This is a genomic window from Knoellia locipacati (assembly GCF_007992835.1).
In the GTDB taxonomy this organism is placed as follows: domain Bacteria; phylum Actinomycetota; class Actinomycetes; order Actinomycetales; family Dermatophilaceae; genus Knoellia; species Knoellia locipacati.
The window spans coordinates 57,672-112,951 of sequence record NZ_BKBA01000012.1; the positions used below are offsets into that span (position 1 = coordinate 57,672).

Consider the following 55,280-nt stretch of genomic DNA (forward strand, 5'->3'; position numbering starts at 1 on the left):
CCACGGTCGCGCGGTCGGCGGCGACGAACCCGGCCGCGCCGATGCCCACGGCCGTGATGTCGGGGCGCTGGGCGCGCAGCTCCTCGACGACGTCGACGATGGTGTCCTCGACGACGCGCGGACGCTTGGAGCGGTGGGGGGTGTCACGACGGGTGCGGACGAGGACCTGTCCGTCCTCGTCCACGACTCCCCCGGCGACCTTGGTCCCGCCGATGTCGATGCCGATGGCCAGGCTCATGGGGTGTCCTCCTCGTCGACGACGGTGATGGGTTCGGTGCGTGGGGTGCGGTCGGTGCTCGTGGGCCTCGCGGCGCCGCCCGCCGCGGACGACTCCGTATGCCGGGTGGCCAGGTCCGCGAGGACCGTTGCCGCGCTCGTCGCGAGGTCGGCGAGACGGCTCAGCGTCTCGGGGCTCACCCCACGCAGGACGGAGACCGACCGGCACACGGGGCACCAGGTGCAGGTCTCGGCGTCGCCCATCGCCACGTGGACGTGCTCGTCACTAGTCTGTCCGGAGCCGTCCTCGGCCGTCGGGTCCTCGGCCGTCGGGTCCTCGGCCGTCGGGGGCGCAGCCGTGTCCTCGCTCGGACGGTGCTGCGAGCGGCCGAGGGCCTCGAGCAGCCTCGTGGCCTCCTCGGCCACCGAACCCACGGCAGCGTCGAGTCGCGCGTCAGCGTCCACGGGGCCACACCTCCTCATCACGCACGAAGCGCACCCGGAGCTGTCCGGAGCGCACCCCAGCATTCTTGACGATGCACCGCCGCAGCACCGAGGGCAGCGCGATGACCCTGCGCACACCACCCACGTCGACGACGAGGTCGTCTGCCCGGCGGGCGAGGTCGACGTCGCCCGAGCGCGCGAGCGGGAGCGGCAGCAGGAGCACGAACTCGTCCCCGTCGGCCTCGACCCGCAGGCCACCCACCCGCACGGGAGCGTCGAGCGGCGCGAGCTCGCCGTCGAGGGCCGAGGTCTGGCCGGCGAGGTCCGCGAGCGCGTCGGCGCCGGTCGGCTCACCGGCGAGGTAGGGCGCGACGAGCACGGGCGTGCCGTGGAACGACGAGGTGATGGTGGCCAGGCCGGCGGACTGCGCGGCGTTCCACGCCGCGCGCCACGGGTCGTCGTCCACGGGGATGACGCGGTTCACGACGACGGCGTCCACGGCATACCCGTGCAGGGACAGGGAGGTGAGGATCCGGCGGGCCTCGGCGATGACGACGTTCTCGGGAGTGAGGACGATCCGCACGCTCGCGTGCTCGGAGGTGAGCAGCGCTCGGACGTCGGCCATGTGGGCGCGCCACGTCGTGATGACGTCGAGCACGTCACCGTCGGGAAGGGGCAGTCCCGCGGCCTTGGCTGCGGCCGGTCGCATCGCGGTGAGCAACCGGCGCTGGGCGGGCAGGAGCCGGTCCAGGTGCCAGCCGAGCACCTCGGGCAGGGCGAGGAGCCGCAGCGTCTCCGCCGTGGGGGCGCAGTCGACGACGATGACGTCCCACCGACCGCTCGTGGCGTGGTGCCCGAGGGTGAGGAGGGCACTGATCTCGTCGGCTCCGGGCAGCGCGGTGAGCTCCTCGGCCACCACCGGGTCGACCCCGACCGAGTCGAGGACGGTGAGGAGGTAGTCGCGCAACGTCCCCCAGTCGGCGGCGACGCTCGTGCGCGAGCCGACCGCCTGCGCGTGGAGGCGCTCCTCGACCGGCAGCGTCTGCTCCCACGTCGGTGAGGTCCGCAGGTCGACGTCGAGGGCGTCGCCGAGGCTGTGCGCGACGTCGGTCGACATGACGAGGGTGCGTCGACCCGCGCGCGCCGACTCGACGGCCATCGCCGCCGCGGTCGTCGTCTTGCCCACCCCGCCCTTGCCGGTGACGAGCACGACGCGTGGGGTGCTCACGGGGGTGGTGTCGCCGCGACGGCCCGTGCCGCCGGTGGCGGCCGGGTCGGTGACGTCGGCGGGGGCGACGGTGTCAGTGGGGTCGGTGGCGCTCAGGCGAGGGACTCGACGCGCTTCTTGAGCTCCTTGAGAGCCGTGTCGGTGATGAGCTTCTCGGCCTTGCGCTTGAGCATCCCGATCATGGGGATCTTGACGTCCACCGCGAGGGCGTAGTCGACCTGGGTGCCGGCGTCGGTCGCGGTGAGCGTGTAGGAGCCGTCGAGGGCCTTGAGCACGCCGGCCCGGACGAGGTTCCACGACACGAGGCCGGAGCCGTCCTCGGCGATGCCGTCCCAGTTGTACTCGAGGACGTAGGTGTCCTTGACCGCGCCGGCGTCGAGGACGTACTCGACCTGGTCGGCCCACCCGTCGCCGTCCTCGCTGAGGATGCTCACCCTCTTCACCTGCTCGGCCCAGTCGGGGTAGGCCTCGAAGTCGGCGATGACGTCGAGCACGGCGCCCGGCTCGGCGGCGATGGAGATGGAGGAGGACGTGCTTTCTGTCATGGGCGCAGGTTACCGAACCGGCGCTACCTCTAGGATCGGGCCACGGCGGATCTCGTATCGGCCGGACAACCACTGGTGACCAGGCCCGACGATGTCGTCGATCGGTCGGCCGAAGGAGAGCACGTTGCACGAGAAGTCCACTCCCGCCCTCGCCCCGGCGACCACCGAGGGCAGCCTGGCTGACCTTCCCGCACGTCATCGTCGCGACCACCCCACCAAGGCCGTGTTCGCCGTGCGGTCGGGCTCCGGCTGGAGCGACGTCTCCGCCAAGGACTTCGCCGACCAGGTCGAGGCCCTCGCCAAGGGCTTCCTCGCCGCGGGCGTGACCCCCGGCAGCGCCGTGGGCATCATGAGCCGCACCCGCTACGAGTGGACGCTCACCGACTTCGCGCTCTGGACGGCCGGTGCCATCCCCGTCCCGATCTACGAGACCTCCTCCCCCGACCAGGTCGAGTGGATCCTCAAGGACTCCGGCGCCGTCGGTGTCGTCCTCGAGACCGAGAAGCACAAGAGCGCGCTCACCGGCCTCTCCGGCGACCTGCCGACGCTCGAGCACAGCTGGGTCATCGACAACGGCGACCTCGACCAGCTCGCCTCCACCGGCTCCGGCACCGACGACGCCGCCCTAGAGGCCGCGCGCGCCGACGTCGACCGCACCTCGACGGCGACGATCATCTACACCTCCGGCACGACCGGGCGCCCCAAGGGCGTCGAGCTCACCCACGGCAACTTCCTCGACCTCACCGAGAACACCGTCGAGAAGCTCAAGGACGTCGTCGCCAGCGAGGGCGCCTCCACGCTGCTCTTCCTCCCGCTCGCGCACGTGTTCGCCCGCTTCATCGAGGTGCTCTGCGTCGCATCCGGCGCCAAGATGGCGCACTCGGCGGACATCAAGACCCTCCTCGACGACTTCGCGAGCTACCAGCCGACGTTCATCCTCGCGGTGCCGCGCGTCTTCGAGAAGGTCTACAACTCGGCCGAGGCCAAGGCCGTCGCCGGCGGCAAGGGCAACATCTTCGCCAAGGCCGCCGAGACCGCCATCGCCTGGTCCGAGGCCAACGAGGCCGGCTCGGTCGGCTTCGGTCTCCGGGCCAAGCACGCCGTGTTCGACAAGCTCGTCTACGGCAAGCTGCGCGACGCCATGGGCGGCAAGGTCCAGTACGCCGTCTCCGGCGGCGCCCCGCTCGGCACCCGCCTCGGCCACTTCTTCCGCGGCATCGGCGTGACGATCCTCGAGGGCTACGGCCTCACCGAGACCACCGCGCCGATCACCGTCAACCTCCCCGAGCGGCTCAAGGTCGGCACCGTCGGCCCGCCGCTGCCGGGCACGACGGTGCGGATCGCCGAGGACGGCGAGATCCTCGTCAAGGGCGTCAACGTCTTCAAGAGCTACCGCAACAACCCCGACGCCAGCGCCGAGGCGATCCGTGACGGGTGGTTCCACACCGGCGACATCGGCGAGCTCGACGAGGACGGCTACCTCAAGATCACCGGGCGCAAGAAGGAGATCCTCGTGACCGCGGGCGGCAAGAACGTCGCCCCCGCCGTCCTCGAGGACCGCCTGCGCTCGCACCCCCTCGTGTCCCAGTGCATCGTCGTCGGCGACCAGAAGCCGTTCATCGCGGCGCTGCTCACGCTCGACGAGGAGATGCTGCCCATGTGGGCGAGCAACCACGGTCTCGACGGCATCACCGCCGCCAAGGCGCGCACCGACGAGACCGTCCTCGCCGAGCTCCAGAAGGCCGTCGACGAGGCCAACACCGCCGTCTCCAAGGCCGAGTCGATCCGCAAGTTCGCCGTCCTCGACGGCGACTTCACCGAGGAGTCGGGCCACCTGACGCCGTCGCTCAAGCTCAAGCGCAACGTCGTGATGCGCGACTTCGCGGATGAGGTCGATGCGCTCTACGGCGGCTGACCCCACCTCGCCCGCGACTCGCCCGACCGGCTCCACCAGCACGACGACCGGGTATGCCGTCCTCGCCCTGGCGGCGTTGTGGCTGGCCTGCCTCGGCGTGCTCCAGTGGAGCGTCGTGCGGTTCCGCCTCCCGATCGTCCTCACCCTCACACTGGGGGCGGTCGGGCTCGGGATCTGGCTGTGGCGCCGGACCGAGATCCGTTCTGCCCCACCATGGCTCGTCCCCGTCGTGCTGCTCGCGTCGGTGGCGACCACGTGGGCGGTCCCCCTCTTCAGCTACCTGCGCGGCGGCTCGCTCACGGCGGCGCTCGTCGCCCTGTCGGTCGTCGGCACCGGCGCCGCTGCGCTGCTGGTGCAGCCGAGTGCGGCACGGGCGCGGACGGCATACGGGCTCGCGGTGCTCGGCCACGTCGTCACCGCAGCGATCGCGACGATCGGTGACCCGGCTCCCAGGATCGACGTCTGGGTGACGCTGCAGCAGGCCAGCGACGCGCTCGCCCGCGGCGAGAACTTCTACGACATGAGCTGGACCGACTCCCCCGGCATCCAGGACGCCTTCACCTACCTGCCGTGGACGACCGTGCTCCTGGCACCCGGTCGCTGGCTCGGCGGCGACGTGCGGTGGGCGATCGCGTTCTGGTCGGTCGTCCTCTTCGTGGGGATCTGGGCGCTCGCGCGGCCGCGCCCCGGTGACGCGCCCACGAGTGCGCGAGCGACCGCGCTCCGGGCCGCCGTCCCCGTCACCGCCCTCGTCGTCGCCCCCGGCACCCTCACCCAGGTCGACCAGGCCTGGACCGAGCCGCTGCTCGCCGCCGGGCTCGTGTGGTGGGCCGTCCTCGTCCGTCGCGGGCACGCGTGGTGGGCGGTCGTGCCGCTGGCGCTGGCCTGCGCGAGCAAGCAGCACCTCGCGCTGCTGCTGCCGCTGCTCCTGCTGTGGCGGCCGTTCGGTCCCCGGCGGGCCGTGGCGACCGGCGCGCTCACCGGCGTGCTCATCGCGCCGTGGTTCCTCGCCTCACCGTCGGACTTCGTCCACGACACCGTGACGCTGCTCGTCGGCTTCCACCCGATCCGGTTCGCCAACACCTGGTACCTGTACTTCCTCAACGAGCACGGCGTGACGCTGCCGTTCTGGGTCACCGGGCTCGTCGTCCTCGGTGCGCTCGGTGTCGCGGCGTGGCTCGTCGCACGCCGCCAGCCGGGGGTCGACGAGCTGCTGCGGTGGTTCGCCTTCGTCCTGCTCGCGGCCAACCTCGTCAACAAGCAGGCGTTCTACAACCAGTACTGGCTCAGCGCCGCCCTCGTCGCGATCTCGCTGGCGGTGCCACCTCGCGCGCGACCGGGCCGGGGAGCCGACGTCACTTCGGAGCGGCCAGCTGGTTCAGCTCCGCCAGCCACGCCTTCGTGAACGCCGCCCGGGTGGTGCCGAGCACGTCTGCGAACGCGCGATCCATCGCCGAGTCTGCGTCGGCCGGCGAGCTCGCCACGCTCGACGCCTCGTAGAACGCCTCCAGGCGCGCCTCACCGTGACGCCGGGCGATGAGGTCGACCGCGAGCCACGACGCGAGATAGCTCGGCGCGATCTCTCCCTGACCGGGGTCGAGGTCGCCCTGCGTCGGCAGACGCGTCGGACCGGAGCCGTTCCTCACGCGCTCGAGCAGGGGCGCCGCGAGATCCGCGCGGCGGCGGTCCGAGGCGGCGTAGCCCACGTGGTCGGCATAGCCCTCGACGAGCCACAGCGGCGGCGCGCCGGGCAGGGAGCTGCGCACGGCGACGTGGGTGCTCTCGTGGGTGAGGACGAACTGGCGCCCCTCGGGGGTGAGCCGGGCGAACGCGTCGGGGTTGAGCAGGATGCGGTCACCGGTCGCGCGCCCGTCGGCGCCGAGCGGCCCGTCGGTGATCGCGGCGACCTGGCTGAGGTCGTCGGCGCGCCCGACCTGCTCGCGGAACGCGGTGGCGTCCTTGGGGGCGATGACCGTCACCCGCCGGGGCCAGGGGCGCTTCCAGCGTTTCGACACCTCCGCGACGGCCCGGTCGGCCATCGCGGCGTATGCCGTGAGCGTCGCCTCGTCGACGGTGCCGGTCACGGTGCTGGCACGTCCCTGCACGGTGCGCGCCCCCGGCAGCGGGGTGGCGGGTTCGGCGCCGGCCGGGGGTGACGCCGCGAGGGTGGGCGGCGCGGTCGGCGCGGGCTGCGCGGACTCGGGCGCGGTCGGCGTCGCGACGGACGCGCGCGGGGCCGGGGTGTCGGCGTCACGGTCGCAGCCCGCGGTGAGGGCCAGCGCCAGCACACCCAGGGTGACGACGACGGCGCGGCGGGCACGCGAGGGGCGCCACGGCATACGCGTCGTCGGGTCGGTCAGGGGCACGGCCCCATCGTGTCAGGCGGAGCTCAGCCGACGGCACGCCCGAGGGTGAACGGCGCGCGCCGCGACCGCACCGTGGCGGCGGACTCGGCCGTGATGAGGCCGGCGCGCACGCAGGCCGTGACCGCGGCACGCTCGTCGACGTCGAGGGGGAGGTCGCTGCCGAGCCCCATCGAGTCGGGGTCGACCATGGCGGTGACCATGCAGTCACCGCAGTGGAGGTCGCGCACCGGACAGCGCGCGCAGACGATGGTCAGGCTGTCGGAGGTCAGGTCGTGGGTCATGTCGTCACCTCTTTCTCGGGTTGCCACCACGCTATGAGCCCCCACTGACAGCGCCTCCCGACCGCCGCGCCGAGCCGCCTCCGCGGGGCTGTCGGACCCCGCGCCTAGCCTCCTCGCATGCGGATGGTCCAGGGCACGCTCGACGACCTGGGCACACCCCTGTCGGACGTGACGTTCGTCGTCGTCGACCTCGAGACCACGGGTGGCAGCCCCAGCGAGTGCGGCATCACCGAGATCGGTGCCGTCAAGGTGCGCGGCGGCGAGGTCCTCGGCGAGTTCCAGACCTTCGTCAACCCCGGCGAGCCCATCCCCGCCTTCATCTCGGTGCTCACCGGCATCACCGACGCGATGGTCCGCGACGCGCCGCGGGTGGGGCCCGCGCTTGTGGCCTTCCTCGAGTTCGCGGCCGGGTCGGTGCTCGTCGCCCACAACGCGGGGTTCGACATCTCGTTCCTCAAGGCCGCGTGCGCCCGCGCCGACCGTGACTGGCCGCGCTTCCCCGTCGTCGACACGGTCCACCTCGCCCGACAGCTCGTGAGCCGTGACGAGGTGCCCAACCACCGGCTGGGTTCTCTCGCACGGCTGTTCAACGCCACGACCACCCCCGACCACCGTGCGCTGCACGACGCCAAGGCGACGGTCGACGTGCTGCACGGCCTCATCGCGCGCGTCGGGTCGCTCGGCGTGCACTCCCTCGAGGAGCTCAGGGCCTACTCCGCCAAGGTGCCCGCGGCGACGCGCCGCAAGCGCCACCTCGCCGACGGTCTGCCGGAGGCGCCCGGCGTCTACATGTTCAAGGACGGACAGGGCCGCGTCCTCTACGTCGGCACGTCGGTGTCGATCCGCACCCGCGTCCGCAGCTACTTCACCGCCTCCGAGCAGCGTCGGCGCATGTCCGAGATGGTGCGCATCGCCGAGTCGGTGACCCCCATCGTGTGCGCGACCGCCCTCGAGGCCGAGGTGCGCGAGCTGCGGCTCATCGCCGAGCACAAGCCCCGCTACAACCGTCGGTCACGCCACCCCGAGCGCACGTGGTGGGTCAAGCTCACCGTCGAGCCGTTCCCGCGCCTGTCGATCGTGCGCCACGTCGCCGACGACGGCACCCGCTACATCGGCCCGTTCGCCTCACGTGGCTCGGCCGACGACGCGGTCGCCGGCGTCCACGAGCTGCTGCCGCTGCGCCAGTGCCTCGAGCGGCTGTCGGCGACGAAGCCGCGCTCGGCCTGCGCCCTCGCCGACATGGGTCGGTGCGGCGCCCCGTGCACCGGCGCCCAGAGCGTCGAGGACTACGCCGCGGTCGTCGCCGAGGCCGTCGAGCTCCTCGCCGGCGATGCGCGCCGGGCGGTCTCCACGTGGCGCGAGCGGATGGACCGGCTCGCCGAGCAGGAGCGCTTCGAGGACGCCGGAGTCGTGCGCGACCGGATGCTCAGCCTCGTGCGGGGCGCCTCCCGCGCCCAGCGCCTCGACCCGCTCTCGCGCACGTCCGAGCTCGTCGCGGCCCGTCGCAGCGAGACCGGCGGCTGGGAGGTCATGTGCATCCGGCACGGGCGCCTGGCCGGCAGCACCGTGGCCCCCCGTGGCGCCGACCCGATGCCCTACGTCGAGGCGCTGCGCGCCAGCGCGGAGGTCGTCACTCCCGGCCTTTCCCCCGCCACGGCGGCGACGCCCGAGGAGAGCGAGCGCATCCTGCGCTGGCTCGACGCGCCCGGCGTCCGCCTGGTCGAGATCGACGGCGAGTGGACCTGCCCGGTGGGTGGCGCGACCGGTGTCCGGCACGAGCTCGAGCCGGTCGAGACCTCGCGTCGCCTCACGCCGGGCTTCCGCTCGGCCTAGTCTCGGTCTCGTCGTCCACGGAGGCGGTGCGCCGCCGTGGAGCCGCAGTCGAGCTCGAGGAGTGGCACGCCATGTCCTATCCCCCGCGTCTCTACACCGGCGAGTCCGGCGAGCGGTCGGCCTGGGTGACACCGGGCGACCGGGAGCCCGACCTCGTCTACCCCAACGGCAACCGGGTGCACTACGTCGCGCGCGGCGAGGCCACGGGTGGGCTGTTCGGGCTCTACCGGTGGGAGTTCGCCGGACCGCCGAGCGGACCCGGTGCCCACTTCCACCGCACCATGTCGGAGTCGTTCTACGTGCTCGACGGGACCGTGACCGTCTTCGACGGCGACGCCTGGGTCAAGGCGCGCTCGGGCGACTTCCTCCACGTGCCCCCGGGCGGTCTCCACGGCTTCCGCAACGAGGACGGCCCGGCGACGATGCTGCTGCACTTCGCCCCCGGCGCGCCTCGCGAGCCCTACTTCGAAGGGCTGGCACGGCCGGGTGGCGTCGCGGAGATGACCGACGACGAGCGCGACGAGTTCATGGCGCGGCACGACAACTTCTGGGTGCAGGAGTGAGCCGACTACGCTGCGAGACGTGATCACTGCCATCGTTCTCATCACTGCCGACGTCGACCGGATCCCCGAGGTGGCCCAGGAGGTCGCCGAGCTCGACGGCGTGAGCGAGGTCTACTCGGTCGCCGGCGACGCGGACCTCATCGCCATGGTGCGGGTGCGTGAGCACGACCAGCTCGCGAGCGTCATCGCCGACCGGCTCAACAAAGTCAAGGGCGTCACCGGCACCGCGACGCACATCGCGTTCCAGACCTACTCCAAGCACGACCTCGAGGCCGCCTTCAGCCTCGGTCTCGAGTAGCCGCCCCGCGCCTCACGCGGCCACGGGACGGTCAGGCGGACGTGACCTCGCGGCTCGCCGTGACCCACCGGTCGAGCTGAGCCGCCGCGGCACCGGAGTCGATCGTCTCGGCAGCCCGGACGACACCAGCGCGGATCGCCTCGTGCACGTCGGCGGCGGACGTGCCGACGGCCCCGGCCGCGACGGCCAGTGCCGTGCCGACGTTGAGCAGGACGGCGTCGCGCGCCGGGCCCTGCTCGCCCGCGAAGACGCGGCGGGCCACCTCGGCGTTCTCGTCGGCGAGGCCGCCCTTGATGCTGTCGATCGTCGAGACCTGCAGGCCCACGTCGGCCGGGTGCACCGAGACCTCGGTGACGGAGCCGTCGCGCACCCACAGCAGGGTGGTCGGACCGGCGATGGACATCTCGTCGAGGCCCTCGTCACCCCGGAAGACCGCAGCCGTGGTCCCGCGGTCCGCGAACACCCCCGCGATCACCGGGAGGAAACGGGCGTCCGCGACGCCGACCGCGGCATACGTCGGCTGTGCCGGGTTCGTCAGCGGTCCCAGCAGGTTGAACGCCGTGGCGACACCGAGCTCGGCACGTGCGGGTCCGGCGAACCGCATCGAGGGGTGGAAGGTCTGGGCGAAGCAGAAGGTGATGCCCGCGTCGAGGGCGACCTGACGCACCTGCTCAGGGCTCAACGTGAGGTTGACCCCGAGGGACTCGAGCACGTCGGCGGAGCCGGACTTCGAGGAGGCGGCGCGGTTGCCGTGCTTGACGACCTGGAGGCCGGTGGCGGCGATGACGACGGACGACATCGTCGAGATGTTCACCGTGCCGAAGCGGTCACCGCCGGTGCCGACGATGTCGATGCTCTCGCCCGGGACGTCGATCCGCCGGGCGTGCTCGAGCATGACGTCGGCGAGCCCGCGCACCTCGGCGACGGACTCGACCTTGGCGCGCAGGCCGACGAGGAAGCCGGCCACCTGGGCCACGCTCGCCTCGCCGCTCATGATCTGATCCATGGCCCAGCGCGACTGCTCGAGCGAGAGGTCCTCGCGGGCGAGCAGCCGGGTCAGCAGGTCGGGCCACGACGGGCCCGAAGGGTCCGTGGCCACCACGTCAGCGTGCCGCGACGCGTGTGCGCGCGAGACCCGCGATCGCCTCGGCGACCTTGATCGGGTCGAGGGGGTGGGACACGGCGTCGTCGGCGAGCGACCACGCGGCGAGCCAGCCGTCCTGCGGGCGTCCGGTGAGGACGAGGACGGGCGGGCAGTCGTAGATCTCGTTCTTGAGCTCGCGGCACAGGCCCAGGCCGCCGTTCTTGGCCGCCTCGCCGTCGAGGACGACGACGTCCCAGCCACCGGCGTCGAGCGCCTCGGTGACGGCGAACGCGGTCGCGCACTCGAGCCATCGGGTGACCTCGACGTCACGGGCCGGGCGCCGTCCTGCGGCCGCACGAACGGCGTCGCGCGTGGTGATGTCGTCGCTGTAGAGGAGGACCGACACCCGGTGCACAGCCGCACCTGCGGAGGAGGTCGAGCCCGCCGTCGCGAGGGAGTCCGCGTGGGGGGCCGCATGCGCTGAGGTCATGGCCTCATCCTAGCCACGCGCCCATCTGCGAGCCGACACCCCCAAACCCGGGGGTCGGTGCAGCGCTCGAAGAGGATTGAGGCAATAATGACGCTCGTGGCGACTGCAGAAGCAACGACTCGAGTGTCCGGTCCGGTTCCCAGCATCCCGGACTACGGTCCGGCGACCCGTCCCAACATGGTTGCGGTCGGGACGATGGTCTGGCTCGCGAGTGAGCTGATGTTCTTCGCAGCTCTGTTCGCGTTCTACTTCTCGCTCCGTGGGCACCTCCCGGACATGTGGCGCACGGAGACGGAGCTGCTCAACGTGCCGTTCGCGTTCGGCAACACCATCGTCCTCGTCATCTCGTCCGTCTGGTGCCAGCTCGGCGTCTGGAAGGCCGAGGCCGGACAGGTCGCCCGTACCGGCTCGCTCCTGAAGTTCAAGGAGTGGGGCATGCGTGAGTGGTACGTCCTCACCTACATCTTCGGCTCGATCTTCATCGCCGGTCAGGTCTACGAGTACGCCCACCTCGTCGCCGAGGGCGTGACGCTGAGCACGAACTCCTACTCGTCGATCTTCTACCTCGCCACGGGCTTCCACGGCATGCACGTCACCGGCGGCCTCATCGCCTTCCTCCTCATCATCGGGCGCACCTTCACGACCCGCCGCTACACCCACCTCCAGGAGACCGGCGCCGTCGTCACCTCCTACTACTGGCACTTCGTCGACGTCGTGTGGATCGCGCTGTTCGCGATGATCTACCTGCTGAAGTGAGTGTCGGCACCGCCGACTAGCGTGAATCCCTCCCCCGGACCCCACATCCCCGAGACCCCGACAGGACCCTCGTCGTGAACGCACTGGCCGCCCGCCGCCGCCACCCGGCAGCGATCGCCATCCTGCTCATGCTCGGCCTCCTCGTGACCGGCTTCGCGTATGCCGCGGTCGCGCCGCAGCCGGCCAAGGCAGAGTCCAGCTCGGCCGAGGACGTCGCTGCCGGCAAGCAGCTCTTCCAGGCCAACTGCGCCTCCTGCCACGGCGTCAACGCCGAGGGTCGCGCGACCGGCAACGGTGACAAGATCGCCGGACCCGCCCTCGCCGGCGTCGGCGCCGCGGCCGTCGACTTCCAGATGGGCACCGGCCGCATGCCGATGCGCGCCCCTGCGGTCCAGGCCCCGCGCGGTCAGGTCCAGTTCACCCAGGACCAGATCGACCAGGTCGGCGCCTACATCGCCTCGCTGGCCCCCGGCCCCGCCGTCCCGTCCGAGGAGGACGTCGACGCGAGCAAGGGCGACCCGGCCAAGGGTGGCGAGCTCTTCCGCGTCAACTGCGCCATGTGCCACAACTTCGCCGGCTCCGGTGGTGCCCTGACCCGCGGCAAGTACGCCCCGTCGCTCATGGGCGTCGAGTCCAAGCACATCTACGAGGCCATGGAGACCGGCCCGCAGTCCATGCCCGTCTTCAACGACGGCAACATCGCCCCCGAGGACAAGCGTGACGTCATCGCCTTCCTCAAGTCCGTCGAGGACACCCCGCAGCAGGGCGGTCACGCCCTCGGGTCCCTCGGCCCCGTGACCGAGGGCTGGTTCGCCTGGTTCTTCGGTCTCGGCATCCTCATCGCAGCAGCCGTCTGGCTCGGACAGAAGTCCGCCTGAGCCATGCCGCCCACCGCTCCTCACTCTCCGTCGACAGGATCGATCATCCGATGAACGAGCAGGACAGCCAGCCCACCGGAGGCGAGGTCACCCCCACGGGTGAGTTCGGTTCCGGTGCCGTTCGCCTCGACCAGGGGCACGTCATCGGAGACGGCGGGATCCCCGCCCGCTTCGAGAACCCCGGTTTCCCCCCGCACCCGCACCGCGGCACCGACCTCGACGAGGGCGCTGCCAAGCGCGCGGAGCGGGTCGTCGGAGGCCTGTTCATCCTGTCGGTGCTCGGCACGCTCGGCTTCATCGTGGCCTACTTCGCCATCGACTCCGACGCCACGGTCTTCGTCCCCGGCATCGGCATGACCAACGCGCTGCACCTCGTCCTCGGCCTGACGATGGCCGCCTCCCTCCTCGGCATCGGTCTCGGCGCGGTCCACTGGGCCAAGACGCTCATGCCCGACCACGAGGAGGTCGAGATGCGCCACACGATGCGCTCCGACGCCGAGCACCGCAAGGAGTTCGGCACGATCCTCGGTGAGGGCGCCGAGTCCGCGCACCTCACCCGTCGCCCGCTCATCAAGTACGCCATGGGTGGCGCCCTCGGCCTCTTCGCCGTGCCCGTCATCCTCCCCGTGCTCGGTGGCCTCGGCCCGATGCCCGGCGACGACCTGTCCGTGAGCTTCTGGAACGGCGACCAGGAGGAGGACGGCAAGTACCCCAACAAGCCGCTCCGCCTCATGCGTGACCCGCAGAACACGCCGATCAAGGCCAGCGAGGTCACGATCGGCTCGGTCTTCCACGTCATGCCCGAGGGCCTGCTCGACCTCGAGGAGCACATCCTCGAGGCCAAGGCCAAGGCCGCGGTCATCGTCATGCGTCTGGACCCTGACGACATCAAGGTCCAGAAGGAGAAGGACTGGGGCCACCAGGGCATCGTGGCGTACTCCAAGATCTGCACCCACGTGGGTTGCCCGGTGGGTCTCTACGAGCAGCAGACGCACCACCTGCTCTGCCCGTGCCACCAGTCCACGTTCGACGTGACGCAGGACTGCAAGGTGATCTTCGGCCCGGCCAAGCGCCCCCTTCCGCAATTGCCGATCACCGTCGATGATGAGGGGTATCTCATCTCCAAGGGTCCCTTCAAGGAAGCCACTGGACCGAGTTTCTGGGAGCGTGGTTCCGCATGAGCACCGACACCTTCCCCGCCGGCCGTCCGGCGGACCGACTGCGCGACGGCGACCAGCCCGCCGACCGGGCACCGAGCGCCGCAGCGCGCAAGGCCGGTGGCGTCGCGGGCTGGATCGACGACCGCACCGGCTCCGCCAAGGGCGTCAACTACCTGCTCCGCAAGGTCTTCCCCGACCACTGGTCGTTCATGCTCGGCGAGATCGCGATGTACTCGCTCATCATCTGCCTCATCTCGGGTGCGCTCCTCACGCTGTGGTTCGTCCCCAGCGCCGGGCACACGATCTACGACGGCTCCTACGTGCCGCTGCGTGGCCAGCAGATGTCCGAGGCCTACGCCTCGACGCTCAACATCTCGTTCGACGTTCGCGGTGGCCTCATCGTGCGCCAGATCCACCACTGGGCCGCGCTGATGTTCATCGTCGGCCTCACGGTGCACATGTTCCGCGTCTTCTTCACCGGAGCCTTCCGCAAGCCGCGTGAGCTCAACTGGGTCATCGGCACGGTCCTCGCGCTGCTCGCGGCCATCGAGGGCTTCGCGGGCTACTCCCTCCCCGACGACCTGCTCTCGGGCACCGGTATCCGCGCGATGGAGGGCTTCGTCCAGACGGCGCCGGTCATCGGCTCCTACCTCGCGTACGGCATCTTCGGTGGGCCCTTCCCCGGTGAGGCGATCATCCCTCGCCTGTACTCCGCGCACGTGCTGCTCCTGCCGGCGATCCTCGTCGGTCTCTTCACGGCGCACATCGTGCTCGTGGCGGTGCAGAAGCACACCCAGTTCCCCGGCCCGGGCCGCACCAACGACAACGTCGTCGGCTATCGCGTCATGCCGGTCTACGCCGCCAAGGCGGGCGGGTTCTTCTTCATCGTCTTCGGTGTCATCGCCCTCATCTCGGCGCTGTTCACGATCAACCCGATCTGGGCCTACGGTCCCTACGACCCCTCCCCCGTGACGGCGGGCTCGCAGCCCGACTGGTACATGGGTGCCTACGACGGTGCACTTCGACTGCTGCCCGGCTGGCTCGAGTTCAGCTTCCTCGGCTTCACGATGTCGCTCAACATCGCGCTCGGCGCCCTCGTGCTGCTGCCGCTGGTCTACATCGTCGTGGGTGTCTACCCGTTCGTCGAGCGTTGGGTCACCGGTGACGACCGCGAGCACCACCTGCTCGACCGTCCCCGCAACAACCCGACCCGCACCGGCATCGGCATGGCCGGCATCGTCGCCTACTCCGTGTTCATGTTCGCGGCCGGCAACGACATCATGGCCATTAAGCTCGGCATGTCGATCAACGACATCACCTGGGCGTTCCGGATCGGGCTGTTCGTCCTCCCGCCGCTGACGTTCTGGGTGACGAAGCGGATCTGCCTCAGCCTCCAGCGCCGTGACCGCGACCTCGCGCTTCACGCGCGGGAGTCGGGGCGGATCATCCGCGGCGCCGACGGCTCGTTCCACGAGCGCCATGACGCCCTCACGGACCACGAGCGCTGGATCCTCGTGCAGCACGAGCCGGTCGAGCCGCTGCAGCTCACGCCGGATGTCGACGAGAACGGCGTGGCCCGCCCCGCGGCCCGCAAGGACCGTCTGCGTGCCAAGGTGTCGCACTTCTACTTCAAGGACGCGGTCAACCCGGTCACCCCGGCCGAGCTGGCGGCGGCGCACCACGACGGCCACCAGGCCGAGGCGATCGAGGCGCCCTTCGACTACGAGGGCATCGAGGGCGACTCGGACCACACCCCCGGCACCGGTGGTCAAGGCGCCGACACCGACGCCGGCCGCTCCGAGGCCGCCGAGCGTGGCATCGGCAGCGCCAGCCGCCTGCGGGAGTGAGCAGGACCTGACCTCGCGCGCCACCCACGGCGACAGACAGCGACCCCCGGACCATGTGTCCGGGGGTCGCTGCTGTCGGCGGGGCCGTTGGCGTGACAGGGTCGTCAGCAGGAACGCGCGGGGCCGCGGTCCGCGGATGTCGAGGAACGGCATACGGCTCCGTCCCCGTGGTGTCGGCGGTCACGAGGCCGCCACCGAACCCAGGAGAGACCATGGCGAAGTACCTGCTCCTCAAGCACTACGTCGGCGGACCCGAGCGCCGGCCGCAGGGCACGGTCCCGATGGACCAGTGGACCCCGCAGGAGGTCACCGACCACATGGCGTTCATGCAGCACGTCGCCGACACCCTGAAGGAGCGGGGTGAGTTCGTCGACGCCCAGGCCCTCTCCCCCGAGGGCAGCTTCGTGCGCTACGACGGCGAGGGCCGGCCGCCGGTCACCGACGGTCCGTTCGCGGAGACCAAGGACCTCATCGCCGGGTGGATGGCCATCGACGTCGACTCGCTCGAGCGGGCCCACGAGGTCGCCGCCTTCCTCTCCTCGGCGCCAGGTCCCGGTGGCGTGCCGCTCGAGGAGTGGCTCGAGGTCCGCCCCTTCCTCACCGACGTCCCGCAGGTCGACGCCTGAGCCGCCAGACGCCTGCCATGACCGATCTGGGCGCGCTCTTCAAGGACCTCGGTCCACGGGTGCTCGGCGTCCTCGTGCGACGCGGGGCGGACTTCGCCTCGGCCGAGGACGCCGTCCAGGAGGCGCTCATCGAGGCGCACCGGCGCTGGGGGGAGGACACGCCGCGCGACCCGTTCGCCTGGCTCGTCACCACGGCGTGGCGCAAGCACCTCGACGTCGTCCGCTCGGAGTCCTCACGGCGCCGGCGCGAGGTCGCCGACCACCTCGAGCCCGATCCGGGCCCAGTCACGGGCACCGACGAGACGCTGCTCCTGCTCTTCCTCGCGTGCCACCCGGCGCTCTCGCCGTCGTCGGCCGTGGCCCTGACCCTGCGCGCCGTCGGAGGCCTCACGACGCGTCAGATCGCCAGTGCGTACCTCGTCCCCGAGTCGACGATGGCCCAGCGGATCTCCCGTGCCAAGCGCACGCTGTCGCGGGAACGTCTCACCGAGCCCGGTGACCTCGCCGTGGTGCTGCGTGTGCTCTACCTCATCTACAACGAGGGGCACAGCGGCGAGGTCGACCTCGCGGACGAGGCCATCCGGCTCACCCGTCAGCTGCTGTCGTCGGCGCCCGAGCCGGAGGTCGCCGGTCTGCTCGCCCTCATGCTCCTGCACCATGCGCGCCGGCCGGCCCGATGGTCACCCGACGGCGCCCTCGTCAGCCTCGACGTGCAGGACCGCAGCCGGTGGGACACCGGGCTCATCAATGAGGGTGTCGAGATCCTCCAGAGCGCACTGTCGCTCGACCGGCTCGGGGAGTTCCAGGTGCAGGCGGCCATCGCAGCGCTGCACGCCGACGCACCGGTCGCGGAGCAGACCGACTGGCCCCAGATCCTCGAGTGGTACGACCTGCTCATGGAGCTCAACCCCACCCCCGTCGTCGAGCTCAACCGGGCGGTCGCCGTCGGCGAGGTCGACGGCCCGCGTGCCGGGCTGGCAGCGGTGGCACGGGTGCCGGACTCGGTGCCGAGACACACGGCCGTGCGTGCCCACCTCCACGAGCGTGCCGGAGACCTCGAGACCGCCCACAGCCTGTATGCCGTCGCGTCCCGTTCCGCAGCCAGCGCGGCCGAGCGCGACCACCTCACCCGCCAGGCAGCCCGGGTGCACCAGCGGCTGCACCGGGCGTGACAGGCTGGGGCCGTGGATGCCGTCGCCCCGGAGCAGTTCGAGTCGATCGTCGAGGAGTCGCTCGACGAGGTGCCCGAGGAGCTCATGGCGATGCTCGACAACGTCGTCTTCCTCGTCGAGGACGAGCCGCCGGCCGACGACCCCGAGCTGCTCGGGGTCTATGACGGTGTGCCGCTCACCGAGCGCGACGCCGGCTGGGGGCTGGGCAACCTGCCCGACCGGATCACGCTCTTCCGTGGTCCGCTGACGCGCATGTGCGAGGACCTCGACGACCTGCGTGACGAGATCGCGATCACCGTCGTCCACGAGATCGCGCACCACTTCGGCATCGACGACGCCGCCCTGCACGAGCTCGGCTGGGGCTGACGCCGGGCCGTCGGGCCGTCGGGCCGTCGTCCCACGGACACCGCATCGCTGGCCGGACCCGGCGGATACGGTTCTCGGGTGAGCACCCCCGCCGACTCCCGGCACTCCTGGAACTCCCGGCCCACGCCGGTCGACGATGTCCGTGACCGCCGGCTGCTCGCCTGGGTCGGTGCCGGGCTCCTCGCAGGAGGCATGCCGGTGCACGAGGTCGAGGAGGACGTGCGTGACGTCGCCCGGGCCCTGGGACACACGGGCACGCAGGTCGCCTGCTCCCCCACCGGACTCATGGTCTCGCTCCGGTCGGGCGATGCGTCCACCTTCGAGCAGGTCGATGGAGGTCTGCGGCTGGACCAGCTCGCCGACGTCCTTGCCCTCCAGGTCGGGCTCCGGACCGGTCGCACCACGCCCGAGGCCGGGCTGAAGCAGCTCGCCCGGCTCCGCGCGCAGCCGCACCGCTACCGCACGGTCGGGTTCGTCGCCGGCGCGATGCTGTCCGGCGTGGGCATCGGGCTCATCCTCGCGCCGTCGCTCGCGACCTTCCTCTTCACCGTGGCCGTCGCCGCGCTGACCCCGGTCTTCGTCCGGCTGGGAAGCCGCGGGAGCGCCCTTCGCACGCTCACGCCGTTCGTCGCCGGTCTCGTCGTGGCGCTCCTGGCCTTCCTCGCTGCGGACCAGGGGTGGCTGGACGCCCCGCTGCGCAGTCTCGTGGCTCCGATCGCGGTGCTGCTGCCCGGAGCCCTCATCGTCACCGGGCTCACCGAGCTCGCCGCCGGGGCCATGGTGGCCGGGAGCTCGCGCCTCGCGTTCGGGCTGGTCCAGCTGCTGCTCTTCGTCCTCGGCGTCGGGGCCGCCCTGGCGGTGGTCGGCGGCCCGGCGGTGCTGCTCGACACCTCTGCCCCCGAGGGCCCCGGCTGGTGGGCACCCCTGCTCGGACTGGCTGTCGTCACGGTCGCGATCGCGCTCCTGGAGTCGGTGCCGGTCCGTCAGGCCCCGTGGCTGGCCGCTGCGATCCTGGCGACCTTCACGGCGCAGGCCCTCACGGTCGCGGTCGTCGACACGCGCTGGGCCGGCGCCTTCGTCGGCGCCGTCGTCGCCGCGCTGCTCTCGACGCTGCTCGAGTACGTCCGTCCGGAGCTGCCCCGCATGGTGACCTTCCTGCCCAGCTTCTGGCTCCTCGTCCCCGGCTCGCTGGGGCTCATCTCGCTGGCCCAGTTCGAGGTCGGCGCCGGTGAGGCAGCCACCGCCCTGGCCGATGTCGTCGTCGTGGTCGCCGCCATCGCCCTCGGCGTCATCGTCGGAGCCGCTCTCGCCGCGCCGCTGCGCCGGCTGGCCCGTCAGCTGGGGCTGCCCCACCTTCGCCGGCTCATGACGACCCGGCGTCGGCGCTCCCAGGCCTGACGAACCTCGCCCGCCGACCCGGGACACCACCGCAGCGACAACAGGACCGGCCCCGTCAAGAGACGGGGCCGGTCCTGTTCGCACGGTGCGCGAGAGTGGGGGATCAGAGGGCGTGCGGGCCCTTCCAGTACTCGAAGACCCAGCCGACGAGCGCGGGGATCGTGAAGAACGCGCCGAGGGCGACGAGCCACCAGCCGATCGCCAGGCCGAGGAAGATGAGCGCCGAGGAGGCCGCGAGCCACAGCGGCCACCAGCTGTGCGGGCTGAAGAAGCCGTAGTCACCGGCGATGTCGCTGATCTCGCCCAGGGGGTCGTCCTCGGGCGGGACACCGTCGAGCTTGCGACGGGTGATGTTGAGGTAGCCGGCGATCATGAAGCCGAGCAGGGCGCCGAGGGTCAGCCCGACGACACCCACGGGCTCGGTGAAGTCGTTCCAGACGCCGTAGACGACCGCCATGAGGGCGGCGAAGCCACCGAAGAGGTAGCCGATCCGTTCCATTGCCAGCATGGGTCAGCTTTCCTTCTTGGTCGTCGAGGACATCGACTCGTCACCGAGGTCCGCGGCGCCCATGGCCCGCACGAGACCGGACCGCTCGTAGCCGGCCGGGGCCGCCTCGGGGTGGTTGAGGTCGAAGGCGGGGCGCTCGGAGCGGATCCGCGGGATGGAGTTGAAGTTGTGGCGAGGCGGCGGGCAGGACGTCGCCCACTCGAGCGAGGCGCCGTAGCCCCACGGGTCGTCGGTCTCGACGAGCGGCGCGTAGCGCCAGGTCTTCCAGACGTTGTAGAAGAACGGGATCATCGAGGCGCCGAGGAGGAACGCACCGACCGTCGACACCTGGTTGGCGAACGTGAAGCCGTCCTCGGGGAGGTAGTCGGCGTAGCGACGCGGCATGCCCCAGATGCCCAGCAGGTGCTGGATGAGGAAGGTCGTGTGGAAGCCGATGAACAGCATCCAGAAGTGGACCTTGCCGAGCGTCTCGTCGAGCATCCGGCCGGTGAGCTTGGGCCACCAGAAGTAGAAGCCGCCGAACATCGCGAACACGACGGTGCCGAAGACGACGTAGTGGAAGTGCGCCACGACGAAGTAGCTGTCGGTGAGGTGGAAGTCGAGGGCCGGGCTGGCGAGGATGACGCCGGTGAGGCCACCGAAGAGGAAGGTCACGAGGAAGCCGAGGGCCCAGAGCATCGGCGTCTCAAAGCTGAGCTTGCCGCCCCACATCGTGCCGATCCAGTTGAAGAACTTCACGCCGGTCGGCACCGCGATGAGCATCGTCATGATCGCGAAGAACGGGAGGAGCACCTGACCCGTGCCGTACATGTGGTGGGCCCACACCGACACCGACAGCGCGGCGATGGCGATGGTCGCGTAGACGAGGGTCTTGTAGCCGAAGATCGGCTTGCGCGAGAACACCGGGAGGATCTCGGAGATGATCCCGAAGAACGGCAGCGCGATGACATAGACCTCGGGGTGGCCGAAGAACCAGAAGATGTGCTGCCAGAGCATCACACCGCCACTGGCGGGGTCGAAGATGTGCGCACCGAACCGGCGGTCGGCACCCAGCGCGAAGAGCGCGGCGGCCAGGGCCGGGAAGATGAGGAGCACGAGGATCGACGTGATGAGGACGGTCCACACGAAGATCGGCATCCGGAACATCGTCATGCCGGGGGCGCGCATCGTCAGGATGGTCGTGATGAAGTTGACCGAGCCGAGGATGGTGCCGAAGCCGGCGAGCGCCAGGCCGAAGACCCAGAGGTTGCCACCCGCACCCGGGCTGTAGGACGCGTCCGACAGCGGGGTGTAGGCGAACCAGCCGAAGGCGGCCGCGCCGTCACGCGTGAGGAAGCCACCGGCGGCGATGAGGCCACCGAAGAGGTAGAGCCAGTAGGCGAACATGTTGAGCCGCGGGAACGACACGTCGGGCGCGCCGATCTGGAGCGGCATGAGCGCGTTGGCGAAGGCCGCGAACAGCGGCGTCGCGAAGAGCAGCAGCATGATCGTGCCGTGCATCGTGAAGAGCTGGTTGAACTGCTCCGGGTTGTCGACGACCTGCATCCCCGGCTGGAACAGCTCGGCGCGGATGATGAGCGCCATGAGGCCGCCCATGAGGAACCACGCGAACGAGGTGATGAAGTAGAGGTTGCCGATGACCTTGTGATCGGTCGTGGTGATCCACTTGACGACCGTGGCGCCCGGCGACACCCGCGCGTGGCGGACGGTCTCGCGCTCACGGAGCATGGTGCGGGTTTCGGTTGCGGCACTCATGGGTTTACTTCCTCAGTTCTTCGGGCAGGAGCTCCTGCTCGCCCGGCACGAGACCCTCGCGGTTCAGGTCGGTGCCGAGGAGCCCGGTCTGACCCTGGGACTTGAGGTCGGCCATGTGCGCGTCGAACTCGGCACGCGGGACGACCTTGACGTTGAACAGCATCTGGGAGTGGTAGGCGCCGCAGAGCTCGGCACACTTGCCCTTGAAGGTGCCCTCCTCCGTCGGCACGACCTGGAACTTGTTGACCTTGCCCGGGAGCATGTCGAGCTTCTGGAGGAACTGCGGGACCCAGAACGAGTGGATGACGTCACGCGACGTGAGCACGAACTCGACCCGCTCACCGACCGGGAGGTACATGGTCGGGATGGTCTCCTCGGCGCCGGGCTCACCGGTGAGGATGGCCTGCGTGCCGACCTCGTGGACGTCCGCCTCGACGTAGTTGAAGTCCCAGGACCACTGCTTGCCGACGACGTTGACCGTCACGGCGGGGTCCTTGGACGTGTCGAGCAGCGCCGACTGGTCCTTGGCGGTGTAGAAGAAGAACACGGCGACCATGAAGATCGGGACGATCGTGTAGAGGATCTCGAGCGGCACGTTGTAGCGCAGCTGGACGGGGAGCTCGTTGTCGTCGCGGCGGCGGCGGTAGGCCACGATGCACCACGCGGTGAGACCCCAGACGAGGACACCGACGGCGAGGCACGCGATCCACGCACCGATCCACAGGGCGCGCACGCGCTCGGAGTTCTCGGTCACTCCCTGGGGGAGGAAGCCGTTCTCGAACTTGCCCAGCTCGCACCCGCTGAGCGTCACCATCGCACTCACGGCCACAGCGGCCCACAGGGCCAGTCGGCGGCCTCGTGGGCGGGGGTTGAAGTGGTCGTGCTGGCGCACCGTGGCACCCTCCTGCGTCGTCTGCTGGAACACGACCAAACACTAGTGCATGGGGCGGAACTTCCATGGGACGGGTGGCGTTACGGTCGACCTGTGCTGGACGCCACCCGCAGCCCTCTGCACCCTGCTGCTCGAGACACCCTCCTCGCCGCTCTCGACGCCGGCTGGGCGGACCCGCGGCGCCTGCACCGGGAGGCCCGCCAGGCCCGCCACCTGCTCGACCGCGCCCGCGAGAGCATCGCCACGTCCATCGGGGCCCGGCCCGACGAGGTGTCGTTCCACCCGAGCGGCGCCCATGCCCTGCGCGTCGGCGTGGCGGGACTGAGGCACCCCCGTCGGCGCACCGCCGAGCGGCTGGTGACGTCGGCCGTCGACCGGGCCGTGCTGCTCCACGAGGCCCACGAGGCGGACCCGGCAAGCGTCCCCCTGCCCGTCGACCGTCTCGCCCGCATCTCCCCCGAGACCCTCGGGATGGCCCTGGCCACCGGCCCCACCGCGCTCGTGGCCCTCCAGCACGCCAACGGCGAGGTCGGGACGGTGCAGCCGGTCGCTGCGCTCCACGACGTGTGCCGTGAGGCCTCGGTCCCGCTGCTGCTCGACGGCACCGCATCACTCGGTCGCATCGCGACGCCCGGCTCGTGGGACGCGCTCGTCGGCGACGCCGCGACGGTGGCCGGCCCACCCGTGGGCGTCCTCGCGGTGCGGACGGGGGCTCGCTTCGACCTCCCCGGCCCCCGCTGGGAGCCTGAGCACGGGCGCGAGGTCGAGGACCCGTGGGTGCCGCTCGTCCTGGCTGCGGCCGAGGCGTGGCAGCAGGCGCTCCACGCGCAGGCCGCCGAGGAGGCGTCGGCACTCACCCTGACCGAGCGGATCCGCGCGGCAGCCGCAGCCGTACCCGATGTCGAGGTCGTCGGTGACCCCGACGACCGGCTCCCCCACGTCGTGACCTTCAGCGCGCTCTACGTCGACGGCGAGAGCATCGTCGACGCCCTCGACCAGAGGGGGGTCGCGGTCGCCTCCGGCTCGGCGTGCACGTCCAGCCGGCTCGAGCCCAGCCACGTCCTGGCCGCGATGGGTGCGCTGACCCACGGCAACGTCCGGGTCACCCTCCCGCTCGAGGCGGTGCGTCCAGAGCGTGCCGACGACGTCGAGCGCCTGTGCCGCGAGCTGCCCGCTGTCGTGGCCGACCTGCGGGCCCGTCTCGGGGTGGGCGACCTGTGAGCCCTCCCATCGGACCCGTCGAGGACTCCGACGACCCGGCACCCGACCTCGACGCGCGGGGCCTCAAGTGCCCCCTGCCCGTCATCCGGCTCGCCCGGCTGGCCCGCGACCTGCCGGCGGGCACGACGCTGCACGTCCTCGCCGACGACCCCGCCGCGGAGTCCGACATCCCGGCCTGGACCCGGATGCGCGGGCACACGGTGACGCTCGAGAGGCGAGGTGGGCACACGGCATACGCCGTCGTTCTCGGCTGAGTGCTCAGCCGAAGCGGACGGCCGGGGCTGCGAGGGCCGCTGGGAGGGCGTCGAGGTAGCGCCGGCGTGGCCACTCGACGACGCCGAGCCGCTCGAGGTGCTCGGTCGCCCACTGCACGTCGATGACCCGTCGCTCGTCACCGTCGGCGTGGACGATGTCGACGAGCGCCGCGAGGGCCACCTTGGACGCGTCGCGCTCGGAGTGGAACATCGACTCACCGGCGAAGAGGCCGCCGATGGCGATGCCGTAGAGCCCTCCCACGAGCGCGCCGTCGCGCCAGGCCTCCACGCTGTGGGCCCAGCCCAGCCGGTGCAGCTCGGTGTATGCCGTGACGATCTCGTCGGTGATCCAGCGCCCCTCACGCTCGGGGTCGGCGCAGCGTCGCATGACGTCGACGAACGCGGTGTCGACCCGGATCTCGAACTTGGCCCGGGCCTTGGTCAGTGAGCGCCGCTCCCGGAAGCCGCCGGGCAGCAGGACCCCGCGCGGGTCGGGCGACCACCAGCCGATCGGGCGCGTGCCGTGCTCGCCGAGACCCATGGGGAAGAGCCCGGCTCGGTAGGCGGCGAGCAGCGTGCCGGGGGCGAGGTCCGCACCGGCCGCGACGAGGTCCTCGTCGTCGGTGGGGCGGAGCTGGCCGAGCGCCCACTCGCCCGCGGGCGGCTCGACAGGGGGGAACGGGACGGTCACGGCCGGGAGGTCAGGGCCTCGCGCACGTGATGTGCGGCTCGACGTCGGCGGCCGAGTCGTCGCCGTAGGCCTGCGCGAGGCGGTCGAGGAACGCCTTCTTGTCGAGGACGTACTCCTGGGTGCCGATCGTCTCGAGGACGTAGGTCGCGAGGAGCGATCCGATCTCGGCGCAGCGCCGGTGCTCGAGCCCGGCCGACAGCCCGGTGAGGAAGCCGGCGCGGAAGGCGTCGCCGACACCCGTCGGGTCGGCGCGGCGCGTCTCACCGGCGATGGGGACCTCGATCGGGTCCTCGCCGCGGGTGATGATGACGGCGCCGTCCTTGCCCTTGGTGATGACGCGGGTCGTCACCTGCGCCTGGATGTCGTCGGCGCTCCACCCGGTCTTCTGCTCGGTGAGGTGCGCTTCGTACTCGTTGGTGAAGAGGTAGTCCGCGCCCTCGATGAGCGTGCGGATGAAGGGGCCGTCGGCGAAGGCGAGCTGCTGCGAGGGGTCAGCGACGAAGGTGATCCCGCGGGTGCGGCACTCGTCGGTGTGGCGCAGCATCGCGTCCGGGTCGTTGGCGCCGACGAGGACGAGGTCGAGACCGTCGGCGGCGATCGGGCCGAGCTCGATGAGCCGGGCCTCGCTCATGGCCCCGGCGTAGAACGTCGCCATCTGGGCCATGTCGTCGTCGGTCGTGCAGACGAAGCGCGCCGTGTGCTTGGTGTCGGAGATGTGGACGTGCTCGCAGTCGACGCCGTGGCGGGTGAGCCAGCTGCGGTAGTCGCCGAAGTCCTCACCGGCCGCGCCCACGAGCAGCGGCCGTTGGCCGAGGACGGCCATGCCGAAGCAGATGTTGCCGGCGACTCCCCCTCGGCGGATCTCGAGGGTGTCCGCGAGGAACGACACCGAGATCTTGTCGAGCTGCTCGACGACGAGGGAGTCGGCGAACCGACCCCGGAAGGTCATGAGGTGGTCGGTCGCGATGGACCCGGTGACTGCGATGCGCACCACGGCAACCTACCCCGTCGACGAGCCCCGCCACTCCCCCGCCGGAAACCCCACTGTGGCCGGGTGTTCAAACTCCACATCGTCAGGTACTTGACATCGCATAGTACTGGGCGACACAGTGGAGCCATGCCCGCACATGACCCGCAGATGCTCAAGGGAGTCCTCGGGCTCCTCCTCCTGAGCGTGCTGTCGACCGGCGACAACTACGGCTACGGGCTCGTGACCCAGCTGCGTGCCGCCGGCTTCGACGACCTCGCCGAGGGCACCGTCTACCCCGGCCTCACCCGCCTCGAGGCTGCCGGGCTCCTTGACTCCCACCTCGTCCGCAGCGACGCCGGCCCCGCCCGCAAGTACTACCGCCTCACCGATGCCGGGCACGCCGAGCTCGCCGCCCGGCGCACCGCGTGGACCGACCTCGTCCAGTCCGTGCAGACCGCCACCGCCGCCACACTCACCGCAGGGGAGACCGCATGAACCTCATCGACCGCACCCGGATCGAGACCGCCGTCGCGCGCTACGACTTCTGGCTCGAGATGCGCGGCGTGCGCGGGTCGCGGCGCCGCGACCTGCGCCGCGAGCTGCGCGCCAACCTCACCGAGGCAAGCGCCGACGTGGGCACGACGCGGGCGCTGTTCGGCATCGGCTCACCCAAGGAGCTCGCGTATGCCGCGACCGACACCGACCCGTCCCGCCCACGCTGGTCCCAGGGCCTCATCTGGGGCGCCGCCACGCTGGCGCTCCTCGTCGCGTGGCTCCTCGTCACGAGCCTCACCATCGTCCAGAGCGTCGAGGCCGCGGGGGTGACGCGGGCCGTCGACGTGCACCCCTTCCCGTGGTTCGGCACGACGTTCACCGTGCAGTCCTCCCCCGGCACCCTCCAGGCGAGCATCTCGCCGCTCTGGCAGCTCCTCGCCGGACCGCTCTTCGTCTTCCTCTTCGTGGCCCAGCCGTGGCGGCTCCTGCGCCGTCGGCGCCCTGCTCTTGTCCACGACGCGTCGAGCGAGCAGAGTGCCTGACATGGACTCCCCCCGCTGGCAGGACGCCGACTACACCGGCCTCAAGGCCTTCGTCTTCAACTGCACCCTCAAGCGCTCACCCGAGACGAGCCACACCCAGGGCCTCATCGACGTGAGCACCGCGATCATGGAGAAGCACGGCGTCGAGGTCGAGGTGCTGCGCGCCGTCGACCACGACATCGCCACGGGCGTCTACCCGGACATGACCGAGCACGGCTGGGAGAGCGACGCCTGGCCCGAGATCTGGGAGCGGGTGCTCGCCAGCGACATCCTCGTCATCGCCGGCCCGATCTGGCTCGGTGACAACTCGAGCATCACCAAGCAGGTCATCGAACGCCTCTACGCGATGAGCGGGCTGACCAACGACCACGGCCAGTACATCTACTACGGCAAGGTCGGCGGTGTCATCATCACCGGCAACGAGGACGGCATCAAGCACTGCGCGTCCAACGTCCTCTACAGCCTCCAGCACCTCGGTTGCACGATCCCGCCGAACGCCGACGCCGGCTGGATCGGCGAGGCCGGCCCGGGCCCGTCCTACCTCGACGAGGGCAGCGGGGGCCCCCAGAACGAGTTCACCCAGCGCAACACGACCTTCATGACGTGGAACCTCATGCACCTCGCGTGGCTGCTCAAGCAGCAGGGCGGCTTCCCGACCGGCGGCAACGAGCGGGTCAAGTGGGACCGGGGCGCGAACTTCGACCACCCCAACCCCGAGTACCGCTGACCGACCACAGCACGTGCGACTGAGCGCACGTCATACGCCAAGGGCCCCTCACCACGTGGTGAGGGGCCCTCGATGTATGCCGTGGGTGCGGCTCAGCTGAACGAGTCGCCGCAGGCGCAGGAGCTGCCCGCGTTGGGGTTGTCGATGGTGAAGCCCTGCTTCTCGATGGTGTCGGAGAAGTCGATCGTGGCGCCCTCGAGGTAGGGGCCGCTCATCCGGTCGACGACGACCTCGACACCGTCGAAGTCGCGCACCAGGTCACCGTCGAGCGAGCGCTCGTCGAAGTAGAGCTGGTAGATGAGGCCGGAGCAGCCACCGGGCTGCACGCCCACGCGCAGGCGCAGGTCGTCGCGACCCTCCTGCTCGAGGAGGGAACGGACCTTGCCGGCCGCGAGGTCGGTGAGGAGGACGCCGTGGGCCGGGGCCTCGGCAGCCGCGTCGACGGTCGTGGTCGTGGTGTCGAGCTCGCTCATGGGTGACTCCTGTGCTGCGTCGGGGCTCGGGTGGTCAAGGGTGCTGCATGTGGTCGCAACTGTCGGCGGCCACGATCTGTTCCCGGGCGTGACTTCAGGATACGACTTCCCACCGTCGTCACCGACCAGCGGACCACGTCCTGGCCACCCGCGCCGCACGGGCGCGCAGCGTGCCCACGGGGTCGAGCAGCGCCGCGTCGACCTCCTCGGGAGTCTCGGCGACGGCATACGTGCCGCTGATCCCCAGCCCCATCGTCTCGCGACGGCCCACGAGGACCTGACCCGCGAGCACGACGCTCGGGAGGCCGGCCTCGAGCGCCGCGACGGCGACACCGGCCGCGACCTTGCCCTGCAGGCTCTGCCAGTCGAAGGTGCCCTCACCCGTGACGACGAGGTCGCTCTCTCGCACGACGTCGTGGAAGCCGACGGCGTCGAGGACGAGGTCGACCCCGCTCACCCGCCGTCCACCGAGGAGGAACAGGGCGTAGCCGAGCCCGCCCGCGGCGCCCGCGCCGGGCTCGCGCTCGAGGCGGCGGGGACTGCCCGTGAGCAGGTCCAGGGGTGAGGGCAGGGTGCGGGCGACGATCTCGGTGAAGCGTCCGAGCGCCCCCTCGAGCTCTTGGGCGAGCTCGGGCGAGGCGCCCTTCTGCGGGCCGAACACCGCGCTCGCACCCTTGAACCCGAGGAGGGGGTTGTCGACGTCGGTGGCGACGACGAGGTCGACGCCCGAGAAGCGGTCGCGGGCGGCGAGCAGCCCCGTGAGCGCGTCGTCGGGTGCCTGTGCGAGCGCACTGCCGCCGCGGGCGAGGACGTCCGCGGGGCCGGCGCCGAGCGCGGCGAGCAGTCCCGCGCCCGCGTCGTTGGTTCCGCTGCCCCCGAGGCCGACGACGATCCGGTCGACGTCCTCCTCGAGCGCGGCGAGGACGAGCTGACCCACGCCCCACGTGCTCGTGAGGGCCGGGTTGCGCTCGTCGGCCGCGAGCAGGTGCAGGCCGGCCGCCTGCGCGGACTCGACGTATGCCGTCCGCCCACCCTCGTGCTCGACGACGAGGACCGCTGCGGGCACCTCGCGGCCGACCGGGTCGCTCACCGTGAGGGCGACGGTCTCGCCCTCGAGCGCTCGCCCGAGGACGTCGAGGAAGCCGGGGCCGCCGTCGGACAGCGGGAGCAGGGTGAGGGCGTCGCCGGGCGCGGTGTCGTGCCACCCTGCGGCCATGGCCTCCGCCGCCTGGGTGGCCGTGAGGGTTCCGGTGAAGCAGTCCGGGGCGATGACGACGTGCACGGCACGCACGGTATCGGGTCCGTTCCGCCGCCGGAAGCACGGCGGCTCCGGGGCCGGGAGCGCAGCGGCGGGCGACCGGCGTCGGGAGCCGAGGCCACCGGCATACGATCGTGCCGTGACGACGACGCCTGCCGCTCCGCTCCCCCTCCTCGTGCTCGGCCAGGGCCGCGACCTGCACTCCGAGCGGGGCGTCGAGTGCCCCGGCGACCTGCCGGCCGCCTCCGACCCCGACCTCGTGGCGCGCGCCCGCGCCGCCAAGGAGGCGCTCGGCGACAAGGTCTTCGTCCTGGGTCACCACTACCAGCGCAACGAGGTCATCGAGTTCGCCGACGTCACAGGCGACTCGTTCAAGCTCGCCAAGGAGGCCGCCGCCCGCCCGGACGCGCCGTGGATCGTCTTCTGCGGGGTGCACTTCATGGCCGAGTCGGCCGACATCCTCACGAGCGACGAGCAGACCGTGATCCTGCCCGACCTCGCCGCCGGGTGCTCGATGGCCGACATGGCCGCCATCGCGCAGGTCGAGGACTGCTGGGACGAGCTCGTCGCCGCCGGGGTCGCCGACGACACCGTGCCGGTGACCTACATGAACTCGTCGGCGGCGATCAAGGCGTTCACCGGCCGGCACGGCGGGACGATCTGCACGTCGTCGAACGCGAAGACGGCCCTGACGTGGGCGCTCGACCAGACCGGCGGCACGAACGGCACGGGCAAGGTCCTCTTCCTCCCCGACCAGCACCTCGGGCGCAACACCTGGGCGCGCGACCTCGGCGGCTCGCTCGAGGACTGCGTGGTCTGGGACCCGCACCGCCCGATGGGTGGCCTCACGGTCGAGGAGCTGCAGGCGGCCCGGATGATCCTGTGGCGCGGGCACTGCTCGGTGCACGGCCGGTTCACCACCGAGGCCGTCGCTGCCGCGCGCGCCGAGATCCCCGGGGTCAAGGTCATCGTCCACCCCGAGTGCCGTCACGAGGTCGTCGAGCTCGCCGACGAGGTCGGCTCGACCGAGAAGATCATCCAGACCATCGCCGCGGCACCTCCCGGCACGGCGTGGGCGGTCGGCACCGAGCTCAACCTCGTCCAGCGCCTGGCCCAGATGTTCCCCGAGCAGCGGATCGCGTTCCTCGAGAAGAACGTCTGCTACTGCTCGACGATGAACCGGATCGACCTCCCGCACCTCGTGTGGGCGCTCGAGTCCCTCGTCGACGGTCGTGTCGTCAACGCCATCCGCGTCGATGAGCAGGTCGCCGCCGACGCCCGTCGGGCTCTCGACCAGATGCTCGCCTTGCCGGGCGAGACCTCCAAGGACTGACGCGTCCTCAGGCGATCCGGACCCACGTCTGGCTCGCACCCGCGCCACGCGTCCTCAGGCAGGCGCCGGGCGGCGTCCGCGTCGTCATCGTGTCGTGGAGGATGACCAGCGAGGTGAACGCCAGGTGGCACGGCGGCGGCCCGGTTGCCGCATCGGGCTGGAAGACGGGAGGGCCCGCCCCGGGCATGACGACGCGCCCTGACTGGTCGGGGTCGCTCTTCCCGTCGCCGTCGTCGTCGAGGACGTAGCGGAGGAGCTCGCCCCGCCAGGGGCGTCCCATGGCCAGCAGCGTCCCGCTCTCGACGTGCAGCCACACGCCTTCGACGAAGGTCGACTGCGGGAGGAAGCCCGGCTCGGTCGACGGTCGGGGCCGGCCGAGCTCCCCACCGAGGAAGGGCTGCGGCGAGACGCGCTCGAGGAGCGTCTCCTCGGTCTCCGGACCGAGTGCCGGGTCGCAGGTGGTCCGCTGTCCGGACAGCGCGGCGGACCCGGGGGCCACGATCCTGATCCGCACCGTCTCATCACAGCCGTCCTCGGTGTGCACCGTGTAGAGGTCACCCGAGCGCGTGACGACCCGGTCCTTGAAGTCCGCCTCGAGGAAGTCGCCGGCGGTCGGGTCCACCGACACGCGGCCGTCCGCGACGAACGCCCAGACCCGACGGTTGTCGGGGACGGTCCGCCACGTGCCCACGAGCTCGGCCGGGACCAGCGGGCGGTCCGTGGTGGGCGGCCGGGCCGGGAGTCTCTCGGACCCCCTGTCGTCCCCGGTGACGGCCAGTGCACCGGCGACGGCCGCTGCGAGGACCGCGGCGGCGGCGACGAGACCCCACCGTTGGCGCCGGTGCCGCAACCCGACCGGACTGCGTCCGGGACCGGCCAGGGCAGCGACGAGGTCGCGCTCCATCCGGGCGACGTCGTCGTCGGCAACCGGGAGCGCGTCCACCGCGTCGTGGAGCGCCTCGCGCAGCCGCGCCTCCGTCGTGCTCATGGCGCCACCCCCATCCGGTCGTGCAGGGCGGCCAGGGCTCGGCTCGCGTGCTTCTTGACCGACCCCACCGAGATCTGGAGCAGGTCGGCGGTCTGCCGCTCGGTGAGGTCGAGGTAGTAGCGGCACACGATGACCTCACGCTGGCGCTGGGGCAGGTGGCGCACCTGCTCGACGATGCGCCGCGAGGCCTCGTGGGCCAGGGCTTCGTCCTCCGCGCCCGGCAGGGCCACGAGCTCGGGCCGGAGCGGCTCCGTCGCACGCACCCGTCGGGCGCGGTCCCGGTGCACGGACCGGCACCGGTTCACGACGGCGGCCCGCAGGTAGGCGTGGATCGCCGACCGGTCGCGCAGCGTCCGCCAGTGACGGTGCAGCGAGACGAAGGCGTCCTGCACGGCCTCCTCGGCCGCTCCCCGGTCCCCCGTCAGGGCGTAGCCGAGGCGGGTGAGGTCCGCGCAGTGCGTCCGGAAGAGGACGGTGAGCGCCTCCTCGCGCTCGAGGTCGGTGGCGGGGGCACCGGGCCCTCGCTCACCGACCGCTCGCAGGAGTGGACTCACACCAGCAGAGTCGCACCGGCGGACCACAAGGTTGACCGCTGAGGCGAACTGGCACCGCTCGAGCGCCAAGCGGTCCTGCCAGTGCTCCTGCCGGGGTCAGAGCGAGATGAGGCCGTCCGCGCCGATGTGGGGGTTGTGCGCGGTCGGGACCCGCTCGGACTCCGGCGGCGGGCCGGGAGGGGTGCCGTCACCGAACGGCCGCCCACCGAGCGACTCGCGCCCGTGGAGCTCGGCCCAGCCCGACAGGTCCGGCCCCGCCGGGACGACCCCGGTCGGGTTGATGTCGCGGTGGACCTCGTAGTAGTGGCTCTTGATGTGCACGAAGTCGGTCGTGTCACCGAAGCCCGGCGTCTGGAAGAGGTCGCGGGCGTAGGCCCACAGGACCGGCATCTCGGTGAGCTTGGACCGGTTGCACTTGAAGTGGCCGTGGTAGACCGCGTCGAACCGTGCCAGGGTCGTGAAGAGCCGGACGTCGGCCTCGGTGATCGTGTCGCCGACGAGGTAGCGGCGGGTCGACAGGCGCTCCTCGAGCCAGTCGAGCGCGGTGAAGAGCCGCTCGTAGGCAGCGTCGTACGACTCCTGGGTCCCCGCGAACCCACAGCGGTAGACCCCGTTGTTGACCTCGGTGTAGACGCGCTTGTTGACCTCGTCGATCTCGGCGCGCAGGTGCTCGGGATAGAGGTCGGGGGCGCCGTCGCGGTGGAACTCGGTCCACTCCCCGGAGAGGTCGAGGGTGATCTGCGGGAAGTCGTTGGTGACGACTCCCCCGCTCGGCACGTCGACGATCGCGGGCACGGTGATGCCCTTGGGGTAGTCGGGGAACCGCGCGAGGTAGGCGTCCTTGATCCGCGGGATCCGCAGCACCGGGTCGAGCCCGTCGGGGTCGAGGTCGAAGGTCCACGAGTCCGAGTCGTGCGTCGGACCGCAGATGCCCATCGAGATCGCGTCCTCGAGCCCGAGCAGCCGGCGCACGATGATCGCGCGGTTGGCCCACGGGCAGGCGCGCGCGACGACGAGTCGGTAGCGCCCCGCCTCGACGGGCCACTGCTCACCCCCGCGCGTGATGCGGTCCTCGATGTATGCCGTGTCGCGGTTGTAGTCCGCCTCGACGTAGGTGCCCTGCCGGGTGTCCGTGGTGCCGTCGGTGCCCATGGTCAGCCCCTCCCCATGGCGCCGAGACGCGCGAAGAGGACGGCCTCTGCCACGCACACCCTCTCGAACTCGCCGAGGTGCAGCGACTCGTTGGCGCCGTGGGCGCGGGTGTCCGGGTCCTCGACGCCGGTGACGAGGATGGCCGCGTCCGGGAAGCGCTCGGCGAACGCCGCGACGAACGGGATCGACCCGCCGACGCCGATGTCGACCGGCTGAGTGCCCCACGCGTCGGCGAAGGCCGCCCGCGCCTGGTCGTAGACCGGGCCACTGGCGTTGGCGGCGAACCCTGAGCCCTGGTCGTCGAGCGTGACCTCGACCTTGGCCCCCCACGGAGCGTGCTCACGCAGGTGCTTCTCGAGCGCGGCGAACGCCTCGGTCGGCACCTCGTCGGCGGCGATGCGCATCGAGAGCTTGGCCGACGCACTCGGCACGAGGGTGTTGGAGGACTTCTCGACCGACGGTGCGTTGATGCCGATGGTCGTGAGGGACGGCTTGGTCCACATGCGCGAGAGCAGCGAGCCCGAGCCGATCGTCGACACCCCGTCGAGCAGACCGGACTCCTCGCGCAGCCGCTCCTCGGAGAAATCGAGGTCGGCCGCCTCGCCGGACTTGAGCCCGGCGACGGCGACGTTGCCCTCGTCGTCGTGCAACGTCGCGATGAGGCGGACGAGCGCCGTGATCGCATCCGGCACGGCGCCACCGAACATGCCGGAGTGGACGCCGTGGTCGAGCGTGGACACCGTGACGACGACGCGGACCAGACCGCGCAGGGTGGTCGTGAGGGCCGGCGTGCCGATGTCCCAGTTCATCGAGTCGGCGAGGACGATCGCGTCGGCGGCGAGCTTGTCGCCGTGCCGCTCGAGGATGGTGAGCAGCGAGTCCGAGCCGACCTCCTCCTCGCCCTCGACGAACACGGTGACACCGACCGGCAGCTTCCCGGAGTGTGCGCGCAGGGCGGCGATGTGGGCCATGACCCCGGCCTTGTCGTCGGCGGCGCCGCGGCCGTAGAGGCGGCCGTCGCGCTCGGTCGGCTCGAAGGGCGGGCTGTCCCAGTCGGCGTCGTCGCCGGGCGGCTGGACGTCGTGGTGGGCATAGAGGAGCACGGTCGGCGCACCCTCCGGTCCGTCGATGTGGCCGATGACCGCGGGCGCCCCTCCCTCACGGACGATCTCGACCTCGAGGCCCTCGGCGCGCAGCAGCTCGGCGGTCGCCAGCGCCGAGGCGTCGACGTGGGCCTGGTCGAAGGCGGGCAGCGAGACGCTGGGGATCCGGGTCAGCGCCTCGAGGTCGGTGCGCAGCTGCGGCATGAGCCCACGGACGGTCTCGCGCAGGCCGGAGAGCTCGTCGTGGTCGGTCGGGTCGTTGAAGTCGGTCACGCTCCCGACCCTACTCAGCGGGAGGCGACGAGGAGGACCCAGCCGGACGGCATACACTCAGTCGGTGTTCGGACGCAGCAAGACCACCAACGAAGAGCTCGCGGAGCAGACCGTCGCGACGTCCCGCGAGGGCGCCAAGAACCGCCCCACGCCCAAGCGGCGCGAGCAGGAGGCGGCACGCCGACGCCCCTTGGTCGAGACCGACCGCAAGAAGGCGCGCAACGCCGACCGCAGCAAGCGGCGCGAGCAGATGGCCAAGCAGCGCCAGGCCATGCTCACCGGTGACGAGACGCACCTGCCGCCGCGCGACAAGGGCCCGGCCAAGCGCTTCATCCGCGACTACGTCGACGCCCGCTGGGGCATCGGCGAGTTCATGCTGCCCGTCATGCTAATCGTGCTCGCGCTGTCGTTCGTGCGTCAGTCGTGGGCGATGCTCATCGTCTTCGTCATGGTCTACGGCCTCATCGCCGCCGCCGTCATCGACACGTTCCTCATGTGGCGACGCGTGAGGAGGAAGCTCGTCGCGAAGTTCGGCGAGTCCGCGGTGGCCCGCGGCGACGGCTTCTACGCCGCCATGCGCGCCTTCCAGATGCGGCGCACCCGGATGCCGCGCCCGATCGTGGCGCGCGGCAGCTACCCCAGCTGACAGCACCCGACTCATTGCCCCACGACGAGGCCTCGGGCCTCCTCGTGGGGCAATGAGCTGGGAGGGGCGGGGTCAGACCGAGGCGTCCAGCGGCATCGGTCCGTAGACGTGTCCGCCGTCGCGGTGCAGCGTCACCGCGGCGACGTCGGCCTCGGCCAGCTCGCGCCACACCTCGCCGAACCAGTTCTCGGCGTCCGACTGCGTCGGGAAGGCGGTGTCGGTCGTCGGCTCGCCGGTGACGGCAGCGCCGTCGGCGTCCTCGTAGGTCCAGGTCCAGGCCTCGGTCACGATGCGTTCTCCTCTGGTGTGGTCGGTGCGGACGCCGCCCCGGCCACCTCGACGGTCGGCTCGAGGACGACCTCCGAGGTGAGCGAGCTGGCGATGAAGCAGCCCTCGTGGGCCTCGTGCATGAGCTCGTCGAAGCGGCTGACGTCGCTGCCGGCGGCGACGAGGACCTTGGGACGCAGCGTGATGCGGGTGACGCGCATCGGCTTCTCGCGTGCGGGCATGAGCCCCTCGGCGTCGTCGGTGTAGTCGAGGACGTCGAGCCCTGCCGTCGCCGCCACGTGGAGGAACGACAGCATCTGGCACGAGCTCGCGGCGAGGACGAGCAGCTGCTCGGGGTTGGCCCGGGTCGCGTCCCCGCGGAAGTGCGGGTCGGCACTGAGCGCGAACGACCCCGCGGCCGGCGGCACCGCCCCTTCGTGGTTGCGCGTGTATGCCGTGTAGCCACCGCCGGTCGAGCCCTCCGACCCGTCCCAGGCGAGGGTGGCGCGATAGGTGTGGTCAGCCATGCCGGGCCCCTCAGGACTCGCGGACGCCGACCTCGACGAACGGGGGCTTGGTCACCGTCGCCGGGACCTCACGGCCACGCACGTCGATGACGACCTCGTCGCCGACCGCGACCGAGCGCTCGAGCTGGGCCAGGGCGATGCCCTCCTTGCGGGTCGGGCTGAACGTCCCGGAGGTCACCTCGCCGACGACCTCGCCGTCCTTGAGGACGGAGCAGTGCGCGCGCGGGATGCCGCGACCGGTGACGACGAGACCACGGTTGAGACGCGAGGTCTTGGCGGCGCGCTGCTCGGCGAGCGCCTCCTTGCCCCAGAACGTGTCCTTGTCCCAACCGACGGCCCACGCGGCGCCGGCCATGACGGGCGTGATCTCGGTGCTGAGGTCGTTGCCGTGCAGCGGGTAGCCCATCTCGGTGCGGAGGGTGTCGCGCGCGCCGAGACCGGCCGGCATACCCCCCTGGTCCGCGACCGCGGAGGCGAGGGCGTCCCAGAGACCCGCCGCGGCGCCCCAGGTCGGCACGAGCTCGTAGCCGCGCTCACCGGTGTAGCCGGTGCGGCACACGATGACCGGCTGGCCCTCCCACTCGGTCTCGGCGAACGACATGTAGTCGTGGTCGACGGGGAGCCCGAGGGACGTGAGGACCTCGTCGCTGCGCGGACCCTGGACGGCGAAGACGGCATACGCGTCGTGGAGGTTCTCGACCTCGATGCCCTCGGGGGCGGCCGCGCGGAGCAGCTCGACGACGGCCGTGGTGTTGGCCGCGTTGGGGATGAGGAAGACGTCCTCGTCGCTGCGGACGTAGGCGATGAGGTCGTCGACGACACCGCCGTCGTCCTGGCAGCACATCGTGTACTGGGCCTGGCCGGGGCCGATGCGGCGCAGGTCGTTGGTGAGGCAGGCGTTGACGAAGTCGACCGCGCTCACGTCGCCGGCGCGGCCGCTGACGCGGGCCTTGCCGAGGTGGCTCACGTCGAAGAGGCCGACCCGCTCGCGCACCGAGGTGTGCTCGGCGACGACGCCGCCGCCGGGGTACTCGATCGGCATCTCCCACCCGCCGAAGTCGGCCATCTTGGCGCCGAGGGCGACGTGACGGTCATGGACGGGAGAGTGCAGCAGATCGGTCATGTGGGCACGCTATCGCGCGGCCCGGATGACCGTCACGGCTAGGGTGCGACGCGAAGGGGCGACGATCTCGCCCGCCCGCAGACCTGTCAGGAGTGACCGCAGTGCCCAGCCTGAACCTCTCCACCCGCGACCTCGCGACGCTCAAGGTCGACGCCCTCGTCGTCGGCTCCGTCTCCACCGGCTCCGGTGCCGAGCTGGCGTCCGGCCACGGCCTGCCCAAGGCCGCCGCGAGGCACCTCGACGCCGTCCTCTCCGACCTCGAGGCGAAGGGCAAGCCGGGCGAGGTCGTCCGCGTCGTCGCCGTCCCCGACGTCGACGCCACGGCCGTCGTCGTCACCGGTCTCGGCCCCGCCGCCGAGGTCACCCCCGACGTCCTGCGTGCCGCTGCCGGCTCCGCGCTTCGCTCGGTCGCGACCAAGTCGTCGGTCGCCGTCGGTCTGCCCGCCACCGACGAGGCTGCGCTCGCGGCCGTCGCCGACGGTGCGTATGCCGGGTGCTACACCTTCGACGCCTCCTCCACCCGGGTGTCGGTCGGCTCGAAGAAGACCGCGGCTCCCGCGTCCACCGGTCCCAAGGTCACGGTCGTCTCGACGCTGGGCCAGGGCAAGTCGGTCAAGGCCGCCGTCGAGCGCGCCGCCGTCATCGGCTCCGCCCGCGACCTCGCGCGCGACCTCGTCAACACGCCGCCCAACCTCCTCACGCCGCAGACCTTCGTCGAGCGCGTCAAGGCCGCCGTCGCCGCGTCGTCGGGCAAGGTCTCGGTCTCCGTCCTCGACGAGAAGGCCCTCGCCAAGGGCGGCTTCGGTGGCATCGTCGGCGTCGGCCAGGGCTCGGCCAACCCGCCGCGCATCGTGACGATGACCTACTCCCCCAGCGGTCGTGGCGCCAAGGGCGGCTCCGTCGCCCTCGTCGGCAAGGGCATCACCTTCGACTCGGGTGGCCTGTGCATCAAGCCGGCGGCCGGCATGCTCACGATGAAGTCCGACATGGCCGGTGCTGCCGCCGTCGCAGCGGCCGTCCTCGCGGCCGCCGAGCTCGGTGGGCCCGTCGCGGTCACCGGCTACCTCTGCCTCGCCGAGAACATGCCGAGCGGCACCGCCCAGCGTCCCGGTGACGTCGTGACGATGCGCAACGGCACGACCGTCGAGATCATCGACACCGACGCCGAGGGACGCATGGTCCTCGGTGACGGCATCTGCCTCGCGAGCGAGGCCAAGCCCGACGTCATCGTCGACATCGCGACCCTCACGGGTGCGCAGATGGTCGCCCTCGGCAGCCGCGTCGCGGGTGTCATGGGCAACGACGACACCTTCCGCTCGGCGGTCGTCGACGCCGGCGCCGCCGAGGGCGAGGACTCGTGGCCGATGCCGCTGCCGCGCGAGCTGCGCGCCGGGCTCGACTCGGTCGTCGCCGACCTCGCGCACAAGGCCGACCGCTGGGGCGGCATGCTCACCGCCGGCCTGTTCCTCCAGGAGTTCGTCGGCGAGGGCATCGACTGGGCGCACGTCGACATCGCCGGCCCGTCGTTCAACGAGAAGGGTGCCGACGGCGCGACCCCCAAGGGCGGCACCGGCTACGGCGTCGCCACGCTCGTGCGGCTCATCGAGTCCCGCACCGCCTGAAAAACCCCCAGACGCACTGATTGCCCGTTCGGGCCCCTTGACGCCGCGGTTCTCCGCAGCGTGCCGGGCCCGAACGGGCAATCAGTGAGTGCGTCAGCCGGACTTGCGGCGGAACATCTGGTCGCGGCCGGAGGTCTCGGGACCGTGGCCGTGGTCGACCTTGGAGCGCTCCGAGGTGTCGGAGACGTCGGCGCCGCCGTGCGCGTGCTTCTTGTCCAGAGCCTCTCGGAACTTCTTCTTCATGTCCTCGCTCGGGGTCGGGCGCGGACTCTTCGAATCGGACACGGGGCCTCCTGGATCGGTGGTGCGGTCTCCCTCACTCTCGCACGGCGGCGGTCGCGACTGCCACAGGCTTTGCGACACGCGAGCTCTGCGACGCGGAAGTCGCCAACACCGGGACGCCGACCCCGCGCGGGTGCGATCTTGTGAGGATGTCGGCGGGTGCGTGGCTGGACCGGGTGACGCTGGGACCTCGGCGTCGCCGCCGCCTCATGCGCCGACGCCTCGCCGAGCTCGACCGGCTCGACGCCGCGACCGTCGTCGCCGGTCCCGCGTGGCCCGCCCCGCTGCCGACCCCGTATGCCGTCGCGCCCGCCTCGCGTCGCCGTCGTCTCACCGCCCTGCCGCTCGTCGTCCTGGTGCTGACCGGCGGCCTGCTCTGGGTGCGCACGGCCGCGACCGACCAGATCGACCACGTCGCCGCCGTCATCCCCGTCGCGGACGGACGCCCTCCCGTCGCGCCCGACTCGCGCCCGAGCCGGCTGCTCCCACAACCCGTGGCGCCCGGTGGCTCGGGTGGCTACACCTTCATGGCCGAGAACACGCTCGGGCCCGCGGCCTACGACCCGTGCCGCCCGCTGCACCTCGTGGTCAACGGCGAGGCGGCGCCCGAGGGTGCCGACGGCATCCTGCGCGAGGCCCTGTCGATGATCTCGCCCGCGGCGGGGCTCCAGATCGTCGTCGACGGCCCGACCGACGAGCGCGCCAGCGAGCAGCGACCGGCCGTCGACCGCGCCAGATACGGCAACGAGTGGTCCCCCGCCCTCATCGCCTGGACGACCCCGCAGGGCGACCCGCGCCTCGAGGGCGAGACGCTCGGCATCGGGGGCAGCCAGGCGGTCGCCGACGACAGCGGCCGGCTCCGCAGCGTCACCGGCATGGTGCACCTCGACGGGCCCGACTTCGCCCTCATGCTGTCGCGGCCGCGGGGCCACGTCGACGCCGTGGCCGTCGTCGCCCACGAGCTCGGCCACCTGCTGGGGCTCGGGCACGTGGACGACCCGGACCAGCTCATGATGGCGCGCTACGAGGGCCAGGTCGGTCTCGGCGACGGCGACCGTCGTGGCCTCGCCCGGCTGGCGGACGCACCCTGCGCCCACGGGGTGTGAGGCTCAGCGACGACGCTGGCGCGAGTTCCAGTCGCGCATGCGCTGGGGGTAGCCCGTCTGGTTGACGTCGTAGGTCGGCAGCTGCAGCTCGGTGGCGAGGCGGAAGCCGTCGTCGCGCGAGGGCACCGCCCGGCGCATCCACTCCCCGTCGTGGGCGATGAGGATGACCGTGGTCGCCGTGACGTTGGTGGCCGGCTCGACGTACGCCTCGACCCCACGGTGGCTCGTCGCGAACTCCGTGAAGTTGGCGCGCGCCCGTCGCAGGTCGTCCTTCGACGGTGCCGTCGCACCTGATGCGGCCTCACGCCGCTTGCTTCGCCTCCACCACGCCATGGCGACACGATACGGGCGCACGCTGGGCGTGGGCTGGAACCCGCCGTGGCGGGTGGGCGCGGGTCCGCGCCCTGCGTGGGGACGGCGCACGGGACCGGTTCGCGGTGGACCTGACCTCGTGTGACGCCCGCCACGACGCAGTGACAGGATGGGCCGGAACTGGCGCGACGTCGACGAGACCCGATCGAGCGGGCGCCCCTGACCCACAGAGGGAGCAGCACCCATGCCGGCCACCGCCGAGGACAGCTACGACGTCGTCATCCTGGGAGGCGGGAGCGGGGGCTACGCCTGCGCCTTCCGCGCCGCGGAGCTCGGTCTGCGGGTCGCCCTCGTCGAGAAGGCCAAGCTCGGCGGCACCTGCCTGCACGTCGGCTGCATCCCGACCAAGGCCCTGCTCCACGCGGCCGAGGTCGCCGACAGCGCCCGCGAGGGCGCGCAGTTCGGCGTCCGCACGACGCTCGAGGGCATCGACATGGCCGGCGTCAACGCCTACAAGGACGGCGTCGTCAGCCGCCTGCACAAGGGCCTCATCGGACTCGCCAAGGCGCACAAGGTCGTCATCGTCGAGGGGTCCGGACGTCTCGTCGACCGCTCCACCGTCGAGGTCGACGGCCGTCGGGTCACCGGCACGCACGTCGTCCTCGCGACCGGCTCGTACCCGAGGACGCTGCCCGGTCTCGAGATCGGCGGCCGCATCATGACGAGCGAGCAGGCGCTGCAGCTCGACCACGTGCCCGACCGCGTCGTCGTCCTCGGCGGCGGGGTCATCGGCGTCGAGTTCGCATCGGTCTTCCGCTCGTTCGGCTCCGAGGTCACGGTCGTCGAGGCGCTCCCGCGGCTCGTCGCCGCCGAGGACGAGGCCGTGTCCAAGGTCCTCGAGCGCGCGTTCCGCAAGCGCAAGATCACGGCGAAGACCGGGGTGAAGTTCACCGGCGCCACCCAGGACGGCGACGTCGTCACCGTCACCCTCGAGGACGGCACGAGCATCGAGGCCGACCTGCTGCTCGTCGCCGTCGGGCGCGGTCCCGTGACCGACGGCCTCGGCTACGAGGAGGCAGGAGTCACGCTCGACCGCGGTTTCGTCACCACCGACGACCGCCTCCGGACCAGCGCCGAGGGCGTGTATGCCGTGGGAGACATCGTCCCGGGCCTCCAGCTCGCGCACCGCGGGTTCCAGCAGGGCATCTTCGTCGCCGAGGAGATCGCCGGGCTCAAGCCCGCGACCATCGTCGAGAGCACCATCCCCCGCGTCACCTACTGCGACCCCGAGATCGCGTCCGTCGGCCTGACCGAGGCGCAGGCCCGCGAGGTCCACGGCGAGGTCGAGACCTACGAGTACAACCTCGGCGGCAACGGCAAGTCCCAGATCCTCCAGACGCAGGGTTTCGTCAAGCTCGTGCGCTCCAAGGACGGGCCCGTCGTCGGTGTCCACATGGTCGGCGCGCGCATGGGCGAGCAGATCGGCGAGGCCCAGCTCATCGTCGGCTGGGAGGCCCACGCCGAGGACGTCGCACCCCTGATCCACGCCCACCCGACCCAGAACGAAGCACTCGGCGAGGCCCATCTGGCGCTCGCCGGCAAACCCCTGCATGCTCACAACTAGAGTTGACGCACGCCACCGTCGATAGGAGAACACCCACCATGTCCGAACGTGTGACCATGCCCGCCCTCGGCGAGTCCGTGACCGAGGGCACCGTCACCCGGTGGCTCAAGAACGTCGGTGACCAGGTCGAGGTCGACGAGCCGCTGCTCGAGGTCTCGACCGACAAGGTCGACACCGAGATCCCCTCCCCGGTCGCCGGGACGCTCCAGGAGATCCTCGCCGAGGAGGACGAGACCGTCGCCGTGGGCGCCGACCTCGCCGTCATCGGTGACGGCGCCGCGGGCGGCGACGACTCCGGTGCACCGGCCGAGCAGCCTGCCGAGCAGGAGAGCCAGGCTCCGGCCGAGTCCGCTCCCGCGAGCGAGGACAGCTCCGGTCAGTCCGGTGACGGCGACGCCGTCGACTCCCCCCAGCAGCAGGACGAGGTCGCCGCAGCCGGCGACGAGGGCGGCCAGGAGCCGGCCACCCCGCACACCGAGGCTCCGGCCGAGACGTCCTCCGACAGCGGTTCGTCCTCGGGCGGTGGCGGTGGCGGTGGCACGACCGTGACCATGCCGGCGCTCGGCGAGTCCGTCACCGAGGGCACGATCACCCGTTGGCTCAAGGCCGAGGGTGACGAGGTCGCCGTCGACGAGCCGCTCCTCGAGGTCTCGACCGACAAGGTCGACACCGAGATCCCCTCGCCCGTCGCGGGCACGCTGAGCAAGATCCTCGTCCAGGAGGACGAGACCGTGCCGGTCGGCGCGGACCTCGCCGTCGTCGGTGGTGGCGACGGTGGGTCGCAGTCCGCCCCGGCTGCCGAGGCCGCCCCCGCCGAGCCGAAGCAGGAGGCACCCCAGCAGGAGGAGCCGAAGCAGGAGGCCCCCAAGCAGGAGGAGGCCCCCGCCGAGCAGACGTCCGAGGCCCCGGCACAGCAGCAGGCCGCTCCCGACGAGCCCGCCGCGTCCGAGGGTGAGGTGGCCCGGGCCGCCGCGCCCGCGCCGCAGTCCTCGGCTCCCCAGTCCTCCGTGCCCGCGTCCTCGGCGTCGAGCGACGACCAGGACGCCTCCGCCTACGTCACCCCGCTCGTGCGCAAGATCGCGGCCGAGAACGACATCGACCTCGCCAGCATCAAGGGCACCGGTGTCGGCGGTCGGATCCGCAAGCAGGACGTGCTCGCCGCTGCCGAGGCCGCCAAGGCCCCGGCCGAGGCACCTGCCGCACCCGCCCCGGCTGCTGCCGCTCCGGCGCAGTCGTCGGGCTCCAAGGCCGCCTCGCCCGAGAGCGACCTGCGTGGCACGACCCAGCCGATGACGCGCCTGCGCAAGGTGATCGCCAAGCGGATGGTCGAGTCGCTGCAGACGTCGGCGCAGCTGACGACGGTCGTCGAGGTCGACGTCACGAAGATCGCACGACTGCGCGACCGGGCCAAGGGTGACTTCGCCCGCCGCGAGGGCACCAAGCTGAGCTTCCTGCCCTTCTTCACGCTGGCCGCCATCGAGGCGCTCAAGGTCCACCCCACGGTGAACGCGAGCATCGAGGGTGACAACGTCATCTACCACGGCAGCGAGAACGTCGGCATGGCCGTCGACACCGACAAGGGCCTTTTGGTCCCCGTCGTCAAGAACGCCGGAGACCTCAACATCGCCGGCCTCTCGCGCAACATCGCCGACCTCGCGGAGCGCACCCGCACCAACAAGATCACCCCCGACGACCTGGCCGGTGGCACCTTCACCATCACCAACACCGGGTCCAGGGGCGCGCTCTTCGACACCCCGATCATCAACCAGCCGCAGGTCGCGATCCTGGGCACCGGCGCGGTCGTGAAGCGTCCGGTCGTGGTCAAGGACAGCGACGGCGGCGAGACCATCGCGATCCGCTCGATGGTCTACCTCGCCCTGTCCTACGACCACCGGATCGTCGACGGAGCCGACGCGGCCCGCTTCCTCACCACGGTCAAGGAACGGCTCGAGGAAGGCGCGTTCGAGGCCGACCTCGGTCTCTGAGCCCATGACACAGCGCATCGCCGTCGCCGGCTCCTCCGGTCTGATCGGCGGTGCGCTGTGTCGTTCGCTGCGCGACCGCGGAGATGACGTCGTCCGTCTGGTCCGTCGCCCGCCGGAGCACGCCTCGGAGGTCCAGTGGGACCCCGCTTCGCGCCACCTCGACCCGCACGTGCTCGACGGCGTCGACGCCGTGGTCAACGTCGCGGGCGCGAGCCTGGGCGACAAGCGGTGGTCACCGTCGTTCAAGGCCGAGCTCATCTCGTCACGCACCGACGGGACGACGGCTCTGGCCGGGGCGATCGCCGCGACCGGACGCCCCATCCACCTCGTCAACGGGTCCGCGGTCGGCTACTACGGCGACCGCGGCGACGAGGTGCTCACCGAGGACAGCGACGGGGGCTCGGGCTTCCTCAGCGACCTCGTGCGCGCCTGGGAGGGCTCGACCGAGCCCGCACGTGCCGCCGGCGCGCCGGTCGCCCTCCTCCGGACCGGCATCGTGCTCGCCGCCCGAGGCGACGCGTTCAAGCCGCTGCTCCTGCTCACCAGGCTCGGGCTCGGCGGACCGCTCGGCAACGGTCGCCACTACTGGTCGTGGATCACCCTCGTCGACGAGGTCCGCGCGGTCCTGCACGTCCTGGACCAGGGGCTCGAGGGTCCGGTGAACCTCACCGGGCCCGAGCCCGCGCCCCAGCGCGAGATCGTCGCCGAGATGGGTCGCCAGCTCCACCGCCCGACGCTGCTGCCTGCGCCGGCGTTCGCCCTGCGTGCCGTGCTGGGCGAGATGTCGAGCGACATCCTCGCCAGCCAGCGCGCCCTCCCCCAGCGTCTGCTCGACAGCGGCTTCGAGCACGAGCACGCCACACTGCCGGACGCCGTCCGGTGGCTGCTCTCGGACCGCTCCTAGGCCTCGCGCACGTCGTGCACGCGCCACCCCGAGTCCGTGTGTACGACGTCGAGGAGGACGGGTGCGCCGGCCGCAGGTGGCCGCGCCACCTCCCCGGCCGGGCCGCGGACGACGTGCGCACCGGTGTCGATCCGGGTGCGGATCGTCACGATCACGCCCCGGCGCGCGACCACCTCAGCGTCACGCACGGTGAACGCGAGCCCGACGTAGCGCTGCCGGGCACGCTGCACTGCTGCGAGGACCTCGGTGTCCCGGGCGAGCGCGGGCGACCGTGGCGCGTCGACCTCGACGAGACGCGCGGCGACGCCGGCTGACCACGCGACGGACCGTGCGTCGGCCAGGGCCTGCACGAGGGCTGTCGGGTCGCGCTGGGGCGCATCGACGAGCGATCGGGGGTCCGCGCCACCCCGGCTCCGGCGCGCGTCGGGTGAGGCGCCGGGACCGTCGGGACCAGGAGCCCGTGGCGTGGTCGCGGCTGTGGTCCCGGCTGTGGTCGTGGCTCGGGCGTCGTCACGAGAACCGGTCCAGGCCAGGGCTCCCAGCACCACGACAGTGACGACGGCCGCCACCGCGACCCACGGCAGCAGGGTGCGGGCGACCACTGCGATGCGGTGCGGGGTGGCCCCGACGACCCCCGCCCCCACCACCGCTGGGCGGGCCGCAGCGCGGATGCGTCGGGTCAGCAGTCCCACCTCGTCACTCCCCCGGGCGAGGACGACGGGCTCGGGCGGTGCGCTCTCGAAGATCGCCACGGCCAGCGCGTCGGCGTCCGGCCGCTCCTCCGGCCGGGTGCGCAGCGCCAGCTCGACCGTCTCGACCAGCTCGTCCGGCAGTCCGTCGACGTGCTCGGCAAGACGCCCACGCACCACTGCCGGCCCGGGCGCCTCCCCGGTGAGGCAGAACCAGGCGAGGGCACCGAGCGAGTGCACGTCGGACGCCGCGCTGGGAACAGCACCGGCGAGCACCTCGGGCGCCACGAAGCCCTCGGTGCCGCGCAGCCCGGCAGGATCGGCTCCCGCGATGCGCGCGACCCCGAGGTCGGCGACGAAGGGACGCCCGTCGAGGTCGAGCAGCACGTTGTCGGGCGACAAATCACCGTGGACGACACCGAGGCCGTGCAGGCGCGCCACGGTGGACGAGACCGGGCTGAGCAGGGTGACGAGCTCGCCGGGAGCGAGGTGCCCACGGGTCCGCACCACCGTGCCCACGGTGCCCCCGGCGAGGTGGTCGAGCACCAGTGCGACGTCACCGCTCGGCAGGGTGGTCGCCTCGTGGAGCCGCACGAGGTGCGGGTCGCGGATGCGGCCGAGCACCGCGAGCTCGACGAGGGCGTCGTCGGCGTCGACGGCCGGCACGACCTTGATCGCGACCGTCGAGCCGTCGGGTGCCACCGCCGACCACACGGTGCCCGTCCCGCCCTCACCGATCGGCTCGACGACGTCGTAGCCGGGAAGGCTGGGAGCCGTGTGGTCCACGATCCGGTGGCGGCCGGCATACCGGGTCGTGGTGGTGCGCTCCGAGGTCTCCATGCACCCACGGTCCACGAGATCGAGGACACGGCCGCGAGCTTTTCCACAGGCCCGGCTAGGGTCGCCGCATGCCAGCTCCGCAGCCCACGATCCTCGCCACGTCCGGTGGCTACCGCCCCGCCAGCCGCACCTACCTCGAGTTCGACGCGCTCGTGCACCACGCCGTCGAGCTGTCGGGTGCGCAGGGTCGCCCCAAGGTGGCGTTCCTCGGCACGGCCAGCGGTGACCAGCGGTTCTTCAACGACCACGTGCACCAGGCCGGCCGGGTGGCGGGCTTCGACATCTCGACGCTCGACCTCTTCCCGATGCCGAGCGTCGACGACGTCGCCGGCCACCTCCTGGAACAGGACGTCGTCTGGGTCAACGGCGGCTCGGTCGCGAACCTCCTCGCCGTCTGGGGCGTGCACGACCTCGACTCCGCGATGCGCGGCGCGTGGGAGGCGGGAGTCGTCCTCTCGGGTGTCTCCGCCGGCTCGATCTGCTGGTATGCCGGTGGCACCACCGACTCGTTCGGCCCCGAGCTGCGTGCCGTCACCAACGGTCTCGCGTTCCTGCCCTACGGCAACGGTGTCCACTACGACTCCGAGGCCCGACGGCGGCCGCTCGTCCACGAGCTCGTCGCGAACGGCACGCTGCCCGACACGCACTGCACCGACGACGGGGTGGGCCTCGTCTACCACGGCACCGAGCTCGTCGAGGCGGTCTCGGAGCGCGACGGCAAGGGTGCCTACGTCGTCACGCGTGACGGCGACGCCGCCGTCGAGGAGCGGATCGAGCCGCGTCGCCTGCGCAACCCCTGAACGGGCCCGTCGCTCAGCGGAACCGGTCGGCGCTCTCCTGGAGCCGTTGCCGGTAGGCCACCCACCAGTGCACGTCCTGCTCCGGGAGGTTCGGCGCATCGGCCCGCATGCCGGTCGCGCCGTCGACGAGCTCGCGGACGATGTCCATCTGCCCGGTGTGCCGGTTGGTCTCGGCGATCATGTGCACGAGGAGCACGTGCACCGGCACCGTCTCGCCGCCCTCACCCCACCACGAGACGGTGCCGGTCGCGTCGAGGTCGAGGTCGGCCAGCACGGCGTCGGCGTGCGCGCACGCCCGGGTGTAGAGGTCGACGATCGCCTCGCGGGACTCCTCGGCGGTGGCCCACATGTCGCCGTTGTCCGCGAGGGTGTCGTCCATGAGGGCGGCGTACCAGTCGGGCAGGTCCGGGAGCGGCCGGCCGAGGCAGTCCCCGAAGTAGCCCGCTTCCATCGCGGCGAGGTGCTTGACGACGCCGAGCAGGTTGGTGCCCGTCGGCGTCATGGGGCGTCGGACGTCGTACTCCGACAGGCCGTCGACCTTCCAGCGGACGGCGCTGCGGGCGACCGTGAGGTAGCGCAGCAGGACGGCCTTGGGGTCGTCGTACACCGTCACGCCTCCTCGGCGCGGGGCCGGGTGCCGGGCGTGATGACCTCGACGACCCGGCCGTCCTCGGCGCTCGTGCGGGCCGCGTCGATGACGGCGAGGGTGTGGACGGCGTCGGAGGGGTCGACGGGCATCGCGGCCTGGACGTCCTCGGCAGCGAGCGCTGCGCCGACGGCGCGGTAGAAGTCGACCTGGGTCGAGGGCGTCGTCGGCACCGGCTCGCGCTCCTCGCCGCGGTAGAGCCAGCCGCAGTGCTCACCGTCGGAGTCGGCGGTGTCGGGGAAGACGTTGATGTCGTTCTCGAAGTCGTTCTGGACGTAGGCCGCGTCCCGCCCGAGGAGGCGGACGCGGGGACCCGGGGCGCCGGCGACAGAGGTGGCACCGAGGTGACTCGTCACGCCCGACTCGTGACGGCATACGAGGAAGGCGTCGTCCTCGGCGGGAGTCGTGCGCGACGCGACCGTCGCGAAGACCGTCTCGACCGGGCCGAACAGCTGCACGGCCATGTCGACGAGGTGCGAGTGGAGGTCGAGCAGGATGCCGCCGCCCTCGGTCGGCGGGGCGTTCTCGCGCCAGCGGTCCTTGGCGACCGGACGCCACCGCTCCCAGCGCAGCTCGCACCGGAACGGTTCTCCCGCAAGGCGATCGGCGACCACAGTCGCCAGGGTCGTGAACTGAGAGTCGTAGCGCCGGTTCTGGAAGACCGTGAGAGGCACCTCGGCGTGGGCCGCCGCGTCGACGAGTGCGAGGGCGTCGTCGGCGTCGACGGCCAGCGGCTTGTCGACGACACACGGTATGCCGGCCGCGATCACCTTCTCGGCGTGCTCCACGTGGCTGCCGCTCGGGGTCGCGAGAACGACGACGTCGAGCCCCTCGACCTTCAGGAGCGCGTCGAGGTCGTCGACGGCCAGCGCGTCCGGGAAGTCGGCGGCCACCTCCGCACGACGCTCCGGGTTCGAGGTGGCCACCGCCGCGAGCTCGAGGCCCGCGTCACGGATGAGTGGCGCGTGGATCCCGCGCCCGGCCGATGCGTACCCTGCCAGTCCGACTCTCACCATCCTCTGGACCCTAGTGGGCCGAGGTGCCGAGGGTGCCAGTGGTGTCGGAGGTCCTGGGGGTCTCGGGTGTCCCGGGTGTCTCGGGGGCCTCCTCGACGCGCTCCGCCTCGCTCGGCGCCACCCGGTCCCCCGCCAGCCTGGCCGGCCACCAGACCTTCGGGCCGATGTCGTGCGCGAGCGCCGGGACGAGCAGGCTGCGCACCACGAAGGTGTCGAGGATGACACCGAAGGCGACGATGAACGCCACCTGCACGAGGAAGACGAGCGGCAGCACCGTGAGCGAGGAGAACGTCGCCGCGAGGACGATGCCGGCGCTCGTGATGACTCCCCCGGTGACCGCCAGCCCCACGAGGATGCCCGGCCGGGTCCCACGGCGCACGGACTCCTCGCGCACCCGCGTCATGAGGAAGATCGAGTAGTCGATGCCGAGGGCGACGAGGAACACGAACCCGTAGAGCGGGATCGCCGGATCGCTCCCGCCGAAGCCCAGCACGTGGTCGAAGACGAGCGCCGAGACCCCGATCGTCGCCGCGAACGACACGACGTTGGCGACGACGAGCAGCAGCGGCGCGACGAAGGAGCGCAGGAGGAGGCAGAGGACGAGGAAGATCACGACGAGGATCGCGGGCACGATGACGCGCAGGTCGCGCCCGCTGGCCTCGAGCACGTCGAGGTTGATCGCCGCCTGGCCGCCGACGATCGCGTCCGGGCTCACGGCGTCGAGCGAGGTCCGCAGCCGCCGGACCGTGTCCTCGGCCTCGGTGCTGTCGGCGGCACCGGTGGCGGTCCCCTGGACGAGCTGGAGCCCGTCGACGGGGGCGGCCTCCGGCGCCGGCTGGCCGGGCACGGGCGGGGTGAGGCCGATGTAGGCGGACTCGATCCCGGGGTCCGCGTCGAGTGCCGACCGCACGGCCTCGGCGCGGTCGCTGGGCACGACGACCTGGATCGGGCTGCCCGCGCCGGCGGCGAAGTGGCGCTCGATCGCCTGCTGCGCGTCGACCGAGTCGGTGGCGACGAGGAAGGTGTCCTTGATCGTCACGCCCTCGGCCTTGAACGTCGGCGCGAACGCTGCGGCGGCGAGCAGCACCGCGAGGGTGACCACCCAGGTGCGGCGTGGGTGGCGCCCGACGAGCCCCGACACGCGGCCCCAGAGGGCACGGGTGCCGACGGCGTCCTCCGCGTGGTGGTGGTCGACGCGAGGAGCGAAGGGCCAGAACGCCCTACGCCCGAAGAGCAGCAGCACCGCCGGCAGGAAGGTCAGCGACGCGAGCAGCGCACCGGCCACGCCGAAGGCACCCACCGGCCCGAGACCCGCCGTGTTGCGCAGCGACGCGAGCATGAGGCAGAGCAGGCCGAGGATGACGGTGGCGGCGCTCGCGGCGATCGGCTCGACCGAGCCGCGCCACGCCCGCTGCAGGGCGACCCACGCGCTCTCGTGCTCGTGCAGCTCCTCACGGAACCGGCTGACGAGGAGCAGGGCGTAGTCGGTGGCGGCACCGACGACGAGGATGAACATGATCCCCTGAGACTGTCCGGAGAGCTCGATCGTGCCGTTCTCGGCGAGCGGCCGGATGACGAGCACCGCGAGGCTCAGCCCGAAGACGGCGCTGAGCAGCACGGCGACGGGCAGGATCGGGCTGCGGTAGACGACGAGCAGGATGACGAGGACGACGACGAGCGCGACGAGCAGCAGCACCCCGTCGATGCCGGCGAACGCCGCCGAGAAGTCGGCGACCAGCCCCCCGGGGCCGCCGACGCTCGTCGTGAGCCCGGTGCCGTTGAGCGCCACGCGTGCCTTGACCCGCAGCTCCTCGGTGGCCGCGACGATCGGTGCCTCGCCGTCGACGACGTCGGACACGGCCGCCTCGGTGAGCGGGACGATGAGCAGCGCGGCCCTGCGGTCCTCACTGGGCACCGGCACGATCTGGGCGCCGTCGACGACGTAGTCCCCGAGGGTCTTGTCGAGACCCGGCAGCGGCACGGCGGGCAGCTCACGAGCCAGCTGCAGCAGCGCGAACCCGTCCCGCTCGTCGAGCTCGCCGCCGTCGCGCTCCTCGGCGATGAGGAAGAGCGGGATCTCGTCCTCGTCGCTGAACCTGCTCACCGCCTCGAGCACGGCGGTCGACTCGGCGTCGGTCGGAAGGAAGGACGCGTTGTCGTTCTTCTGGACCTCGGACAGGCGGCCCGTGGCGGGCCCTCCGACCGCCCCCACGGCCAGCCAGCAGAGCAGGACGGCGAGGGCACCGAGCAGCACCCGGCGAGGCAGGCGCGACCGGTGCTGTCCCCTGTGGTGCGTCACCCGCCTCACCCTAGGTGCCCGTTGGCGCCCGAGGAGGCGAGTCGGAAGGTTCGCGCGGTTCCCACGCTCTGCGCGGGACGGCATACGGTGGGGTCATGCGTTTCGTGCACCTGGGCTTCGCTCCCGACTACGTCGACTACCTTGATGGCTGGGAACGCCAGCGCGAGCTGCACGCCGCGGTGGCCGAGGGCCGCGAGCCCGACACGACGCTGCTCCTCGAGCACGCCGCCGTCTACACCGCGGGCAAGCGCACCCAGCCCGAGCAGCGGCCGTTCGACGGCACGCCCGTCGTCGACGTCGACCGCGGCGGGCTCATCACGTGGCACGGTCCGGGCCAGCTCGTCGGCTACCCGATCGTGCGCCTGCCCGAGGTCCCGATCGACGTCGTCGCGCACGTCCGTCGCCTCGAGGAGGCGATGATGCGGATGACGCGCGAGTTCGGTGTCGAGACCGTGCGGGTCGAGGGACGCAGCGGCGTCTGGGTGCTCGCCGACGACCGCGGCCCCGACCGCAAGCTCGGCGCGATCGGTGTGCGCGTGAGCCGGCGCACGACGATGCACGGCTTCGCCCTCAACTGCGACGCCGACCTGTCGTGGGCCGACAACATCGTCGCGTGCGGCATCGCCGATGCCGGCGTCTCGTCGATCAGCCGCGAGGCCGGTCGCACCGTCACCGTCCAGGACCTCCTCCCCTACGCCGAGAAGCACCTCACCGACGTCCTCGGCTGAGTCCTCCTCACGACGGTGCCGTATGCCGGTCCGCGCAGAGCGTGGGACTCGCGCCCATCGTTGCCCCCGGCGACCCGGGCGGATGTGGGGGGTGTCTCACCCGCGGCGTACTCTGGAGCGCGTGACTGTCGCACCCGAAGGACGTCGTCTCCTGCGTGTCGAGGCCCGCAACGCCGAGACCCCGATCGAGCGCAAGCCCGAGTGGATCCGCACCACCGCCAAGATGGGGCCGGAGTACACCCAGCTGCACTCCATGGTGAAGAAGGAGGGCCTCCACACCGTCTGCCAGGAAGCCAGCTGTCCCAACATCTTCGAGTGCTGGGAGGACAAGGAAGCCACCTTCCTCATCGGCGGTGACGTCTGTACCCGCCGCTGCGACTTCTGCGACATCGCCACGGGTCGCCCGACCTCGCTCGACCTCGACGAGCCCCGTCGCGTCGCCGAGTCCGTCCAGCAGATGGGCCTGCGCTACTCGACCGTGACCGGCGTCGCCCGCGACGACCAGCCCGATGGCGCCGCCGGCCTCTACGCCGAGACGATCCGCCAGATCCACGCCCTCAACCCCAACACCGGCGTCGAGATCCTCCCGCCCGACTTCGGCGCCAAGCCCGAGCTCGTGAGCCAGGTCTTCGACGCGCGCCCCGAGGTGTTCGCGCACAACCTCGAGACCGTGCCGCGCATCTTCCGCCAGATCCGCCCCGCCTTCACCTACGAGAAGTCGCTCAAGGTCCTGTCGATGGCGCGCGAGGCCGAGCTCGTCACCAAGTCCAACCTCATCCTGGGCATGGGCGAGGATGACCACGAGGTCGAGCAGGCCATCGCCGACCTCCACGACGCGGGCTGCGACATCCTCACGATCACCCAGTACCTCCGGCCCTCCAAGCTGCACCACCCGATCGACCGGTGGGTCAAGCCCGAGGAGTTCGTGCACTGGAGCACCGTCGCCGAGGACATGGGCTTCAAGGGCGTCATGGCCGGGCCGCTCGTCCGCTCCTCCTACCGCGCCGGTCGCCTCTGGGCCACCGCGATGACGAAGTGGGGTCGCCCGATCCCCGAGCACCTGTCGCACCTCGCCCAGGCCGCCGGTGACCCCGCCCGCCAGGAGGCCGCGTCGCTGGTGGCGCGCTCCGCCCGGGCCGTATCCTGATCCTCGAGAACCCGCTCGCACCGGCGCGCCCCACGCGCGCCACCAACTGACGCAGGAGCACGCCCCCGTGGCCAAGGCCAAAGAGAGCACCGAAGAGAAGAAGCCCGGACGGTTCGCCGAGATCCGCCAGGGCTACCGCGCGGTCAAGCAGGTCGATCCGAAGATCGGCTGGTTCATGCTGCTCGCCGCGGTCGTGACGTTCCTCGTCATCGTCGGCATCGGCTTCCTGCTCGGTGGGCTCTGGCGCTGGTACCTCATCCTCATCGCGATCCCGGCTGCCCTGCTCGCGGCGACGTTCGTCATGAACCGCAGGGGCAACAAGGCCATGTACGGCATGCTCGAGGGCCAGGCCGGCGCCGCGGGTGCCGCGCTACAGAGCATGGGTCGTCGCGGCTGGTACGCCGCGACCGAGCCCGTCGCCATCGACGCCAACCGCGCCTCCAAGCCGAGCGACCTCTCCGGGTCCGCCATGGTCTTCCGCGCTCTCGGGCGACCCGGCATCGTCCTCATCGGCGAGGGCCCCAAGCAGCGCGTCATGAAGCTGCTCAAGGCCGAGGAGAAGAAGGTCAGCCGCGTCGCTCCCGGAGTGCCCGTGCACCTGTGGGTCGTCGGTGACGGCGAGGGCGAGGTCAAGGTCAGCAAGATCAGCTCCAAGCTCAGCCGGATGCGCCCGGTCCTCACCAAGGACGAGACGTCGGTCGTCAACAAGCGCCTCAAGTCGCTCGGCGGGCTGCGCACCGGCGTCCCCGCCGGCATGGACCCCACCCGCGCGCGCGTCGACCGCAAGGCTATGCGCGGGAAATGATCCGCAGCGGGCGGAGGGTCACGGCCGAATAAAGAGGCCGGGGCCCGGGGGACGCGGAGGGACATTTCCCGCCAAGAGCTCCGACGTAGTCCTGTGTGCGGAATTCCCTCGCCGTGTGGGGGTGGCCGGGTCCACCATGGTGCGTATGCCGTCCGCTCCCACCCTCGCTGCCTTCGCCGGGGCCTCGCTGATGCTCATCCTGCTGCCCGGCCCGGCGATGCTCTTCCTCGTGGCCCGCGGGGTGGCCGGTGGGCGTCGCGTCGGCATCATGTCGGCCCTCGGGGTCGACTCCGCGACGGCGACGTTCGTCGTGGCGACGGCGCTCGGGCTCACGGCGGTGCTCGCGACCTCGGCACTCGCGCTCTCGGTCGTGCGGTTCGTCGGCGCGGGCTACCTCGTGTGGCTGGGCATTGGTGTCCTGCGGCGTCGCGGCGCCGACGCCGTCACTGCTGTCGAGACACCGACGGCTGCCCCCGCACGGCAGAGCGACTGGACGAGCTGGCGGCAGGGCTACGTCGTCGGCATCGCCAACCCCAAGGTGGCACTGTTCTTCCTCGCGTTCTTCCCGCAGTTCCTCGACCCCGCCCGTGGGTCGATGACGGTCCAGATCCTCGTCCTCGGGGCGGTGTTCGTCGCGATCGGCACGGTCTTCGACACGAGCTACGGCGCCCTTGCCGGGACGATCTCGGCGCGGATGGCCCGACGTCGTGCCGAGCGCAACGGGTCGGACCAGCGTTCGGCCAAGGGCCGGATAGCGATCGGCCTGACCTACATCGGGCTGGGCGGCTTCACCGCAGCGACCGGGACCCGCGCGCTCTGAGCCTCAGCGGCGGACGATGACGGTGCCTGCGGCCGCGTCGTGCAGGCCGCGCCCGTTGCGGTCGTTGAGGATCGCCGGGATGAAGAGGCACAGCAGGGCCGTGCGGACGAGGACCTGCAGCGGGAACGAGCCGGGGCGGACCTGGAGCACCTGGAGGCCGAGGAGCGCCTGACCCGGGGTCGCGGCGAACGCCGTGATCGACAGCACGTTGAGCACCGCGAGGATCCCGAGGGGGACGAACGACTGCGCTCCTCCGCCGCCCAGCTGGGCCCCGAACGCCAGGGCGGCCACGACTTGGACGAGCACCCAGTCGACGAGCAGGCCGAGGGCGCGACGCCACAGCGGAGCCATCGCCCCGGGTCCGGCGGCCGGCATACCGAGGTGCTCGCCGGCATACGACTGCGGTTCTTCCATGCTCACCCGAGGACTGTATGCGG

Annotated in this window: 59 protein-coding genes (1 of these 59 only partly in view); 30 read left to right on the forward strand and 29 right to left on the reverse strand. The window is 71.7% G+C overall.

What is annotated here, in order from left to right:
* The 4 genes from KLO01_RS15505 to KLO01_RS15520 all read right to left on the reverse strand — a co-directional run.
* On the reverse strand, positions 1–238 hold the 5' end (the start) of the coding sequence (locus KLO01_RS15505; RefSeq protein WP_147066813.1) for an ROK family glucokinase. 725 nt of this gene lie to the left of the window's left edge; 238 of the gene's 963 nt are visible here — the first part of the coding sequence; the start codon lies at positions 236–238; its stop codon lies beyond the left edge, outside the window.
* The gene (locus KLO01_RS15510; protein WP_147066815.1) at positions 235–681 is read right to left on the reverse strand and encodes a hypothetical protein; all 447 of its coding nucleotides are present in this window, start codon (positions 679–681) and stop codon (positions 235–237) included. Before KLO01_RS15510 ends, KLO01_RS15505 begins: the two co-directional genes overlap by 4 nt.
* The gene (locus KLO01_RS15515; protein WP_147066816.1) at positions 671–1,888 is read right to left on the reverse strand and encodes an ArsA family ATPase; all 1,218 of its coding nucleotides are present in this window, start codon (positions 1,886–1,888) and stop codon (positions 671–673) included. Before KLO01_RS15515 ends, KLO01_RS15510 begins: the two co-directional genes overlap by 11 nt.
* A gap of 92 nt (positions 1,889–1,980) precedes the next feature.
* Positions 1,981–2,433 (reverse strand): SRPBCC family protein, encoded by a 453-nt coding sequence (locus tag KLO01_RS15520; protein ID WP_147066818.1) that lies wholly within the window; start codon positions 2,431–2,433, stop codon positions 1,981–1,983.
* A 124-nt stretch (positions 2,434–2,557) separates the two neighbouring features.
* Between KLO01_RS15520 and KLO01_RS15525 the strand changes: the two genes are divergently transcribed.
* Positions 2,558–4,348 carry an AMP-dependent synthetase/ligase gene (locus tag KLO01_RS15525; protein ID WP_147066820.1) on the forward strand — a complete coding sequence of 597 codons (1,791 nt, stop codon included), beginning with the start codon at positions 2,558–2,560 and terminating at the stop codon, positions 4,346–4,348.
* The gene (locus tag KLO01_RS15530; RefSeq protein ID WP_246136254.1) at positions 4,329–5,753 is read left to right on the forward strand and encodes a hypothetical protein; all 1,425 of its coding nucleotides are present in this window, start codon (positions 4,329–4,331) and stop codon (positions 5,751–5,753) included. The genes KLO01_RS15525 and KLO01_RS15530 overlap by 20 nt, the downstream gene beginning before the upstream one ends.
* Here the strand turns inward: KLO01_RS15530 and KLO01_RS15535 are convergent.
* Entirely contained in the window at positions 5,704–6,714 is a 1,011-nt protein-coding gene (locus KLO01_RS15535; protein ID WP_147066822.1) for a hypothetical protein, read from the reverse strand. The two genes, KLO01_RS15530 and KLO01_RS15535, sit on opposite strands and share 50 nt — an antisense overlap.
* A gap of 23 nt (positions 6,715–6,737) precedes the next feature.
* Entirely contained in the window at positions 6,738–6,995 is a 258-nt protein-coding gene (locus KLO01_RS15540; protein ID WP_147066824.1) for a hypothetical protein, read from the reverse strand.
* Positions 6,996–7,112: 117 nt separating this feature from the next.
* On the opposite strand from KLO01_RS15540, the gene KLO01_RS15545 reads away from it, so the two are divergent.
* From KLO01_RS15545 to KLO01_RS15555, 3 genes are all read left to right on the forward strand, one after another.
* Complete coding sequence (locus KLO01_RS15545) at positions 7,113–8,828, forward strand: DEDD exonuclease domain-containing protein (protein WP_147066826.1); 1,716 nt, start codon at positions 7,113–7,115, stop codon at positions 8,826–8,828.
* Positions 8,829–8,899: 71 nt separating this feature from the next.
* Complete coding sequence (locus tag KLO01_RS15550) at positions 8,900–9,391, forward strand: cupin domain-containing protein (protein ID WP_147066828.1); 492 nt, start codon at positions 8,900–8,902, stop codon at positions 9,389–9,391.
* Between the two features lie 19 nt (positions 9,392–9,410).
* Complete coding sequence (locus KLO01_RS15555; protein WP_147066830.1) at positions 9,411–9,689, forward strand: Lrp/AsnC family transcriptional regulator; 279 nt, start codon at positions 9,411–9,413, stop codon at positions 9,687–9,689.
* Between the two features lie 31 nt (positions 9,690–9,720).
* On the opposite strand, the gene trpD is transcribed toward KLO01_RS15555, so the two are convergent.
* Complete coding sequence (gene trpD / locus KLO01_RS15560; protein WP_147066832.1) at positions 9,721–10,788, reverse strand: anthranilate phosphoribosyltransferase; 1,068 nt, start codon at positions 10,786–10,788, stop codon at positions 9,721–9,723.
* Positions 10,789–10,792: 4 nt separating this feature from the next.
* Positions 10,793–11,263 (reverse strand): response regulator transcription factor, encoded by a 471-nt coding sequence (locus tag KLO01_RS15565; protein WP_186828083.1) that lies wholly within the window; start codon positions 11,261–11,263, stop codon positions 10,793–10,795.
* 87 nt (positions 11,264–11,350) lie between these two features.
* On the opposite strand from KLO01_RS15565, the gene ctaE reads away from it, so the two are divergent.
* The 8 genes from ctaE (at position 11,351) to KLO01_RS15605 (ending at position 19,466) form a co-directional block, all read left to right on the forward strand.
* The gene (gene ctaE, locus KLO01_RS15570) at positions 11,351–12,019 is read left to right on the forward strand and encodes an aa3-type cytochrome oxidase subunit III (RefSeq protein WP_147066834.1); all 669 of its coding nucleotides are present in this window, start codon (positions 11,351–11,353) and stop codon (positions 12,017–12,019) included.
* 74 nt (positions 12,020–12,093) lie between these two features.
* Complete coding sequence (gene qcrC, locus KLO01_RS15575; protein WP_147066836.1) at positions 12,094–12,897, forward strand: cytochrome bc1 complex diheme cytochrome c subunit; 804 nt, start codon at positions 12,094–12,096, stop codon at positions 12,895–12,897.
* A gap of 50 nt (positions 12,898–12,947) precedes the next feature.
* Positions 12,948–14,078 carry a cytochrome bc1 complex Rieske iron-sulfur subunit gene (gene qcrA / locus KLO01_RS15580; protein WP_147066838.1) on the forward strand — a complete coding sequence of 377 codons (1,131 nt, stop codon included), beginning with the start codon at positions 12,948–12,950 and terminating at the stop codon, positions 14,076–14,078.
* Complete coding sequence (qcrB, locus tag KLO01_RS15585) at positions 14,075–15,904, forward strand: cytochrome bc1 complex cytochrome b subunit (protein ID WP_147066840.1); 1,830 nt, start codon at positions 14,075–14,077, stop codon at positions 15,902–15,904. The genes qcrA and qcrB overlap by 4 nt, the downstream gene beginning before the upstream one ends.
* Before the next feature lie 212 nt (positions 15,905–16,116).
* Positions 16,117–16,530, forward strand: a complete 414-nt coding sequence (locus KLO01_RS15590) for a YciI family protein (RefSeq protein ID WP_147066842.1) — start codon at positions 16,117–16,119, stop codon at positions 16,528–16,530.
* Between the two features lie 17 nt (positions 16,531–16,547).
* On the forward strand, positions 16,548–17,702 hold the full coding sequence (locus KLO01_RS15595; RefSeq protein ID WP_147066844.1) for an RNA polymerase sigma factor: 1,155 nt from the start codon (positions 16,548–16,550) through the stop codon (positions 17,700–17,702).
* A 12-nt stretch (positions 17,703–17,714) separates the two neighbouring features.
* Positions 17,715–18,068: a metallopeptidase family protein gene (locus KLO01_RS15600; protein WP_147066846.1), complete on the forward strand. Its 354-nt coding sequence runs from the start codon at positions 17,715–17,717 to the stop codon at positions 18,066–18,068.
* Positions 18,069–18,146: 78 nt separating this feature from the next.
* The gene (locus KLO01_RS15605) at positions 18,147–19,466 is read left to right on the forward strand and encodes a threonine/serine exporter family protein (protein ID WP_147066848.1); all 1,320 of its coding nucleotides are present in this window, start codon (positions 18,147–18,149) and stop codon (positions 19,464–19,466) included.
* 103 nt (positions 19,467–19,569) lie between these two features.
* Here KLO01_RS15605 and KLO01_RS15610 read toward each other — a convergent pair whose 3' ends face one another.
* From KLO01_RS15610 to ctaC, 3 genes are read right to left on the reverse strand one after another with little or no spacing between them, the layout of a single operon-like run.
* Complete coding sequence (locus tag KLO01_RS15610; RefSeq protein ID WP_147066849.1) at positions 19,570–19,974, reverse strand: cytochrome c oxidase subunit 4; 405 nt, start codon at positions 19,972–19,974, stop codon at positions 19,570–19,572.
* 3 nt (positions 19,975–19,977) lie between these two features.
* Positions 19,978–21,729 (reverse strand): aa3-type cytochrome oxidase subunit I, encoded by a 1,752-nt coding sequence (gene ctaD / locus KLO01_RS15615; protein WP_371860281.1) that lies wholly within the window; start codon positions 21,727–21,729, stop codon positions 19,978–19,980.
* Between the two features lie 4 nt (positions 21,730–21,733).
* Positions 21,734–22,654, reverse strand: coding sequence for an aa3-type cytochrome oxidase subunit II (ctaC, locus tag KLO01_RS15620; RefSeq protein ID WP_147066851.1), 921 nt, complete (start codon positions 22,652–22,654; stop codon positions 21,734–21,736).
* Positions 22,655–22,714: 60 nt separating this feature from the next.
* On the opposite strand from ctaC, the gene KLO01_RS15625 reads away from it, so the two are divergent.
* Together KLO01_RS15625 and KLO01_RS15630 are read left to right on the forward strand one after the other, a co-directional pair.
* Positions 22,715–23,842, forward strand: a complete 1,128-nt coding sequence (locus tag KLO01_RS15625; RefSeq protein WP_147066853.1) for a cysteine desulfurase family protein — start codon at positions 22,715–22,717, stop codon at positions 23,840–23,842.
* Complete coding sequence (locus KLO01_RS15630) at positions 23,839–24,096, forward strand: sulfurtransferase TusA family protein (protein ID WP_246136255.1); 258 nt, start codon at positions 23,839–23,841, stop codon at positions 24,094–24,096. Before KLO01_RS15625 ends, KLO01_RS15630 begins: the two co-directional genes overlap by 4 nt.
* Positions 24,097–24,100: 4 nt before the next feature.
* Here the strand turns inward: KLO01_RS15630 and aat are convergent, their stop codons facing one another.
* Positions 24,101–24,787, reverse strand: coding sequence for a leucyl/phenylalanyl-tRNA--protein transferase (gene aat / locus KLO01_RS15635; protein WP_147066855.1), 687 nt, complete (start codon positions 24,785–24,787; stop codon positions 24,101–24,103).
* 10 nt (positions 24,788–24,797) lie between these two features.
* On the reverse strand, positions 24,798–25,778 hold the full coding sequence (locus tag KLO01_RS15640) for a carbohydrate kinase family protein (RefSeq protein ID WP_147066857.1): 981 nt from the start codon (positions 25,776–25,778) through the stop codon (positions 24,798–24,800).
* Positions 25,779–25,904: 126 nt separating this feature from the next.
* On the opposite strand from KLO01_RS15640, the gene KLO01_RS15645 reads away from it, so the two are divergent.
* The 3 genes from KLO01_RS15645 to KLO01_RS15655 are packed head-to-tail and all read left to right on the forward strand — an operon-like array spanning position 25,905 to position 27,521.
* Positions 25,905–26,252, forward strand: coding sequence for a PadR family transcriptional regulator (locus tag KLO01_RS15645; RefSeq protein WP_147066859.1), 348 nt, complete (start codon positions 25,905–25,907; stop codon positions 26,250–26,252).
* Positions 26,249–26,794 carry a hypothetical protein gene (locus KLO01_RS15650; protein WP_147066861.1) on the forward strand — a complete coding sequence of 182 codons (546 nt, stop codon included), beginning with the start codon at positions 26,249–26,251 and terminating at the stop codon, positions 26,792–26,794. Before KLO01_RS15645 ends, KLO01_RS15650 begins: the two co-directional genes overlap by 4 nt.
* Before the next feature lies 1 nt (position 26,795).
* Positions 26,796–27,521, forward strand: a complete 726-nt coding sequence (locus KLO01_RS15655) for a flavodoxin family protein (RefSeq protein ID WP_147066863.1) — start codon at positions 26,796–26,798, stop codon at positions 27,519–27,521.
* Between the two features lie 92 nt (positions 27,522–27,613).
* On the opposite strand, the gene KLO01_RS15660 is transcribed toward KLO01_RS15655, so the two are convergent.
* Together KLO01_RS15660 and KLO01_RS15665 are read right to left on the reverse strand one after the other, a co-directional pair.
* Positions 27,614–27,994: a HesB/IscA family protein gene (locus tag KLO01_RS15660; RefSeq protein ID WP_147066865.1), complete on the reverse strand. Its 381-nt coding sequence runs from the start codon at positions 27,992–27,994 to the stop codon at positions 27,614–27,616.
* Between the two features lie 118 nt (positions 27,995–28,112).
* Positions 28,113–29,276, reverse strand: a complete 1,164-nt coding sequence (locus KLO01_RS15665) for a glycerate kinase family protein (RefSeq protein WP_186828084.1) — start codon at positions 29,274–29,276, stop codon at positions 28,113–28,115.
* Positions 29,277–29,391: 115 nt separating this feature from the next.
* Here KLO01_RS15665 and nadA point away from each other — a divergent pair, with 115 nt between their 5' ends.
* Positions 29,392–30,585: a quinolinate synthase NadA gene (gene nadA, locus KLO01_RS15670; protein ID WP_147066869.1), complete on the forward strand. Its 1,194-nt coding sequence runs from the start codon at positions 29,392–29,394 to the stop codon at positions 30,583–30,585.
* A gap of 7 nt (positions 30,586–30,592) precedes the next feature.
* Here nadA and KLO01_RS15675 read toward each other — a convergent pair whose 3' ends face one another.
* The 4 genes from KLO01_RS15675 to KLO01_RS15690 all read right to left on the reverse strand — a co-directional run bounded on the left by KLO01_RS15675 (position 30,593) and on the right by KLO01_RS15690 (position 34,586).
* A complete protein-coding gene (locus KLO01_RS15675) occupies positions 30,593–31,573 on the reverse strand; it encodes a hypothetical protein (protein WP_147066871.1) in 981 nt (326 codons plus the stop codon).
* The gene (locus KLO01_RS15680; protein ID WP_222612001.1) at positions 31,570–32,127 is read right to left on the reverse strand and encodes an RNA polymerase sigma factor; all 558 of its coding nucleotides are present in this window, start codon (positions 32,125–32,127) and stop codon (positions 31,570–31,572) included. Before KLO01_RS15680 ends, KLO01_RS15675 begins: the two co-directional genes overlap by 4 nt.
* Before the next feature lie 96 nt (positions 32,128–32,223).
* Positions 32,224–33,279 (reverse strand): glutathione S-transferase family protein, encoded by a 1,056-nt coding sequence (locus KLO01_RS15685; RefSeq protein WP_147066873.1) that lies wholly within the window; start codon positions 33,277–33,279, stop codon positions 32,224–32,226.
* A 2-nt stretch (positions 33,280–33,281) separates the two neighbouring features.
* Entirely contained in the window at positions 33,282–34,586 is a 1,305-nt protein-coding gene (locus KLO01_RS15690; protein ID WP_246136261.1) for a dipeptidase, read from the reverse strand.
* Between the two features lie 133 nt (positions 34,587–34,719).
* On the opposite strand from KLO01_RS15690, the gene KLO01_RS15695 reads away from it, so the two are divergent.
* A complete protein-coding gene (locus tag KLO01_RS15695; RefSeq protein WP_147066876.1) occupies positions 34,720–35,301 on the forward strand; it encodes a DUF3043 domain-containing protein in 582 nt (193 codons plus the stop codon).
* Between the two features lie 72 nt (positions 35,302–35,373).
* On the opposite strand, the gene KLO01_RS15700 is transcribed toward KLO01_RS15695, so the two are convergent.
* From KLO01_RS15700 to gcvT, 3 genes are read right to left on the reverse strand one after another with little or no spacing between them, the layout of a single operon-like run.
* Positions 35,374–35,589 carry a hypothetical protein gene (locus KLO01_RS15700; RefSeq protein ID WP_147066878.1) on the reverse strand — a complete coding sequence of 72 codons (216 nt, stop codon included), beginning with the start codon at positions 35,587–35,589 and terminating at the stop codon, positions 35,374–35,376.
* Positions 35,586–36,095 carry an OsmC family protein gene (locus KLO01_RS15705; protein WP_147066880.1) on the reverse strand — a complete coding sequence of 170 codons (510 nt, stop codon included), beginning with the start codon at positions 36,093–36,095 and terminating at the stop codon, positions 35,586–35,588. Before KLO01_RS15705 ends, KLO01_RS15700 begins: the two co-directional genes overlap by 4 nt.
* A 10-nt stretch (positions 36,096–36,105) precedes the next feature.
* On the reverse strand, positions 36,106–37,218 hold the full coding sequence (gene gcvT / locus KLO01_RS15710; protein WP_147066882.1) for a glycine cleavage system aminomethyltransferase GcvT: 1,113 nt from the start codon (positions 37,216–37,218) through the stop codon (positions 36,106–36,108).
* Positions 37,219–37,319: 101 nt separating this feature from the next.
* Between gcvT and KLO01_RS15715 the strand changes: the two genes are divergently transcribed.
* Entirely contained in the window at positions 37,320–38,840 is a 1,521-nt protein-coding gene (locus tag KLO01_RS15715; RefSeq protein ID WP_147066884.1) for a leucyl aminopeptidase, read from the forward strand.
* 93 nt (positions 38,841–38,933) lie between these two features.
* Here the strand turns inward: KLO01_RS15715 and KLO01_RS15720 are convergent, their stop codons facing one another.
* Positions 38,934–39,125, reverse strand: coding sequence for a DUF5302 domain-containing protein (locus KLO01_RS15720; protein ID WP_147066886.1), 192 nt, complete (start codon positions 39,123–39,125; stop codon positions 38,934–38,936).
* A gap of 173 nt (positions 39,126–39,298) precedes the next feature.
* Between KLO01_RS15720 and KLO01_RS15725 the strand changes: the two genes are divergently transcribed.
* The gene (locus KLO01_RS15725) at positions 39,299–40,228 is read left to right on the forward strand and encodes a matrixin family metalloprotease (RefSeq protein WP_147066888.1); all 930 of its coding nucleotides are present in this window, start codon (positions 39,299–39,301) and stop codon (positions 40,226–40,228) included.
* A gap of 3 nt (positions 40,229–40,231) precedes the next feature.
* Here the strand turns inward: KLO01_RS15725 and KLO01_RS15730 are convergent, their stop codons facing one another.
* On the reverse strand, positions 40,232–40,561 hold the full coding sequence (locus tag KLO01_RS15730; protein WP_147066890.1) for a hypothetical protein: 330 nt from the start codon (positions 40,559–40,561) through the stop codon (positions 40,232–40,234).
* Between the two features lie 223 nt (positions 40,562–40,784).
* On the opposite strand from KLO01_RS15730, the gene lpdA reads away from it, so the two are divergent.
* Genes lpdA through KLO01_RS15745 form a run of 3 tightly spaced genes read left to right on the forward strand, consistent with a single transcriptional unit; the run spans position 40,785 to position 45,053 of the window.
* Positions 40,785–42,164, forward strand: coding sequence for a dihydrolipoyl dehydrogenase (gene lpdA / locus KLO01_RS15735; protein WP_147066892.1), 1,380 nt, complete (start codon positions 40,785–40,787; stop codon positions 42,162–42,164).
* Positions 42,165–42,202: 38 nt separating this feature from the next.
* On the forward strand, positions 42,203–44,149 hold the full coding sequence (sucB, locus tag KLO01_RS15740; protein WP_147066894.1) for a 2-oxoglutarate dehydrogenase, E2 component, dihydrolipoamide succinyltransferase: 1,947 nt from the start codon (positions 42,203–42,205) through the stop codon (positions 44,147–44,149).
* Between the two features lie 4 nt (positions 44,150–44,153).
* Positions 44,154–45,053 carry a TIGR01777 family oxidoreductase gene (locus KLO01_RS15745; RefSeq protein WP_147066896.1) on the forward strand — a complete coding sequence of 300 codons (900 nt, stop codon included), beginning with the start codon at positions 44,154–44,156 and terminating at the stop codon, positions 45,051–45,053.
* Here KLO01_RS15745 and KLO01_RS15750 read toward each other — a convergent pair.
* Positions 45,050–46,582 carry a serine/threonine-protein kinase gene (locus KLO01_RS15750; protein ID WP_147066898.1) on the reverse strand — a complete coding sequence of 511 codons (1,533 nt, stop codon included), beginning with the start codon at positions 46,580–46,582 and terminating at the stop codon, positions 45,050–45,052. The two genes, KLO01_RS15745 and KLO01_RS15750, sit on opposite strands and share 4 nt — an antisense overlap.
* Before the next feature lie 68 nt (positions 46,583–46,650).
* Between KLO01_RS15750 and KLO01_RS15755 the strand changes: the two genes are divergently transcribed.
* Positions 46,651–47,382 carry a Type 1 glutamine amidotransferase-like domain-containing protein gene (locus KLO01_RS15755; RefSeq protein WP_147066900.1) on the forward strand — a complete coding sequence of 244 codons (732 nt, stop codon included), beginning with the start codon at positions 46,651–46,653 and terminating at the stop codon, positions 47,380–47,382.
* A 13-nt stretch (positions 47,383–47,395) separates the two neighbouring features.
* Here KLO01_RS15755 and KLO01_RS15760 read toward each other — a convergent pair whose 3' ends face one another.
* From KLO01_RS15760 to KLO01_RS15770, 3 genes are read right to left on the reverse strand one after another with little or no spacing between them, the layout of a single operon-like run.
* Positions 47,396–47,995: a DinB family protein gene (locus KLO01_RS15760; protein ID WP_246136256.1), complete on the reverse strand. Its 600-nt coding sequence runs from the start codon at positions 47,993–47,995 to the stop codon at positions 47,396–47,398.
* Positions 47,992–49,044: a Gfo/Idh/MocA family protein gene (locus KLO01_RS15765; RefSeq protein ID WP_147066902.1), complete on the reverse strand. Its 1,053-nt coding sequence runs from the start codon at positions 49,042–49,044 to the stop codon at positions 47,992–47,994. The genes KLO01_RS15760 and KLO01_RS15765 overlap by 4 nt, the downstream gene beginning before the upstream one ends.
* A gap of 10 nt (positions 49,045–49,054) precedes the next feature.
* Entirely contained in the window at positions 49,055–51,343 is a 2,289-nt protein-coding gene (locus tag KLO01_RS15770; protein WP_246136257.1) for an MMPL family transporter, read from the reverse strand.
* 95 nt (positions 51,344–51,438) lie between these two features.
* Between KLO01_RS15770 and lipB the strand changes: the two genes are divergently transcribed.
* From lipB to KLO01_RS15790, 4 genes are all read left to right on the forward strand, one after another.
* On the forward strand, positions 51,439–52,071 hold the full coding sequence (gene lipB, locus KLO01_RS15775; RefSeq protein ID WP_147066904.1) for a lipoyl(octanoyl) transferase LipB: 633 nt from the start codon (positions 51,439–51,441) through the stop codon (positions 52,069–52,071).
* 121 nt (positions 52,072–52,192) lie between these two features.
* Positions 52,193–53,218, forward strand: coding sequence for a lipoyl synthase (gene lipA, locus KLO01_RS15780; protein WP_147066906.1), 1,026 nt, complete (start codon positions 52,193–52,195; stop codon positions 53,216–53,218).
* A gap of 67 nt (positions 53,219–53,285) precedes the next feature.
* Positions 53,286–54,023, forward strand: coding sequence for a DUF4191 domain-containing protein (locus tag KLO01_RS15785; RefSeq protein ID WP_147066908.1), 738 nt, complete (start codon positions 53,286–53,288; stop codon positions 54,021–54,023).
* 145 nt (positions 54,024–54,168) lie between these two features.
* Positions 54,169–54,843 (forward strand): LysE family translocator, encoded by a 675-nt coding sequence (locus KLO01_RS15790; protein ID WP_186828086.1) that lies wholly within the window; start codon positions 54,169–54,171, stop codon positions 54,841–54,843.
* A gap of 3 nt (positions 54,844–54,846) precedes the next feature.
* On the opposite strand, the gene KLO01_RS15795 is transcribed toward KLO01_RS15790, so the two are convergent.
* Entirely contained in the window at positions 54,847–55,257 is a 411-nt protein-coding gene (locus KLO01_RS15795; RefSeq protein WP_345119516.1) for an RDD family protein, read from the reverse strand.
* Positions 55,258–55,280 lie beyond the last annotated feature (23 nt).

What these genes read in the sequence shown, in the direction of transcription:
- KLO01_RS15795 (WP_345119516.1), bottom strand. Translation starts at nt 55,257, where the DNA reads ATGGAAGAACCGCAGTCGTATGCCGGCGAGCACCTCGGTATGCCGGCC.
- KLO01_RS15550 (WP_147066828.1), top strand. Translation starts at nt 8,900, where the DNA reads ATGTCCTATCCCCCGCGTCTCTACACCGGCGAGTCCGGCGAGCGGTCG.
- KLO01_RS15745 (WP_147066896.1), top strand. Translation starts at nt 44,154, where the DNA reads ATGACACAGCGCATCGCCGTCGCCGGCTCCTCCGGTCTGATCGGCGGT.
- ctaD (WP_371860281.1), bottom strand. Translation starts at nt 21,729, where the DNA reads ATGAGTGCCGCAACCGAAACCCGCACCATGCTCCGTGAGCGCGAGACC.
- KLO01_RS15565 (WP_186828083.1), bottom strand. Translation starts at nt 11,263, where the DNA reads ATGACCTCAGCGCATGCGGCCCCCCACGCGGACTCCCTCGCGACGGCG.
- lpdA (WP_147066892.1), top strand. Translation starts at nt 40,785, where the DNA reads ATGCCGGCCACCGCCGAGGACAGCTACGACGTCGTCATCCTGGGAGGC.
- gcvT (WP_147066882.1), bottom strand. Translation starts at nt 37,218, where the DNA reads ATGACCGATCTGCTGCACTCTCCCGTCCATGACCGTCACGTCGCCCTC.
- qcrB (WP_147066840.1), top strand. Translation starts at nt 14,075, where the DNA reads ATGAGCACCGACACCTTCCCCGCCGGCCGTCCGGCGGACCGACTGCGC.
- KLO01_RS15765 (WP_147066902.1), bottom strand. Translation starts at nt 49,044, where the DNA reads ATGGTGAGAGTCGGACTGGCAGGGTACGCATCGGCCGGGCGCGGGATC.
- KLO01_RS15705 (WP_147066880.1), bottom strand. Translation starts at nt 36,095, where the DNA reads ATGGCTGACCACACCTATCGCGCCACCCTCGCCTGGGACGGGTCGGAG.
- KLO01_RS15660 (WP_147066865.1), bottom strand. Translation starts at nt 27,994, where the DNA reads ATGAGCGAGCTCGACACCACGACCACGACCGTCGACGCGGCTGCCGAG.
- KLO01_RS15590 (WP_147066842.1), top strand. Translation starts at nt 16,117, where the DNA reads ATGGCGAAGTACCTGCTCCTCAAGCACTACGTCGGCGGACCCGAGCGC.
- KLO01_RS15675 (WP_147066871.1), bottom strand. Translation starts at nt 31,573, where the DNA reads ATGAGCACGACGGAGGCGCGGCTGCGCGAGGCGCTCCACGACGCGGTG.
- KLO01_RS15545 (WP_147066826.1), top strand. Translation starts at nt 7,113, where the DNA reads ATGCGGATGGTCCAGGGCACGCTCGACGACCTGGGCACACCCCTGTCG.
- KLO01_RS15520 (WP_147066818.1), bottom strand. Translation starts at nt 2,433, where the DNA reads ATGACAGAAAGCACGTCCTCCTCCATCTCCATCGCCGCCGAGCCGGGC.
- KLO01_RS15790 (WP_186828086.1), top strand. Translation starts at nt 54,169, where the DNA reads ATGCCGTCCGCTCCCACCCTCGCTGCCTTCGCCGGGGCCTCGCTGATG.
- KLO01_RS15655 (WP_147066863.1), top strand. Translation starts at nt 26,796, where the DNA reads ATGGACTCCCCCCGCTGGCAGGACGCCGACTACACCGGCCTCAAGGCC.
- KLO01_RS15750 (WP_147066898.1), bottom strand. Translation starts at nt 46,582, where the DNA reads ATGGAGACCTCGGAGCGCACCACCACGACCCGGTATGCCGGCCGCCAC.
- KLO01_RS15685 (WP_147066873.1), bottom strand. Translation starts at nt 33,279, where the DNA reads ATGGGCACCGACGGCACCACGGACACCCGGCAGGGCACCTACGTCGAG.
- KLO01_RS15530 (WP_246136254.1), top strand. Translation starts at nt 4,329, where the DNA reads ATGCGCTCTACGGCGGCTGACCCCACCTCGCCCGCGACTCGCCCGACC.
- KLO01_RS15645 (WP_147066859.1), top strand. Translation starts at nt 25,905, where the DNA reads ATGCCCGCACATGACCCGCAGATGCTCAAGGGAGTCCTCGGGCTCCTC.
- ctaE (WP_147066834.1), top strand. Translation starts at nt 11,351, where the DNA reads ATGACGCTCGTGGCGACTGCAGAAGCAACGACTCGAGTGTCCGGTCCG.
- KLO01_RS15595 (WP_147066844.1), top strand. Translation starts at nt 16,548, where the DNA reads ATGACCGATCTGGGCGCGCTCTTCAAGGACCTCGGTCCACGGGTGCTC.
- KLO01_RS15650 (WP_147066861.1), top strand. Translation starts at nt 26,249, where the DNA reads ATGAACCTCATCGACCGCACCCGGATCGAGACCGCCGTCGCGCGCTAC.
- qcrA (WP_147066838.1), top strand. Translation starts at nt 12,948, where the DNA reads ATGAACGAGCAGGACAGCCAGCCCACCGGAGGCGAGGTCACCCCCACG.
- lipB (WP_147066904.1), top strand. Translation starts at nt 51,439, where the DNA reads ATGCGTTTCGTGCACCTGGGCTTCGCTCCCGACTACGTCGACTACCTT.
- KLO01_RS15730 (WP_147066890.1), bottom strand. Translation starts at nt 40,561, where the DNA reads ATGGCGTGGTGGAGGCGAAGCAAGCGGCGTGAGGCCGCATCAGGTGCG.
- KLO01_RS15755 (WP_147066900.1), top strand. Translation starts at nt 46,651, where the DNA reads ATGCCAGCTCCGCAGCCCACGATCCTCGCCACGTCCGGTGGCTACCGC.
- KLO01_RS15540 (WP_147066824.1), bottom strand. Translation starts at nt 6,995, where the DNA reads ATGACCCACGACCTGACCTCCGACAGCCTGACCATCGTCTGCGCGCGC.
- KLO01_RS15610 (WP_147066849.1), bottom strand. Translation starts at nt 19,974, where the DNA reads ATGCTGGCAATGGAACGGATCGGCTACCTCTTCGGTGGCTTCGCCGCC.
- KLO01_RS15690 (WP_246136261.1), bottom strand. Translation starts at nt 34,586, where the DNA reads ATGCCGCAGCTGCGCACCGACCTCGAGGCGCTGACCCGGATCCCCAGC.
- sucB (WP_147066894.1), top strand. Translation starts at nt 42,203, where the DNA reads ATGTCCGAACGTGTGACCATGCCCGCCCTCGGCGAGTCCGTGACCGAG.